This window comes from Ancylobacter mangrovi (assembly GCF_024752335.1).
Classification (GTDB): Bacteria; Pseudomonadota; Alphaproteobacteria; order Rhizobiales; family Xanthobacteraceae; genus Ancylobacter; species Ancylobacter mangrovi.
This window is the reverse complement of record NZ_JANTHY010000007.1, coordinates 167,458-225,128: the sequence shown is the minus strand read 5'-3', so window position 1 is coordinate 225,128 and position 57,671 is coordinate 167,458. Positions and strand designations below refer to the sequence as shown.

Genomic DNA, 57,671 nt, shown 5'->3' with positions numbered 1-57,671 from the left:
ATCGGCGACCGCAGCCTGATCCCGACCGCGCTCGACGGCGACTTCCGCCGCGACCTCGGCGCCTACGACCTCCAGCAGCTCAAGAACGGGCAGGCCGAGCTGGTGTTCAAGGGCGAGCTGGAGACCGCCTCGCCGCTGAACGAGGACGTCACCACCTCCTTCCCGGTGGACGAGGCGGTGGGCACGCTGGCGCCCGGCGTCTATGTGCTGGCCGCGCGGCCGGCCGGCGACGCGGCCGACCCGAACGACGAATGGAATTCGCGCGCCACGCAGTGGTTCGTGGTCTCGGACCTCGGCATGACCGCGCTGTCGGGCGATACCGGGCTCACCGTGCTGGTGCGCGCGCTCGGCACCGCGCAGCCGCTCGACGGGGTGGCGATCAGCCTCGTCGCCAAGTCGAACGAGGTGCTCGCCACCGCCACCACCGACGCCTCGGGCGAGGCGACCTTCGATGCCGGGCTGGTGCGCGGCACGGACGGTTTCGCCCCGACCGTGCTGGTCGCCCGCGCCAAGGACGGCGACTACGCCTTCCTGTCGCTGGAGGACCAGGCGTTCGACCTGACCGACCGGGGCGTGGGCGGGCGCGCGGCGCCGGCACGCATGGACGCCTTCGTGACTACGGAGCGGGGCGTCTACCGCTCCGGCGAGAGTGTGCACGTCACCGCGCTGCTGCGCGACCCGCAGGTGAAGGCCGTCACCGGCGTGCCGCTGACGCTGATCCTCAAGCGGCCGGACGGGGTCGAGGACAACCGCGAGCTGGTGCAGGACCATGGCGCCGGCGGGCGCACCGCCGCGTTCGACCTGATGAGCGGTGCCATGACCGGCACCTGGCGCGTCGAGGCCTATGTCGACCCGAAGGGCGCGCCGATCGGCTCCACCACCTTCCTGCTCGAGGACTACGTGCCCGAGCGCCTCGCGCTCGACCTGACGAGCACCGCCACGGCGATCGCGCCCGGCACGCCGGTCGAGGTGGATGCGCAGGGGCGCTGGCTGTTCGGCCCGCCGGCGGCGGGGCTCGACATCGAGGGCGAGATCGAGGTCCGGGTGGCGGATGCGCGCCCCGGCCTGCCGGGCTGGCGGTTCGGCCGCGCCGATGACGGCTTCACCCCGGTGCGCGAGCCGCTGCCCGACGCGCCGGTGACCGACCCGACCGGCAAGGCTTCACTTACCGTCGCGCTGCCGTCGTTGCCGGCCACCGCACGCCCGCTGGAGGCCGAGATCTTCGTCGGGCTCGACGAGGGGGGCGGGCGCTCGGTGCGGCGCTCGCTGGTGCTGCCGGTCCGCTCCGCTGGGGTCGAGCTCGGCGTGAAGCCGCTGTTCGGCCCCGACGGCCCGGGCGAGAACGCGCAGGCCGGCTTCGAGGTGCAGGCCTTCGACGCGGACGGCAAGCCGGTCGCCCGGCCGGGCGCCACCTGGGCGCTGTACCGCGTCGAGACCCGCTATCAATGGTACCGGACCGGCTCGTCCTGGGACTTCGAGCCGGTGCAGGCGACGCGCAAGGTCGCCGACGGCACGCTCGACCTCAAGGCGGACGCGCCGGCGCGGCTGAGCCTGCCGGTCGAATGGGGCCGCTACCGGCTGGAGGTGGCGGACGGCGCGCTCGGCACGGTGATGCCGTTCCAGGCCGGCTGGGGCGGCGGCGCCACGGCAGACGCGCCCGACCGGCTGGAGGTCGGTCTCGACAAGGAGCAGTATGCGGCCGGCGACACGCTGAAGGTCAACCTCACCAGCCGCTATGCCGGTTCGGCGACGGTGATGATCGTGGGCGACGGCGTGCTGGCCTCGAAGACGCTCGACGTGCCGGCCGGCGACAGCTCGGCGACGTTCGAGGTGGCGGCGGGCTGGGGGCCGGGCGCCTATGCGCTCGCCTTCCTGCATCGCCCGCTCGACGTGGCGGCGGGCCGCAATCCCGGCCGCGCCATCGGCCTCGCCTGGTTCGGCGTCGACCGCGCGCAGCGCGTGCTCGACGTGAAGCTCGACGCCCCCGCGCAGGTGCGCCCGCAGACCACCATGTCGGTGCCGATCGAGGTGAGCGGGCCGGGCCGGGGGAGCGAGGCCTATGTGACGGTGGCGCTGGTCGATGTCGGCATCCTCAACCTCACCGGCTTCAAGGCGCCCGATCCCGACGGCTTCTATCTCGGCCAGCGTGCGCTCGGCACCGAGGTGCGCGACTTCTACGGCCAGCTCATCGACGGCATGCTCGGCGGGCGCGGGCGGCTGCGTTCGGGCGGCGACGCGATGGCCGGCGGGCTGCAGGCCGAGCCGCCGACGCAGCCGCCGCTGGCGCTGTTCTCCGGCGTCGTGAAGCTCGACGCAGACGGCCGGGGCACGGTCGATTTCGACATTCCCGCCTTCGACGGCACCGGCAAGCTGATGGCGGTGGCGTGGTCCGGCGTGGCGGTGGGGCAGGCGGCGGCGGACGTGACGATCCGCGATCCGGTGGTGATCACCGCGACGCTGCCGCGCTTCCTCGCCGAGGGCGACCGCTCGAACCTGCATCTCGCCATCACCAATGTCGACGGCGCGGCGGGCGACTACGCGCTCGACGTGGTGACGGACGGGCCGGTCTCGGTGGCCGACGCACCCCATACGGTGCCGCTGGAGGCGGGCGGGCGGCAGGCGTTCAGCCTTGCGCTCACGGGCACGGGGCTGGGCGAAGCGAAGGTCTCGGTGCGGCTGTCCGGGCCCGGCGGGCTCGACATCGCCCGCGACTACCGGCTGAACGTGCGTCCCGCCTATCCCGCGATCTCGCGCCGCAGCGTCCAGACCATCGAGCCGGGCGCCTCGATCACGCTGAGCCGCGACCTCGTCGCCGACCTGGTGCCGGGGACGGGCGGGGTGAGCGTGTTCGCCGGCGGCGATCCCGCGCTCGACGTGCCGGCGCTGTTCGGCGCGCTGGACCGTTACGCCTTCACCTGTTCGGAACAGCTCACCAGCCGCGCCATGCCGCTGCTGTACCTGTCCGATTTCGGCGGGCCGGAGCGGTTCAGGCTGGCCCACGACCCGGGCGAGACGATCAACAACGCCATCGCGCGGCTGGTCGCCCGGCAGGGCTCGGACGGCTCGTTCGGCCTGTGGCAGGCGGGCGGCAACGATCTGTGGCTCGACGCCTATGTGACCGATTTCCTCACGCGGGCGCGCGAGCGGGGCTTCACCGTGCCCGAGCAGCCCTTCGCCATGGCGCTCGACCGGCTGCGCAACGCCATCGCCTATGCCGGCGACGGGGCGACCGACGAGGGCGCGGCCTATGCGATCTACGTGCTGGCGCGCAACGGAAGGGCGCCGCTGGGCGACCTGCGCTATGTCGCCGACGCTAAGCTCGACGCGGTGGAGAGCCCGTTCGCGCGCGGTCAGATCGGCGCGGCGCTTGCCATGCTCGGCGACAAGAGCCGGGCCGAGCGCGTGTTCGGCGCGGCACTGGAGCTGCTGCCGGACGCGCCGCAGACGCTGGTGGCCGGCCGGCCCGATTTCGGCTCGGTGCTGCGCGATGCGGCGGGCGTGGCGACGCTCGCCTCCGAGGCCGGCTTCACAGGCGCGGCGCGCACCGCCCGCGCCCGGGTCGCCACCGCCTTCGTCGACGCCGGGCCGACCTCGACCCAGGAGGACGCCTGGCTGCTGCTCGCCGCCCGCGCGGCGCGCGAGGGCAAGGGCGTGGCGCTCGACATAGATGGCGTCGCCCATACCGGCATCTATGAGCGCTCGCTGACGCCGCAGGAGCTGGAGGCGGGGCCGATCACCCTCACCAATCGCGGTACCGCGCCGCTCGACGTGGCGGTGTCGATCGACGGCCCGCCGGCGACGCCGGAGCCGGCGGCGGCGAACGGCTTCTCGCTGACGCGCAGCTACTTCACGCTCGCCGGCGCGCCCGTCGATCCGGCCAAGGTGGCGCAGAACGCGCGGCTCGTGGTGGTGCTGGAGGCGCAGGAGGACGAGGCGGCGCAGAGCCACGTGCTGCTGGTCGACTACCTGCCGGCCGGCTTCGAGATCGACAATCCGGCGCTGGCGGTGGGCTCGGATGCGGGCGCGCTCGCCTGGCTCGGCGAGACCACGGAAGCGGCCCATGCCGAGTTCCGCGACGCCTATTTCGCCGCCGCCTTCGACCGCACGCAGGGCTCGGACGAGCCCGAACTGCTGCGCGTCGCCTATGTGGTGCGGGCGGTCTCGCCGGGAAGCTACGCCCACCCGCCGGCAACGGTGGAGGACATGTACCGCCCCGGCCGCTTCGCGCGCACGGCGGCGGGGCGCACCGAGGTGACGGGGCCGGCGCGATGATGGAGTTCGCGCGGTGAGCCGCTTCTGGCAGCGCGCGGCCGGCATCGCCCTGATCGGCGCGATGTTCGTCGTTGGCGGTGCCTATGCCTGGCTCGTCGGGGTGCGGGCCGAGGCGCCGCCCGCGCCGGCGCTCGCCTATTCGACTGAGGTGCTGGACCGCGAGGGGCGGCTGCTGCGCCCGTTCGCACTCGCCGACGGGCGCTGGCGGCTGGCGCCGGACCTCGCCGAGGTCGACCGGCGCTATGTCGACATGCTCATCGCCTATGAGGACCACCGCTTCTACCGGCATGGCGGGGTCGACCCGGTGGCGATCCTGCGGGCCGCCGGCCAACTGCTCACCCACGGGCGCATCGTCTCCGGCGGCTCGACGCTGACCATGCAGGTCGCGCGCCTGCTGGAGCCGCGCCGGGGCGGCGGGCTCATGGCGAAGATCGGCGCCAAGCTGTCGGAGATGCGCCGCGCCATCGAGCTGGAGGCGCGGCTGTCGAAGCGCGAGATCCTCGCGCTCTATCTCGCCCTCGCGCCCTATGGCGGCAATATCGAGGGCGTGCGGGCGGCGAGCCTCGCCTGGTTCGGCAAGGAGCCGTGTCGGCTGTCGCTGGCCGAGGCGGCGCTGTTGGTCGCGCTGCCGCAATCGCCCGAGATGCGCCGGCCCGACCGCCATCCCGAAGAGGCCGAGCGCGCCCGCGCGGCGGTGCTGGCGCGGCTGCACGATGCCGGCCTGTTCGGCGCGCCGGAAGCCGAGTTCGCCCGCCACGCGGCGATCCCGTCCGGGCGGCTCGACATGCCGATGCTGGCGGCCCATGCCGCCGAGGCGGCGCGGCGCGAGCGGCCGGGCGCGCGGGTACACCACCTCACCATCGACGCTTCGGCGCAGAGCCGGCTCGAGGCGCTTGCGCGCGAGCGGGTGCACGAGCTCGGGGCCCATGTCTCGCTGGCCATGGTGATGGTCGACAACGCGACGGGCGAGGTGCTGGCCCGCGTCAGCGGCGCGGACCCGCTTGACGCCGAACGCGCCGGGGCGGTGGACCTGACCCGCGCGCTGCGCTCGCCCGGCTCGACGCTGAAGCCGTTCATCTACGGCCTCGCCTTCGAGGACGGGGTGGCGCATCCCGAGACCCTGATCGAGGACCGCCCTTCGCATTTCGGCGCGTATCACCCGCGCAATTTCGACCGCGACTATCAGGGCACGGTGTCGGTGCGGCAGGCGCTGCAGTTCTCGCTGAACGTGCCGGCGGTGGCGCTGCTGCAGGCGGTGGGGCCGCAGCGTCTGGCGAGCCGTCTCGGCGGCGCGGGCTTCGCGCTGCACCTGCCCCCCGGCGAGGTGCCGGGGCTGGCGGTCGGGCTCGGCGGCGCCGGCATCAGCCTGGAATCGCTGGCCGGGCTCTATGCGGGGATCGCGGACGGGGGACGGGTGCACGCGTTGGCGACGCGCATGCGGGAAGGGGCGGGGGAGGGCGCGCCGGCGCCCGAACACCGGCTGCTGGGCGGGGTCGCGGCGTGGTACCTCGCGGACGTGCTGCTGGGCACGCCCGCGCCGCTCAACGCGCGCACCGGGCGGATCGCCTTCAAGACCGGGACGTCCTACGGTTATCGGGACGCGTGGGCGGTGGGGTTCGACGGGCGGCGCACGATCGCGGTATGGGTCGGGCGACCCGATGGGCAGCCGGTGCCCAACATGATCGGGCGCGAGGCGGCGGCGCCGATCCTGTTCGAGGCCTTCGCGCGGCTGGTGACGAAGCCCGCCCCACTCGGCCCCGCGCCGCGCGCGGCGCTGGTGGCACGCAATGGCGACCTGCCGCCGCCGCTCCGGCATTTCGGCCGGATGGCGGGCGAGGTCGCCACGGGGGGAGGGCCGACGATAGCGTTCCCGCCGGACGGGGCCCGGCTGGAGCAGGACGGCGACGAACCGCTGGCTTTGAAGGTCAATGGCGGAAGGGCGCCCCTGACCGTGCTGGTCGACGGGGTGCCGAACGGCCCGCCCACCGGCGGGGCTACCCTGTTCTGGCAGCCGGGGGGTGCGGGCTTCGTCCGCCTGACGGTCATGGACTCTGCCGGTGCGACCGACAGTGTCGTCTTGCGCATCACGACGCCGGAAGGGCGCTCAGCACTTCCGGCACATCATCTGACGGGTCGGCTCAGCGGCCGTTGACGGCAGCGTGGGCGATGGTGGCGCGCGTCAGGCCACGACGGGCGAGAGCGGCGTCGGACATGCGCGACAGGGTCTCGTAACGCTGGGCGATGCGGCGGCCTTCGGCGACGGCGTCGAAGAAAGAAGCAACGCTTTCGACGAAGCGCGAGAAGAAGTCCGGGGTGTTGTGGCGGGTCAGCGAAGCGGTGGTCATTGGAAAATCTCCAGTGAATGTATTCTGTATGCCAGCAATATAGACGCTCTGATGCGCCGCAAAAGCATGGATGCTGCATGACAGCATTGAGTCCGATGCATGGGTTGACCTGTGGGAACCCACCGCGTGGAGGTGTCATGAAACCTCAACCCTGCGGTCGTCGCAGTCGATGGTAGTAAAATACGTCCAATCGCGAAGGTGAGCGCCGTTTCGCAACCATGGATAGGCCGGGCCGCCATGCTCTGAGCGCAGCCGGCGGTGCGCCTTTCGTTGCGTGAACGAAGTGCCGATGGCCGTGAGGCGGCTCCGGGCGTGCGTTCCGGCAAGGAGTGATGCGTTCGTCGGGCTTGCGATACCGTCGATATGACGATTCAATGACAACATGTCGTCGCCTAAGATCCCCCGGAAGCGCATCGACGCCCTGATCGCCGAGCAGGGCGACAGGCAGCGGCGGGTGTTCCGGGTCATGGCCGGCAACCGCGCCGTCTGGGTGAAATACGGCGAGAAGAACTACCGCAACTGGGGCCAGCGCCTGCTCGGCCAGATCGCGAGCCTGCCGCTGCGCCGGATGTCGCTGGCGCGCCAGCGCGTCTACACGGAGGTGACGAGGCTGCGGGCGCTGCGCCGCGCGGGCTTCAACGTGCCCGAGGTGGTCGCCATCGGCCCGGACTATGTGGCGCTCGAGGATATGGGCGAGACGCTCGATTCGATCCTGCGCGCCGACACCGGCTCCGAGCGCGTGCGCGGCCTCGTCTCGCAGGCGGCGACGCTGCTGGCGCAACTCCACACTGTCGGGCAGTGGCACGGGGCGGCGCGGGTGCGCAATTTCGTGGTGCTCGACGGCGCGATGGGCATGATCGACTTCGAGGACCCGGTTTCGGGCCTGCCGCATCTCTACAACCGGGTCATGGACCTGTTCATGCTGACGCTGTCGCTGACCCGCCGCGCGCCGGAGGGCAAGCTGACGCTGCTGGCGCTGGAAGCCTATGGCCGCCTGCGCTCGCCCTGGGATTTCCGCATCGCCGGCCTCCTGCTGTTGCCGGTCTACCTGCTGCTGCGCCCGATGCTGCCCTGGCTGGGCGAGGACGGCTGGCAGATCACCATGTGCCTCGGCACGCTCTACGCCGACGCTCTGACCGGCTGGTTCGGCTGGCTGATCGGTCGCCCGTTGGGGGACTGAACGCGGTTGGGGGCACGGAGTCTGGCGGCGGGGCCTTGGACGCTGCAGGCGTCCGGTGGAAAGTCGCGGTCGGGGTGCTCCGCCATGGGACAACCCCGCCGGATGTCGCGCGACGACAGGGTGCGGCAGTTCCTGGCCGCCATTTCCCGCCTGCCGCGCGCCTGATGGGCGAGCGCGCAACTAGGCCGGCAACGGCGCCGTGAACGTTCCAATCTGCATTGAACGCCATAGCCTCGACGCGCCTAGTCCATGCCCACCTATCAGCCAGATAGTCGGCGCCTGATGCCCCGCCGTGGATCACGAGCATGAACGGCGTCTGGCGATGCATATCGTCGAGCGCAGCTAACGCGGCGTTCCTATCGCGGTAGTTCCTGCCTCCACAGACGAGAACCTTCATAGGGGCTTGATCTCCTATCCCGACCGATATAGAGGAACGACCCATAAACACCGTTTGGACAACGCCGGCGCAGGAACTGTACAACGCGCCGTAAGTCATTGATCCAATTGGGGGATAGTTTAACGGTAGAACTGCGGACTCTGACTCCGTTAGTCCAGGTTCGAATCCTGGTCCCCCAGCCAAACTCGCGCATCATCACAAGCCGCCACGCCCGATGGTCTTAATTGGCCGGAGCCCTGCCGTGCCAAGCACCGGCCGCACCGAATTGCACGAGCGCCTGCGCGAGCTCCCCCACCCGGTGCGCGACCCCTTCCGCTGCCTCGCTTAGCCACCCCTCGCACCGGCCGTAGGCCGCGTGCGACGCGGGGCAGGCATGAAGTTAATTGCGCCTTAGCGCCCGAATGTTACATTTCCCGCGAGATGTTGAATTATCCGGCCGAGACTCCGCCCCGCGCGGCGTCCGGCCAGGCGGCTTCGGCCGGGGAATCCATAATGGTCGACGAGACCGATACGTGGGCGGGTCGACGGGCGGCGGAAAGGCCGGCGCGCGAGGACGGGGCGGTGCGCGATGCGCGGCCGCCACGCCAGGACGTGCTGCGCAAAGAGATGCCGCGCCCGGACATGCCGCGCCCGGAGGTGCCGCGCGACGACAAGCCGTCCGATCGCGGGCGTCCGCGCCACTGGCACGGCCGGCGGCGCGACGGCGGGCGTGGCGAGAATGGCGGCGGCCCGCGCTACGACCCCTGCTACGCCGCGCTCGACCTCGGCACCAATAATTGCCGCCTGCTGATCGCCCGCCCGACCGCCAACGGCTTCCGCGTCGTCGATGCCTTCTCGCGCATCGTGCGGCTCGGCGAGGGGCTGATCTGCTCGGGCCGGCTGGGCGAGGCGGCGATGACCCGCGCGGTCGAGGCGCTCGGCGTGTGCGCCGGCAAGATCGGCGCGCGCAACATCGCCGACAGCCGCCTCATCGCCACCGAAGCCTGCCGCTCCGCCAGCAATGGCGACGCCTTCATCCGCCGGGTCGAGGACGAGACCGGCCTGAAGCTGGAGATCGTCGAGCGCGAGACCGAGGCGCGTCTCGCCGCGGCCGGCTGCACGCCGCTGGTCGACCCGCATTCGGACGGCGCCGTGCTGTTCGACATCGGCGGCGGCTCGACCGAGGTGGTGTGGCTCGACCGGGTCGAGACCCGCGACGGCGGACCGCCGGCCGCCGTGATCCGGGCCTGGGTGTCGGTGCCGCTCGGCGTCGTCACCGTGGCCGAGCGCCATGGCGGGGTGCGGGTCACGCGCGACGATTTCGAGGCCATGGTCAACGAGTTCCGCCCGCATCTCGACGGCTTCGTGCAGGCGGTGGGCCCGCATGATTGCGGCCGACTGCATCTGCTCGGCACCTCCGGCACGGTGACGACCATCGCCGGCGTCCATCTCGACCTGCCGCGATACGACCGCTCGCAGGTCGACGGCACCTGGCTCGGCGCGGAGCAGGTGCGGGTGGTGGTGGACCGGCTGCTCGACATGCCGTTCTCCGAGCGCGCGGCCAACCCGTGCATCGGTGTGGAACGGGCGGATCTCGTGCTCGCGGGCTGCGCCATCCTCGAGGCGGTGCGGCGGGCCTTCCCCTGCGACCGGCTGCGGGTTGCCGACCGCGGTCTGCGCGAGGGCATATTGGTGGAGCTGATGCGCGCGGACGGCGTCTGGCGCCGGCAGGCCGGAGCCGTGACCACGTGATCGACAAGCCCGAAGCCCGCAAGGGCGGAGAGGCGCGCCCGCTGAAGGTTCGGCTGAAGAAGGCGCGCTCGCTCAGTTCCTCGTCGCAGAAATGGCTGCAGCGCCAGCTCAATGACCCCTATGTCGCCCGCGCCAAGCGTGAGGGCTGGCGCTCGCGCGCGGCCTTCAAGCTGATCGAGATCGACGACAAGATGAAGCTCTTGAAGCCCGGCGCGCGGGTGGTCGACCTCGGCGCCGCGCCCGGCGGCTGGAGCCAGGTCGCCGCCAAGCGCATCCGGGCGGAGGAGGGCGGGGGCCACGTGGTCGCCATCGACCTGCTGGAGATCGACCCGGTGCCGGGCGTCGACTTCGCGCAAATGGACTTCCTGAAGGACGATGCGCCCGACCGGCTGAAGGCGATGCTCGGCGGCGAGGCGGACGTCGTGCTGTCCGACATGGCGGCCAACACCACCGGCCACAGGGCGACCGACCATCTGCGCATCGTCGGCCTGGTCGAGCTCGCCATCGATTTCGCCCGCCAGGTGCTGGCTCCGGGCGGGTCGTTCGTCGCCAAGGTGTTCCAGGGCGGCACGGAAAGCTCGCTGCTCGCCGAGCTGAAGCGCGACTTCACTGTCGTGAAGCACGTGAAGCCGCAGGCGAGCCGCGCGGACTCGGCCGAGCTGTATGTTGTTGCATCCGGGTTTCGCGGGCGGGGCGAGGACCAGCCGGACTGACCGGCGCTCGCGCGGGGGACGGCTCATGTATGTGCTCAAACCCGGCATCAAGCGCGATCCAGTGCGGCGCTGGGCGCTGCCGGACCGCATCTTCTTCGGCCACGGCGCCTGCCACATCCTCGCCGGCGTCTATCTCGCCGCGCCGCCGCTGGCGAGGTTCTATGCCGAACGGATCATTCCCGCGGAAGGCCTGCCGGGCGCGCATGTCTATGTGACCGACGGGCGGCTCGCCTTCGATTATCACGGCTACAGCCTGCGCACGCGCCTGCTCGCGCATCACAGACGCGGCTGGGCGGCGCGATTCGAGGGCTGGGAGGGTGCGGTGGCGCCCGTCGACTTCCCGCTGCTCGACACGTCGGTGCTGAACGCGCGCCGCATGCGGGGCCCGGACCAGTATCTGCATGACCCGGTCCCTCGCGCGCGGTCCTTCATCGACCGGGTGGACCATGCCGACGCCGCCGGGCGGGCGCTGAGACGCGGGCTGGAGACGGTCGGCTCGGACACCTGATCAGGCTGCGCTGCCCATCTCACCGGGCGGCTCGGCGGGCACGGCCGGCTTGACGCGGCGGCGGGCGAGGGCGGCACCGGCATCGGCCGGCAGGCGGACGAAGAAGAACACCGAGCACACGGCGATGAGCCCGACCACCGCGAAGGCGACGCTGAAGTCGCCGAGCTGGATGGTGCCGTCGCCGCGCCAGCTCCGCATGGTGTCGAGCACCAGCGCGCCGACCGCGACGCCGGTGGAGATCGCCACCTGTTGGGCCACGCTGGCGAAGCTGGTGGCGCGGCTCATAGCCTCGTTGGAGATGTCGGCATAGGAGAGCGCGTTGGTGCTGGTGAACTGCAGCGAGCGGAAGAAGCCGCCCATCAGCAGCATGCCGACCAGCAGCGGGTAGGGCATGTCCGGCCGGAACAGCGCGGTGGCCGCGAGGAAGGCGGCGGCGATGAAGCAGTTCACCACCAGCACCCGGCGGAAGCCGAAGGTGCGGATGATCGGCGCGGCGGAGAACTTCATCGTCATCGCGCCGACCGCGGAGGAGAAGGTGATCATGCCCGAGGCGAAGGGCGTGAGGCCGAAGCCGAGCTGGAGCATCAGCGGCAGCAGGAACGGGATCGCCCCGATGCCGATGCGGAACAGCGAGGCGCCCACCACGCCGGCGAAGAAGGTTGGAATCCTCAGCAGCGACAGGTCGAGGATCGGGCGGGGCGTGTGCCGCGCATGGCGCACATAGAGGAACATCGTCACCGCGCCGATGGCGATGACCAGCAGCGCGATCCACGGCGCGACCGCATGCTGGCCGAGCAGCGCGAAGCCGAAGACGAGCCCGGCGAGGCCGACGCCGGAGAGCACCATGCCGTTGAGGTCGAAGGCGCCGACGTCGTCCTCGCGGATGTCGGGGATGAACCGCGTCGCCAGCATGACGCCGACGAAGCCGATCGGGATGTTGAGGAAGAAGATCAGCCGCCAGTCGAAATAGGTGGTGATGAAGCCGCCCAGCGGCGGCCCGACCACGGGGCCGAGCAGCGCCGGCACGGTGAGCCAGGCGAGGGCGGAGACGATGCCCTCCTTGGGCACGGTGCGCAGGATCACCAGCCGCCCCACCGGCACCATCATCGCCCCGCCCATGCCCTGCAGGATGCGGAACAGCACGAATTCCGGCAGCGAATGGGCGAGCCCGCACAGCAGCGAGCCGGCGGTGAACACGACGATGGCGGCGCGGAACACGGTGCGCGAGCCGAATCGGTCGGCGAACCAGCCGCTGGCGGGAATGAACACCGCGAGGCTGAGGAGATAGGACGTCAGCGCCAGCTTGAGCGCGATCGGGTCCTCGTGCAGGTCCCGGGCGATGGCCGGCAGCGAGGTGGAGATGATGGTCGAATCGAGCTGCTCCATGAACAGCGCGCAGGCGACGATGAGGGGGACGAGGCGTTCGGTGCGCACGGCGGGACTCATTTCGGTCGGACGCGACCGAGCTTTCGGCGTCTTAACGCCGCTTGGACCGGCAGACGATGTCAGGATCGCACACAAATCCGTCATCAAATCACGCTGATGATCAATCCCGGCGACGCGGGTCGGCATTGCGTGGAACACAGAGGAAGATGCCTAGGAAAGCGCCTCGCACCATGGTATGAGCCCTCGCCAACTCGTAGCGGCGCCGCTGTCCCAAAAGCTGGCGCCGCTTCGTCCATCCATCCATCGGGCATGAGCGGAAGTCTCTTCCGCGCACCCTTATCGGGAGTTGGCGATGTCGGTCCGTGACGGCCTCGCGCGGGAAGCGCTTACCTTTGACGACGTGCTGCTGAAGCCCGGCCTGTCCGATGTCATGCCGGGCGAGGTCGATATCTCCTCGCGCGTCACGCGGTCGATCTCCCTCAACCTGCCGATCCTGTCCTCGGCGATGGACACCGTCACCGAGGGGCGCCTCGCCATCGCCATGGCGCAGGCCGGCGGCCTCGGCATCATCCACCGCAACCTCGACCCGGAAGTGCAGGCCGAGCATGTGCGGATGGTGAAGAAGTTCGAGAGCGGCATGGTGGTGAATCCTGTCACCATCTATCCCGACCAGACCCTCGCCGACGCGCTGGCGCTGATGAAGGCGCACGGCATTTCCGGCATCCCGGTGGTCGAGCGCGGCCCCAATGGCCGCGGTGGCAAGCTGGTCGGCATCCTGACCAACCGCGACGTGCGCTTCGCCACCAACCCCGGCCAGCCGGTCTCCGAGCTGATGACCAAGGACCGGCTCGTCACCGTCCATGAGGGCGTGGAGCAGGCCGAGGCCAAGCGGCTGCTGCACCAGTTCCGCATCGAGAAGCTGCTGGTGATCGACGACGAGCAGCGCTGCGTCGGCCTCATCACGGTCAAGGACATGGAAAAGGCGGTCGCCTATCCCAACGCCACCAAGGACGAGCAGGGCCGGCTGCGCGCCGGGGCCGCGACCACGGTGGGCGAGGACGGCTACCGCCGCACCGAGCTGCTGATCGACGCGGGCGTCGACCTCGTGGTGGTCGACACCGCGCACGGCCATTCGCGCAAGGTGCTGGACCAGGTGAGCCGCATCAAGACGCTCTCCAACAAGGTGCAGATCCTCGCCGGCAACGTCGCCACCGCCGAGGGCGCGCGGGCGCTGATCGATGCCGGCGCGGATGCGGTGAAGGTCGGCATCGGGCCGGGCTCCATCTGCACCACGCGTATCGTCGCCGGCGTCGGCGTGCCCCAGCTCACCGCCATCCTCGACGCGGTGGAAGAGGCGCAGAAGAGCGACACCCCGGTGATCGCCGATGGCGGCATCAAATATTCGGGCGACCTCGCCAAGGCGCTCGCCGCCGGCGCGTCCTGCGCCATGATCGGCTCGCTGCTCGCAGGCACCGACGAGAGCCCGGGCGAGGTCTACCTCTACCAGGGCCGCTCCTATAAGTCGTATCGCGGCATGGGCTCGGTCGGGGCGATGGCGCGCGGCTCGGCCGACCGCTATTTCCAGGCCGAGGTGAAGGACACGCTGAAGCTGGTGCCGGAAGGCATCGAGGGGCAGGTGCCCTATAAGGGGCCGGTGGGCGGCGTGCTCCACCAGCTCGCCGGCGGCCTTCGCGCCGCCATGGGCTATGTCGGCGGCGGCACGCTCGAGGAGTACCGCGAGAAGGCGCAGTTCGTGCGCATCTCCGGCGCCTCGCTGCGCGAGAGCCACGTTCATGACGTGACCATCACCCGCGAGAGCCCGAACTACCCGCAGGGGGGCTGAGGCCCCCCGCCCCGACGCCGCATCCCCGTCCTCCGAGAAAGACCGCCGCCGTGTCCGTTCCCGCCATCCTGCTTCCCGTCTTCGTGCAGGTCGCGCTCACCTTCCTGGTGCTCGTCCGGCTCGGCAGCGTGCGCGGGGCGGCGATCCGGGCCGGGCAGGTGGAGGAGGCGCGGGCCGTGATCGACGACACGGCCTGGCCGGTGCGGGTGCGGCAGGCGAACAACTGCCTGCGCAACCAGTTCGAGTTCCCGGTGCTGTTCTACGTGCTGGTGGCGCTCGCGCTGTTCACGCGGCAGGCGGACCTGCCCTTCGTCGTGCTGGCCTGGCTGTTCGTGCTGAGCCGCATTCTCCATGCCTGGGTGCACGTCACCAGCAACAATATACGGCTGCGCTTTCCCGCCTTCGCGGCGGGCGTCGTCGTGCTGCTGGTCATGTGGGTGCTGTTCGCCTTCGGTATCCTGTTCTCACCGGTGATGCCGTGAGGGGCGTGCCATGACCCCCGCCGCCCGCATCTCCGCCGCCATCGAGGTGATCGCCGGCATCCTGGCCGAGCGCCGGCCGGCGGCCGACGTGCTGACCGAATGGGGACGCCGCCACCGCTTCGCCGGTTCGGGCGACCGCGCCGCGCTGTCCTCGCTGGTCTACGACACGCTGCGCCGGCGCGCCTCCGCCGGCTGGATCATGGGCCAGCCGGCCGGCGAGGAGACGCCGCGCGCGCTGGTGCTCGGCATGCTTCATCTCGCACGCGGGCTGGACGCGGAGGCCATCGGCCGGCTGTGCGACGGCTCCCGCTTCGCCCCGGAGCCGCTGACCGACGAAGAGGCGGCGCGGCTTGCGGGCGACACGCTCGGCGAGGCGCCGGCCCATGTGCGCGGCGACTATCCCGAATGGCTCGACGCCCCGCTCGCCCGCGTGTTCGGCGACGACCGGGCGGAGGAGGGCGCCGCGCTTGCCGGGCGCGCGCCGCTGGACCTTCGGGTGAACACGCTGAAATCCGACGTGGGCAAGGCCGCGCAGCAGCTCGCCCATCTCGATCCCGTCCCCGGCGCGTGGTCGCCGCTGGCGCTGAGGATCGCCCCGAACGCCGACGGGAAGGCGCCGCCCCTGACCGCCGAGCCGGCCTATCTCAAGGGCTCGGTCGAGATCCAGGACGAGGGCTCGCAGCTCGCCGCCATCCTCGCCGCGCCGGCGCGCGGCGCCCAGGTGCTGGATCTGTGCGCGGGTGGCGGCGGCAAGACGCTGGCGCTGGCCGCGCTGATGGACAATGCCGGCCAACTCTACGCCTATGACGACGATTTGCGCCGGCTCGCCCCGATCCACGAGCGGGTGCAGCGCGCCGGTGCCCATAACGTCCAGATCCGCTCGCCCAAGGGCCGGGCCGGCACCGGGCCTGACGTGCTGGCCGACCTCGAATGGCGCATGGACCTGGTGCTGGTCGACGCGCCCTGCACCGGCACGGGCACCTGGCGCCGCAATCCGGACGCCAAATGGCGCATGCGCCCCGGCGCGTTGGCCGAGCGGGTGAAGGAGCAGGCCGAGATCCTCGACGCCGCCGCACGCTTCGTGAAGCCGGGCGGGCGGCTCGCCTACATCACCTGCTCGCTGCTCGACGAGGAAAATGTCGACCAAGTGCGCGCCTTCCTCGGTCGCCATTCGGGCTTTCGCGCCCTGCCGCCCGCCGAGGCCGTGCTCGCGCTCGGGGAGCGCGGCATCGCGTTGCGCGCCGCGGCGCTGGAGCGGCCGGAAGGGCTGCTGCTGACGCCGCGCCGGACCGGGACCGACGGGTTCTTCGTCAGCCTGATGGTGCGGGACGCATGAGCGCGCGCGAGCCATCGATGCCGCCCCGTAGCTCGCGCTGCATCGCCTCGCCCTGCATAACCACGTCCTTCATCGCACTGCCGTCCGCTTTCCCGCCCCACTTTCCGAACCGCCAGACGAGCCGCCCATGACCAAGATCGACGCCACCGCCGACGCTCCCGCCCAGCACGACACGATCCTGATCATCGATTTCGGCTCGCAGGTGACGCAGCTGATCGCCCGCCGCGTGCGCGAGGAGGGCGTCTATTCGGAGATCGTGCCGTATCAGAGTGCGGCCGAGGCGGTGCGCCGGCTTAAGCCCGTGGGCATCATCTTTTCCGGCGGTCCGGCTTCGGTGACCGAGCCCGGCAGCCCGCGCGCGCCGCAGGAGGCGTTCGATGCCGGCGTGCCGATCTTCGCCATCTGCTATGGCCAGCAGACCTGCGCGCTGCAACTCGGCGGGGAGGTGGAGGGCGGCCACGCCGCGGAGTTCGGCCGCGCCGAGGTGACAGTGAACAAGCCGAGCGCGCTCTATGATGGCGTGTGGGAGATCGGCGGGCGCTATCCGGTGTGGATGAGCCATGGCGACCGCGTCACCCGTCTGCCGGAGGGCTTCGAGGTGGTCGCGACCTCGCAGAACGCGCCCTTCGCCATCGCCGTGAACGAGGCGCGGCGCATCTACACCACCATGTTCCACCCCGAGGTGGTGCACACGCCGCACGGCGCGGCGCTGATCCGCAATTTCGTGCGCAGGATTTCCGGCGCCACCGGCGACTGGGGCATGAAGGCCTATCGCGAGGAATCGATCCGCCGTATCCGCGAGCAGGTGGGCTCGGAAAAGGTGATCTGCGGCCTGTCGGGCGGTGTGGATTCCTCGGTTGCCGCGGTGCTGATCCACGAGGCGATCGGCGACCAGCTCACCTGCGTCTTCGTCGACCACGGCCTGCTGCGGCTCGGCGAGGCGGAGAAGGTGGTGACGCTGTTCCGCGACGCCTACAACATCCCGCTGGTGCATGTGGACGCCTCCGAGCTGTTCCTCGGCGCGCTGGAGGGCGTGATCGACCCGGAGGTGAAGCGCAAGACCATCGGCAAGCTGTTCATCGACGTGTTCGAGGACGAGGCGAAGAAGATCGGCGGCGCCGCCTTCCTCGCCCAGGGCACGCTCTACCCGGACGTGATCGAGAGCGTCAGCTTTACCGGCGGGCCCTCGGTAACGATCAAGAGCCACCACAATGTCGGCGGCCTGCCCGAGCGGATGAACATGAAGCTGGTGGAGCCGCTGCGCGAGCTGTTCAAGGACGAGGTGCGCGAGCTTGGCCGCGAGCTCGGCCTGCCGGAGGTGTTCGTGGGGCGCCACCCGTTCCCCGGGCCGGGCCTCGCCATACGCTGCCCGGGCGAGATCACCCGCGAGAAGCTCGACATATTGCGCCTCGCCGACGAGATCTATCTTGAGGAGATCCGCCGCGGCGGGCTCTATGATGACATCTGGCAGGCCTTCGCCGTGATCCTGCCGGTGAAGACGGTCGGCGTGATGGGCGACTACCGGACCTACGATTATGTGGTGGGCCTGCGCGCGGTGACATCCGTCGACGGCATGACGGCGGACTTCTACCCGTTCGACATGGCCTTCCTCGGCCGCGTCGCGACACGCATCGTCAACGAGGTGAAGGGCGTCAACCGGGTGGTCTACGACGTAACCAGCAAGCCGCCGGGGACCATCGAGTGGGAGTGAACTAGGGTGGTTTCAGACCATTGCGCACCGTGCCGGAAATCGCACCAACCCTCTGTCTAGAAACGAGTTTTCTTCCTACCCCGTATCACTGCATGTCACCCCAGCCGGACCACTTTGTTGGTACCGATGTTGGTATAGCGCAGGATGGTCGAGAAACGGGCTTCCGGTACCAACAGCGCCTGTTGATGGTATCCGTTCGCCTCCCGACCGGGTGCGGATTTATGAGCGAACTCACTGATAAAGAACTGAAAAATCTCAAACCGAGGGCCAAGCTCTACAAGGTGACGGACCGCGACGGGATGTATGCGGCCGTCACCCCGACTGGGGTCGTCTCGTTCCGCTATCAGTACCGGGTGAACGGACGGCAGGAGGTCTTGACCATCGGCCGATATAGCGCCGAGGCGGCGCGCAAGCTGACACGGGCGCCCGACGCGCTGGAATACGGTATGGAGGTGTCTCTTGCGGAGGCAAGGTCGCTGCTGGCTCGGGCTCGACGTCAGGTCGAGCGGGGCGAGTCGCCGTCGAAAGCCAAGGTAGAGAAGCGCACCGCGTCAGCCGAGGCGTTGACGTTCGGTGGGTGGGCGGAAGCCTATTTCAAGCATAAGGCCGATCCCAAGTCGGGAGCTGAGAGACTGGCCGACAGCACTCTGGCCATGCGCCGGTCCGTCTATGATCGCGCCATCGCGGGAGAGTTGTCGAAGCTCAAACTCGGGGAAGTGACGCCGCAACGCCTCAAACATCTGTGCGACGAGGTTAAGGAGAAGCGCGGGCCGGCCGTTGCCGTGCATGTCCGCGAGGTCGTGTTGCTGGTGTTCCGCCATGCTCAGGGAAGCGGGCTGGACGTGAGCAACCCGGCCGAGTCAATCCGCAACAGCGCCATCGCCACCTTTGAGCCGCGCGAGCGCGCCCTTTCGCCCTCCGAGGTCCGCGCGGCCCTGGCGGCCTTGGATCATGTGTCGGCCGCGCCCACGCTACGCTTGGCGGTGAAGTTTGTCCTGCTGACCGGCGTCCGCAAGTCGGAGTTCATCGACGCCACCTGGAAGGAAATCGACTTCGCCGCCGCACGCTGGACGATCCCGGGCGAGCGCATGAAGGCAGGCAAGGCGCATGTGGTCCCGCTGAGCGATCAGGCTCTCGACATTCTGACAGTGTTTCGCACGATATTCGGTACCAGCCGATACCTGCACCCTGGCCGATACGACAGCGATACGACGATCAGCAATGCCACCCTCAACCGCGTGATCGACACCGTTGTGGAGCGCATCCGGGAGACGGATCCTGATTTTCAGAGCTTCGGCGTTCACGATCTCCGTCGCACATTCTCGACCGGCCTGAACCGCGCCAAGTTCGATGATCGCTGGATCGAGATGAGCTTGGCCCACGCGCCCCGGAACCGGATCGCCGCCGTCTACAACGTGAACCAATATCTCGCCGAGCGGAGGATCATGCTCCAGTGCTGGGCTGACATGCTCGACGCTTGGGTAGAGGGACGATCCGCGAAGGATTTGATCGCCGACGCGAAACAGCGCGCCGCCGAAGTGCACGATGACGCATTGGATGATGATCTCTGAACGAGGTGCTTCCCCCGCCCATTTCATCCGTTTTTTTATTGGTGATCCGCCACCGCGGGGGATCGGCAACCCACTGGTTGATGTCGGATTCCCGCCAGCCGGCGCCGTTGGTGCTGATCTTCAGTTGGGCGGGGAAGGTCCCTTCCGCGATCTTGCGATAGATGGTGGAGCGGGACAGGCCAGTGCGGCTAAGGACGGTCTTCAGGCGGATGATACGCTCTGGTGTCTGCATGGCGGTGCTGCCTCCTGCTGGACGCGCCTGAGGGCGCCTGCTCCAGAAAAGGCATGGGGCCGCCGACCGGCAAGAGGATGAACAGCGCGGGTGGGGCGTGGCGAAGCGGCGGCGGCACATCGGACAGGTCAGAGACCAAGGCCACGGCTGCGGTCGAAGTCGATGCCGTGGCTATGGGCGAGCTCACGGCCAAGACTGCGGCCGGTCTCAAAGCTGATGCCCAGTTCCCTCTTGCGGTTGGCGAGCAGAGATTCGAGCTGCGGGTCGCGCTCCAGGCTCCGCGCCATGTCGCCCATCTTGACGCGGGTGGCCTTGTAGCCGGCGTAGTCGCCGTCGCTGTACTGGCGTTGACGCTGCTGGTCGAGCTTCTTCCAGCGCTCGACAAATTGACCGGCGCGGCGCTCCGGATCGGTGCGGATTTCCGTTTCAAGCTGGAGGGCGCGAATGGTGCGATTGAGCCTGCCGTCAGCGGCCTCGTGCACCAGTTCCGGGTTCTTCTCATAGGCGGCTTCCGCATCCCGCCAGCCATGGGGCCGCACCTCCTCGAACTCCTTGCGGGCGGCGGTGAGTTCACGCAGTTGCTCGGGCGTGCCCTGGCCGGTCGCATCGGCTGTTGTGAGGATCGCGTCCCAAGCCTGGGCATGCCGCATGAGCGCGCGGGTTCGCGCCCGCCGCAGCACCGCCTCTGGATCCACGGGAGCTTCCTGGGTGAGCGGCGGGTCGTTGCTCCCGAGCTCTTCGCGCAGGGCTGACGCTTCCCGGGCCATGTCCACGGACGGCATTAGCGCGTTGGCGAGGTCGCGCAGCTTCTCCGGGACCTTGCGCACCATCTCCACGACGCGCTGGCGGAAGGTGATGCCGCGGCGCTCGGCATAGTCCTGGGCGGGATCGGAACGCTCGTAATCCGACGCCATGTCCTTGGCACGGTCACGCGACAGGGTGCGTGCCAGACGTTCCCCATCGGCGAAGTCGTCCCGGCCATAGTGCAGCTCTATCCCATCGCGATGACGCGATAGCGCGACATAGCTGGAATGAGCGTCCATGCCGGGCGTCGCCAGCACATGGGTGCGGTCCACCGTCATGCCCTGTGACTTGTGGATGGTGGCGGCATAGCCATGGTCGATGCGGCTATAGTCCTTCAGGTCGAAGGCGAGGGATCGGCCGTCATCGGTACGCACGGACATGGACTGTGCGCTGACCTGCTCGATGGTGCCAAGCGTTCCGTTCTTCACCCCAAGCCCGCGTTCGTTCTGCAGGAACATGACACGGTCGCCACGGGCAAAGGAACGCGCGCCGCGCTCCACGGTGACGCGCACGTCTTCACCGAGATCGCCGGCTTCCCGCATGCGTTCGCGGGCGGCCTGATTGAGAGCGCGCACCTCGTCATTGGTGTGGGTGAGGATGATGCGGCTTTGGTCCGGCGCAACCTGCCGGTCACGGTCCCAGCGATCGATCAGCTCGCCGCGCACCTGCTCCCGCGTCTTAGTGGCATGCACCATGCCGTTCGCCTCATAGGCCTGGATCGCATCACCGATCCGGCCGGTCGCCAGATCGCGCGTGGCGTCGCGCTGCCACTCCGCGCGCTGGCGGCGGACTTCGCTGATCCCCGCACCACCGTGACGCTCGACAAGCGAGCGGAAGGCGGCGCCCGCCTCGATCGATTGCAGCTGCTGTGGATCGCCGACCACCACTACCTTGGCGCCAACGTCAGCGGCATGGGAGAGCACGCGCTCCAACTGACGCGTGCCGACCATGCCGGCCTCGTCAATCACCAGCACATCGCGTGAGGTGAGCCTATCCCGGCCCTGCCTCCAGCCGTGCTCCAGACTGGCAATGGTACGGGACGTGATGCCCGATCCGCTCTCCAGATTCTCCGCGGCGATGCCGGAAAGGGCGACGCCGCGAACCTCCAGGCCGGCCGCTTCCCAGGCCTCGCGCGCGACACCCAGCATGGCGCTCTTCCCCGTCCCGGCATAACCGACGACGATGCCGAGATCGCGCGTGCCGGTGATGTGCGCCAGCGCGTCGGACTGCTCGCCGGAGAGAACAAGGCCGCGCTCCTCGGCACGTGCCAGCGCCGCGTTCCTGTTGGCATCCTTCACCGCATGGCGCTCGCGCTCCGCCATGAGTTCGGCGGCCCGGTGCAGGCGCCGCTCGGCCTCGATCATCTGCCGCGTGGTGAAGCGGTCCTCGCCGCGCCCATCCGTGCCGAGTTCGACAAGATCGGGCGCGCGGCCCATCGCGCCCATCACCTCGTTGAATTGCTCGATGCCGTCACTGTGGCGGTGCGCGAAGCGCGCCATATCGCGCCGGGTGAAGGTCGACTGCTGCTGGGTGATGGCGTCCAGCGCTACTGCCGGATCAGCGATGATGCGCTCGCCGTTGCCGCGCGCGATCTCGCGATGAACCTCCGCCCGATCGGCGGCCTCGATCCCCTCTCCTTCGATCCGCTGGGCGGGCGCACCGATCTGGCTCTGCGGCTCCAGCGCGATGCCCTGCGCCTCAAAACTGCGATGATCGATGCGCGCGTCGATATCGAGTTCGGCGAGCCGTTCATTGGCGAGCGCGGCCCAGCGCTCGCGCCATCGCGCAACCATCTCGTTCGCGTTCCACTCCCGCACCTTCGAGCCGAAACCCTCCTCATCGACCGAGCGCATGGTGAGCATGACATGGGCGTGGGGTTTGGCCATGCCGTCCTCACCCATATCCCAATGCACATTGAGATCGGCGACCATCCCGAGATCGACGAACTCCGCCTGGACGAAGTCACGCGCAAGCGCGATGCCCTGCGCCTGGCTCATCTCCCGCGGCAGGGCGAACTCGACCTCGCGGGCGAGCTGCGCGTCCTTGCGCAGCTCGAAGGCTTCGACATCGTTCCACAGCCGCTCGCGGTCGCTCCACGCCTCGGGTGCCCCGTCCGGTAGCAGCACCTCGGAATGCACGACGCCGCGCTTGGCGGAGAAGTCCTGGACGCGGTCGATGCGCGCATCGCGCAGCCTTGACGCCGAGCGGTAGGCGGCGGACGCCACCGCGCTGGAGCCGGCCTTGCGGCCGATGACCTTGACGTGAAAATGATAGATCGCCATCGCGATCCGAACATCAGCACGGCGAAGCGCACGTCGGAACGACGTATAAGCGCGCCCTCCCTCGAAAAAATCTCGGGAGCGACGAGACCATCCCAGTCTGTCCTGGCAACATTACAGACATCTGAAACACGCTCGACTATCATTTCTCCATCGACTGCTGATGGAGAGGATGATGCGCAAACCACGGGACTTCGACGCGGAACTGAAGGCACTCGAAGACAAGGCACGAGAGCTTAAGACCCGAAAGGTCCAACAGCTCGGCGATCTGGTGATCGCCACCGGCGCGGACACGCTCACCGTCGAGGAACTTGCCGGCGCGCTGCTCGTCCTGGGCGAGACCAAGGACCCTGGACGGAAGGAAGCCTGGGCGCGACGGGGCGCGGCGTTCTTTCAAGGAAGGACACGCCGATCTGCACCGGCATCTGAACGCGACGCGGTCGGCGCTCCGGCGCAATCAGACAGCGCGCAATCGCCATCAGGCGGCACGGGCTCGGCGTGACATGCGTGACTGGCAGGTCGAACGTCGCAAGCGCACGCGGCATCTGATCCAGCTCGGCGGGCTCGTGGTTAAGTCGGGCATCGTCGAGCTGACCGGCGATGACCGCGCCATGATCTATGGGGCGCTGCTCTGGATGGCGGACAAGCTCCAAAGTGAGCAGGGAGAACAGGCGCGCAGCCTTTGGATGGCGAAAGCAAAGCAGGCGTTCGAAGAAGACCGCCAAGAGTGAAAATTGTGGCGGTCCTGACCCTTCTCTTCCGTTGGAAAGGTCCGGTCCCGGGAACTGATCCTCGCCGATGTCGCGGCAACCTGCCGATATCTCATTAGCGGCCCGTGAGAACTCTTCTGTCGGACTGCAATGTGTCCTGGGTGCGCGACGCCTGCAGGCTGCAGGCTAGGTTGTAGCGCTATAGGGGCTTGCCGTAATGTCCAAGCAATAACAGCGAGGGATTCGGTTGTCTGGTGAAAGCCGTTCGATGGCACCCAACGAGGGGGAATTTGTCAACGTCCGTGGGCGTCCTTGGCTGGTCGATGGGGTGAACGACGCCGATGCGGAGCTTCGGACCCTGTCGCTATCGTGCATCGCCGACGACGCTAATAACGAGGCTCTTGAGGTGCTCTGGGACGCCGAAGTGGGCGCGTCGGTGATCGACGATACGGGCTGGGAGTCGGTCGGCCTTGGTGGGCCAGACAGTCCTGAAGTTCTTGCAGCGTATGTTCGAGCGCTGCGGTGGAAGTCTGCGACGGCGGCGGATCGCGAGTTGCTGCAGGCACCATTTCGGGCCGGAATCCGGCTCGATGCTTACCAGCTCCTGCCGCTCCGCAAAGCTCTGCGCCTTCCGCGAGTGAATCTGCTCATCGCCGACGACGTAGGCCTAGGTAAGACCATCGAGGCTGGTCTCGTCACGAGGGAGCTGCTGCTGCGCAAGCGTGCCGATTTCATTGTCATCGCGGCGCCGCCATCGATGACGATCCAGTGGAAGGACGAACTGGAAGCCAAGTTCGGCCTATCGTTCGACACCATCGACCGAGAGCGGGTTTCCGAACTTCGGCGCCAGCGCGGGTTTGCCGTGAACCCTTGGAACACCGGATCGCGCTTCATTATCTCCCACCGGCTGCTGACAGACGAGACATATGCCAGCGGGCTGCGAGACGTGCTCGGTGAGTTTCGTGCCCGCGCCCTGTTCATCCTGGACGAAGCCCACCACGCTGCCCCTTCCGCGGGCGTTCGCTACGCGGTGTCCAGCCAACTCACCCGGGCCGTGCGCGAACTCGCGGATCGCTTTGAGCATCGGCTGTTCCTGTCGGCCACCCCGCACAATGGACACTCGAACAGCTTCTCGGCACTTTTGGAGATGCTGGACCCTCAGCGGTTCACCCGCGGCGTCATCGTGCGGCCGAAGGACCTCGAGCCAGTCATGGTTCGGCGGCTGAAGTCCGACCTACGCCGCCTAGGCGAGGATTTCCCCGAACGGATCATCGAGCCGATCGTCATCGACGGCCTTCCTGACAATACCCCAGAGCTGGATCTCGCTCGTCGGCTCGCGGCCTATGGCGACCTGCGCATGCTGCGCATAGCGACGTTGCCGACCCAAAAGGCCGCTCTCGCCAAGCTGGCGTTCGTGGGGCTTCAACAACGGCTGCTCTCCTCTGTCGCCGCGTTCGCGCGCACCCTGAAGGTACATCGCAAAGGGCTGCAGCGGATCATAGACGGAGAGACGCCGTTGCAATCGGCGGGCGCCGCGCAGGGGTTCGTCGCGGCGCGGGCGGGAGATGACATCGCCGAACTCGACCTGGAAGACGCCGAGGCTGAGGCGACGGCCGATGCCGAGGAAGACAGCCTTGCCGATGCGGCGACGGTCATCGGCTCCGTCGGCGCCGAAAAGGGCGACCTCCTGGCCGAGCTCGCCGCTGTCGACGAGATGCTGGCCATTGCCGAGCACGCCGCCACCCGCCCCGACGCCCGCGTCCGTCACCTTGTCGACTGGATCAAGGCCAACCTCTTTACCGATGGCGTCTGGAACGAGCGCCGCCTGATCCTCTTCACCGAGTATGAGGACACGCGCCGCTGGTTGGAGCGCCGGTTGCGGGAAGCGTTCTCCGACACGGACCGCGAGGAGGAGCGGATCGGGGTCTTCTCCGGCGCGACCAATTCGGATCGCCGCGAGGCGGTGAAGCGGGCCTTCAACGCCGACCCCGCAGTCGAGCCGCTGCGCATCCTCATCTGCACTGATGCGGCGCGCGAAGGGATCGATCTGCAAACCCGCTGCGCCGATCTCATCCACTTCGACCTGCCGTGGAACCCGGCGCGGCTTGAACAGCGCAATGGCCGTATCGACCGCAAGCTGCAGCCGGCCAAGCGCATCCACTGCCGCTACTTCCGCTACGAGCAGCGCGAGGCGGACATCGTCCTCGAAGCCCTGGTTCGTAAGACCGAGACCATCCGCGAGGAGCTCGGCTCCGCCGGCCGCGTCATCGAGGATCGGGTCACCGCCAAGCTGGCCGCGGCCGGGATCGGCAAGGGTCAGGCTTCGGCTATCGCCCGCCAGGTGGCCGAAGAGGACGATAAAGAGGCCCGCGCTCATGTCCAGGCCGAGATGGACGGCGAGGAGGCCGCTCGGCACGAGGTTCTGCTCAAGGAACAGGACGACCTTCGTCGGGCGCTGGAGCGCTCCCGTGAGCGGGTGGGCGTCGATGCCGACGACCTTCAGCGTGTCGCGGCGACGGCCATGGCCCGAGCCGGCGTGTCGCTGGACGAGGCCGAAGCCGAGCACGTCGGTAAGATCGCCACGTTCCAGCTCGATCCGGCCAGCCCCGGTTTCGCGAAGGACGCGGGTTGGGACGACGCCTTCGACGACCTACGCACCCGCCCGCGGAAGCGCGGTGAACGGGTCGGGGATTGGCGGCGTGACGCGCCTGTTCGCAAGATTTCCTTCTACCCCCCCGTGCTAGCGGATGGGCGCAACGCCGACGATGTGGTGCAGGTCCATCTCGAGCACAGGCTGGTTCGCCGCCTCCTCTCACGGTTCCTCAGTCAGGGGTTCCAGTCGCACCTCTCGCGGCTGTCCGTGATCCTGGGTCCCGGAGCGCAGCCGCGCATCGTCATGATGGGGCGCCTAGCGGTGTACGGGCCGAATGCCGCCAGATTGCACGAGGAGATCATCCCCGTCACGGCGATCTGGACGGAAGCGGAACGGGCCACGAAGCCGCTGCGGCCACTCGGCGAAAGCGGTGAGGAAAAGACCCTGAACCAGCTCGAGGAGGCGCTGCGGGACGGCCGCCAGGCGCCGGCCTCGGTGACCGCGCGAATCCAGCCCCTGCTGGCCAAGGACATCGCTGATCTGACGCCCAGCCTGGCGGCCATCGCCGAGGAACGGTTGGCGGCCGTCAAGGTGCAGTTGGCCAAGCGCGGTGAGGAAGAGGCGCGGTCGCTGACCACCTTGTTGGAGCAACAACGCAATCGCATTCTCGCTGCGTCCAAGGACTTCAACCCGAACCAGCTGACCCTGGACCTGGTGCCCGAGGAGCGTCGTGAGCGTGAGGCGGACAAGCGTCACTGGCAGACGCGGCTCGACCGGTTGGAGAGCGAGCTGCAAACCGAGCCCCAGCGGCTGAGGAACGCCTACGAGGTTCGTGCCCACCGCTTGGAGCCGGTCGGGATTGTCTATCTCTGGCCGACGTCGGGGTGAGGCCATGAGCGAAGACATCAATCGCGATCCCGACATCGAATGGCTCGACCATGTGCGGCCCGTCGGCCTCGTCATCGCCGCCAGCCTTATTAAGGAACTCGGCCTCGCCCCCACCCGCCAGACGGCCGTGGACACTGCAGAGGCCGCCGAGCAGATCGACGTGGAGGGTTCAGGCCCCGCGCTGCGCGATCCGTGGGCCTTCGCGCAAACGATCCTGGGCTGGGAAGCGCGGCACGTCGCGGGTGCGCCGGAGGGATCGGAAATCCCGGTGTCCCTCGTCGTACCGCTTCCCGAGCACAACACGTCGCTGCAGCCGACTTGGGCAGTGCGCGAGCTGGGCGATGGCACCGGCGAGTGGCAACTGCTCGTCCGTGTCGAGGATGCCGGCGTCGAACCCGATCAGCGGGCGAGCCTGGACGGGTGGGAGGCGACTCCGCAGCAGCGGTTCGAGCGCCTTTTGCGCGAAACCGGCGTCTTCGCCGGCTTGATGATCACGGACAACGCAGTGCGGCTGACCTACGCACCGCGGGGCGAGACGTCCGGTCATCTGACTTTCCCGATTCGGCCGCTGGCGATGGTCGCCGGCCGGCCGATGCTGGGCGGCCTCAAGCTGCTGCTGGGCGCTGTCCGCCTCTTCATCGAAGGCGACGACCGCCGACTGCCGGCCCTGCTGGCAAAGAGCCGCGACGCCCAGGCCGCGGTCTCCACCGCGCTCGCCGGACAGGTGCTCGGCGCCCTGCATGAGCTCCTGCGCGGCTTCGACGCCGCAGAGCCCGACCTCGTCCGCCATCTCGCCACCAGCGAGCCCGGCCACCTTTACGAGGGCCTTCTGACGGTGCTGATGCGGCTGGTCTTCGTGCTCTACGCCGAGGACCGCGACCTGCTGCCCTCCCGGACCGACGCCGACGCCCGGCGTGTCTATGAAACCAGCTACGCCGTGCGCGGACTTTATGCGCGGCTGAGCGAGGACGCCGCCCTCCACCCGGACACGATGGACGAGCGCCAGGGCGGTTGGGGCCAGCTACTGGCCCTGTTCCGGCTGATCTATGGCGGTCATCGCACCCATTTTGTACAGGCGCGCGGCGGCAAGCTGTTCGACCCGGAGGCCTTCCCGTTCCTGGAGGGACGTGCCCTTCCAGCGGACGCGCCGCGCGTGCCGGGCGTCTCGGATGGTTGCCTGCTGCGCATCCTCGAAGGCCTGATGACGCTGAAGTTGCGGGGCGGAACGCGCGAGCGGCTGTCCTATCGCGCGTTGGACGTCGAACAGATCGGCTCGGTCTATGAGACGGTGATGGGCTTCGAGGCCAGCCTGACGTCCGGCCGCTCGTTGGCGATCAAGGCCGGCAAGAATAACAAGATCCCGGTTTTCGTGGACCTCGACGCCCTGGCGGCGCTCAAGGGCAAGGCGCGGATCAAGGCGCTCAAAGAAGATGCTGGCCGCGCGCTCACGGCGGCGCAAGCCAAGCCGATCGAGGACGCAGATGGCGTTGAGGACCTCGTGGTTGCGCTAGACAGCATGGTCGATGAGCGGGGCTCGCCCAAGAAGACCCTGGCCGCGCTGGGCACGCCGATCCTGCAGCCGACTGATGAACGTCGAAGGACCGGCAGCCACTACACGCCTCGCTCGCTGACTGCGCCCATTGTTAAGTACGCGCTGGAATCCGCGTTCGCTCGCTTGGGGCCGGACGCTACAGCGGATCAGGTTCTTGACCTCAAGGTCTGCGACCCCGCCATGGGGTCAGGCGCCTTCCTCGTCGAGGCCTGCCGCGCGCTGGGTGAGCGCCTCATCCTGGCCTGGGCGCGGTGGCCGGAGAGCCGGCCCACGATCCCTGCCGACGAGGATGAGGAGCTACATGCCCGTCGACTGGTCGCGCAGCGTTGCCTGTACGGCGTCGACAAGAATCCGCGAGCGGTCGACCTGGCGCGGTTGTCGCTCTGGCTGGCAACGCTGGCGCGGGACCACGAGTTCACCTTCCTCGACCACGCGTTGAAGAGCGGCGACAGCCTTGTTGGTCTCACGCCGGCCCAGATTGCCGCCGCCAACTGGGACGAGGCCAAGCCCGGCCTGCCGCTGTTCCGCCAGTTGGTCCGCGATAGGGTCGTCGAGGCTGAGACGGCGCGGGCGGAAATCCAGTCCGCACCCGATGATACGGCCCGCGTGGTCCAGGAGCAGCGGCATAGCCATGTGGAAACCCGTCTTGCGCCGATCAGGGTGATGGGTGACGCGGTCCTTTCGGCGTTCTTCGCCGCTGACAAGACCAAGGCGAGGGAGAAGGCGCGGGCGGAGGTCGAGAGTCAGATCTCCGGCATGCCGCCGCGGTGGGATCACTTGGACGCTTCGGCGATCCGGTTGCGGTCCGGCGAGAATGGACTCCCGCCCTTCCATTGGCAGTTGGAGTTCCCGGAGGTGTTTGCTCGGGAGAACGGAGGCTTCGACGCCATCGTCGGGAATCCGCCTTTTCTCGGCGGCAAACGCATTTCAGAGCAATTTGGAACGAGGTACCGAGATTGGCTTGCAACGCTTCATTCCCGAAGCACTAGAAACGTTGATCTAATTGGCCATTTCTTCCTTCGTGCGTTCTCGTTTCTGCGGAACGATGGCGCTCTAGGACTGATTGGCACAAACACACTGGCGCAGGGTGACACCCGCGAAGGATCGCTTGCGATCATCCTAACGGACGGCGGAAACATAGCGCGGGCTCAGAAGACGATGCGCTGGCCAGGTGAGGCCGCTGTCGTCGTTTCCGTAGTCCATATCGTGAAGGGAACTGTACTCCAGCCCTTCTTGGACGCCCGTCCCGTAAGCAGGATTTCAGCATACTTGGTGGAGGGTGATTTCGATCGTTCTCCATCTCGTCTCTCAACGAACTCTAGAAAGGCCTTTCAAGGGTCGATCGTCTTGGGGATGGGATTCACGTTCGACGATGAAGCGGCGGCCAAGGGAGCCTCCGCTTCCCTTCGCGAGATGGCCGAGATTACAGCTTCCAGTCAAACAGCTTCTCGGAGAATTTTTCCGTATCTAGGCGGCGATGAGTTGAACACTTCTCCGACCCAGACGCACCACCGCTATGTAGTCAACGTCAATGACCTTACGCTTAGCCAATGCGTCGCTGATTTTACCGAACTATTCAATATCCTCGACCGTTACGTGCGTCCCGAGCGGCAGAAGGAGAAGAATAAGAAAAACGGAGCAATGTACACCGAGTGGTGGAAGTATTGGAGAGAGCGTCCGGAATTATATCGGTCTATCGCGGGCCTTGAGCGCGCGTTTGCCCTGTCCCGCGTCTCAGCCCAGATGGCTGTTGCATCCGTGTCTACAAACATGGTCTTCGCGGACAGTTGTGTGGTTTTCGCATTTGAGCGCTACGGCCCATTTGCGGTACTTCAATCACGCTCGCACGAGCTCTGGGCGCGTTTTTTTGCGTCCACACTCGAAGATAGGCTTCGCTACACACCCTCTGATTGTTTCCGAACTTTTCCGTTCCCCGCCAACTTTGAGCGCGATCCGGAGCTGGAGGCTGCCGGTGAGGCGTATCACGCCTTCCGAGCCCAACTGTTGACCGACCGGAACGAGGGGCTCACCAAGATTTACAATCGCTTCCATGCCCGCGGCGAGAACGCCGCCGATATTTCCCGTCTGCGGATTTTGCATGCCGAGATGGATGTTGCCGTTTTGCGTGCCTACGCCCGAAGCGAGCCCGAGGAAGCCATCGCGCAGGCTTGGCAAGACTTGGCCGACCGCGCGGCGCCCGAGTTCATCGAGCAGGAGGTCGATGAGGGAAAGAAGGTCAAGACTCGCTTAGATTGGCCGGCCGAGTTCAAGGACGAAGTCCTCGCGCGTCTCATCGCCCTCAACGTCACTCGCGCCGACGAGGAGCGTGCCGCCGGGCTCACTGTGCTGGCAGAGGATGACGACGAAGATCCGGACGAAGCTACCACCGAGTGAGCAAGAAAATCTTGCATTCTTTGATTTGCAAGATTACCTGATCCCCGGAGGCGGTCATGGCAAACTTCATTGGAACAAGGATCAAGGCGTTGCGCGAGGAGCGGAAGCTCTCGCAGGACGACTTGGCGCGCGTGTTCGGCTTCAAGGACCGCCAGACGGTTTCGGCGATCGAGACGGGCGAGCGGCGGGTGACCGCCGAGGAACTGGTCATCGCCGTCGAGAAGCTCGGCGCATCCCTCGACTATTTCACCAACCCGTTTCTCCTGGTGGGCGAGGGGCGGTTCTCATGGCGGCAGACCAACGTCGGCCCGCAAGCCCTTAACGGCTATGAGCGCAGCGCCGGCCGCTGGATCGCGGCCTATCGCGCGCTGTCGCCCCAAGTCGGGCGCGCGGCGCCCCTGCTACGAAGGTCGCTGGGCCTGACGCCTCGCCACAGCTTCGAAGATGCTATGGAAGCCGGCGAGCGCTTCGTCGCCGAGTTTGAGCTTGGTGATGTGCCGGCCGGCCGCCTTGCCGAGGTCATGGAGCGGGCGCTCGGAATCCTGGTGCTTCGGGTGGACGCCTTCGAGGGCATATCCGGCGCCGCGTGCCGGCTGCCCGAACTCGACGTGGTTCTCATCAACCGTAGCGAGGTGGAGGGCCGCCGCAACTTCGACCTGGCGCACGAGCTGTTCCACATCCTCACCTGGGACACCATGCCGCCGGAACACTCCGAGGCGGCCGTAGAGACCGGCGGAAACCGGGTGGAGCAGCTTGCCAACAACTTTGCCTCCGCGGTCCTGATGCCAGCGAAGATCCTCGACGGGATGGCTGACTGGTCAGCTTTGGCCGAGGCCGCCCTTGTGGCGCGGTTGAATGGCGCCGCTGATCAGCTGAAGGTGACGGCGTCTGCCCTCAAATGGCGCCTTGTCGCACTGAACAGGCTGAAGCCGGCGACGGCGCGGGCGACCCCAGACGCGGCCTTGCGCAACAATGGACGCGGCGAAGGGGCGGCCGTCCCGCCGCCGCCGTTTTCCAAGCCGTTCGTCGAAGTGATCGGCCTGGCGATCGAGGCCGGTCACGTGTCGGCCCGCCGGGCCAGTGGGTTGCTCGACATGACGGTCGATGATCTGGGCGACCTCTTCGAGGTCTACGGGGCTCCATCCCCGATTGAGCTTTGATCATCGATGCCGCGCCACAAGGGTCCCCTCCTGATCGATACGAACATCATCCTGGAGTGCTTCCGGGTGGGGTCCTGGCGCGCGCTGACGGGTGGCTATCAGGTCGAGACGGTTGAGGATTGCGTGACCGAGACCCAGACTGGCTTCCAGCGCCGCCGGCCAGAGGCGCGGATCGATCCCGGTGAACTCACGGGCGGTCTGCACGCGATGCATCCCGTGACCGACGGGCAGCGCGCGGTCGTGGCGCTCCGCGCCCCCGATATCGCCCTCGACGTTGGCGAGCGGTCCCTTTGGGCCCACGCGCTGACGCGGGACGACGCCTGGGTTCTCTGCGGGCCGGACAAGGCCAGCATGCGCTTCGGCGTTCGGTTGGGCCTTCGCGACCGCCTTATCGCCCTGGAATCGCTGTTCGTCGACGCCGGGCACCGGCCCAAAGAAGCGTTGAAGCAGGCATACACGAGCAAGTGGCTTGAGAACGCCTTGGGACAATTTCTTTTTTCAGAAGGCTTGGGACGCTCATGACCAGCTCGCTTGACGTCCGCACCCGCATCGCCGGCGCCTTCCGCCGCGACCTGGTCGGCCCCGGTCCGGAACCGGAGGATCTCGACCTCTCCAGTGAACGGCTGAATGAGAACCCCTCGCGCTGGTATCTCACCGGCTTCCTCGCGCCTGCCGATGACGAGCTGGCGCTCGACGGCGCCGAAGACGGCGACGCCTCCGCCGAGACTGAAGAGCTGGAGATAGAGGGCGGCGAAGCCGATGCGGACGGCGCAGGTGGCGCGGCGGGCGACAATGAGGAGCCCGAGGCGCCCAACGCCAGGCGGCGTTTCCTGCCGTCTTCGGTCGGTCTGACCGTTCTGCTCGATCCCGACATCCGTGAGATCGAAGCTGTCGTGTCCTGGGGGGACTACCGAACCGAGCCGCCGATGGACGAGGCGCTGCTGCTTCCCGATCCGGAAGGCGAGCAGGACCCCGAAAAAAAGCCCCGGCGCCCCCAGGTCGAGTGGGTTCGCGCGCCCAAGGAGCGCAGGTTCGCGCTGGCCGTGCAGGACGGGCGCGCTGGACGGTTCGTCGTGCCGGAGAGCGCCGCGGAACAACTGCCCGGGGGCGGCCTGTGCCTCGAGACGCACTCGCGGGTCTTCACCTACCCGACGCCTGATGGGCAGGTCGAGCGGGTGCGGGCGCTGACGGTCTTCCTGGTCAACCGCCGCTCACGTGCTCACCGCTTCTATGCGGACGTGGGCTACGCCTTTCAGGCGCGTCTGGAGCTCGCCAGCAAGGCGGGCTTCCGCCCGCGCCGCGATCTCTCCGGCATGACATCCAACGACGCGGATCTTCAGATCGCCGATCTGCACTATCGCGACGTCTGCGAATGGGCCGTCGGGCGCAACGCTGCCGCCGCCTGGCCGCTCGATGAGGAAGCGGCGGGCGATGTGAAGCGGGTCTGGACCGATCCGTTACCCTTAGCCGAAGTGGAGCGCGTGGCGCCTAACGAAGGCAAGCCGCTGAAGTCCGCCGTAACGTTTGGCATGGAGGCGCTAGCCGAGCTAGTCAGCGGCGACGGGTCGGCACTGAGGTCGGCGCTTGAGGATTTGCCCAAGCTCTATGGCGATTGGATTACAGCCCAACGGGCCATTTCGCTGACGTCGCCCCGCCGCCGCCAGACCGCGGACGATCTGATCCGGGACATGGAGACGGCGAAAGCTCGGATCGGTACCGGCCTCGATATCCTCGCGACCGAACCGCTCGCGCGCCAAGCCTTCGGCTTCATGAACCTCGCCGTGGCGCGCGCCGCCCGTCGCCGCAACGCAGGGCCGCAGGGCGATCCAGAGATGCAACGCGCGCCCGCTTGGCGGCCATTCCAGCTAGCCTTCATCCTGCTGAATCTCTCGGGCTTGGCCGACAGGCGCCACCCCGACCGCGATACGGCAGACTTGCTGTTCTTCCCGACGGGGGGCGGCAAGACCGAAGCCTATCTGGGCCTCGCGGCCTTCACCATCGCCATCCGGCGGCTCAAGGCGCCCGGCGTCCTGGGCGCGGGCGTCGCGGTGATCATGCGTTACACACTGCGCCTACTGACCCTCGACCAGCTGGCGCGCGCTGCCGGCGTCGTCTGCGCGCTCGAACTGATGCGTACGGACCCCGCGAACGTGAACGAACGCGGCCAGAAGCTCCTCGGCGACTGGCCGATCGAAATTGGCCTTTGGGTCGGGTCGGACGCCTCTCCGAACAAGCTTGGACGCACGGGCGAGGCCGATCAGACCACGGCAGTGGGTCGCGTGCGGCGCTATCGGCTCGGTCAGGACAAGCGGGCGCCGGCGCCGATCAAGGCCTGTCCCTGGTGCGGTACGACGTTCACGCCGGAGTCGTTCTCCTGCACGCCCAGTAATGCGGCGCCCACCAACCTGGAAATCCGTTGCGTCAACGCCCGGTGCGACTTCACCCGCAACCGCCCTCTGCCGATCCTCACGGTCGATGAGCCGATCTACCGGCGTCTGCCGGCCTTCTTGATCGCGACCATCGACAAGTTCGCGGCCTTGCCCTGGGTCGGCGAAACCGGCGCCTTCTTTGGCCACGTCGATCGTTTCGATTCTAATGTGGGGTTTTATGGCGCGGCCGAGCCCGGGCATGGACGGCCCCTAGATAACGGCTGGAAGCTCGATCCGCCCGACCTGATCATTCAGGACGAACTGCACCTGATCGCCGGACCGCTGGGAACGGTCGCGGGCCTTTACGAGTGCGCTATCGATCAGCTCGCCGAGCGGACCCGCGACGGCAAGCGCATCCGGATGAAGATCGTGGCTTCCACCGCCACGGTGCGGCGGGCATCCGACCAGATCGCTGCCCTCTTTGACCGGCAGAGGACCAGTATCTTTCCGCCTCCCGGGCCCGACCGCTCGGATAGTTTCTTCGCCGTCACCGTGCCGTCCTCGAAGGATCCGGCGCGTCTCTACATGGGCATCGCCGCGCAGGGCCGAGGACCGAAGCTCGTCTTCCTGCGGGCCCTGACGACTCTGCTCGCCGCGGCCCAGGCGACCTACGAGGCGGATCCTCCGAAGGACGGGAAGCCCAGCCCGGCCGACCCGTACATGACGGCGCTCTGCTATTTCAACGCGTTGCGGGAGCTGGGCGGCGCCCGCCGGATCGTCGAGGACGAGGTTCGCGACCGGGCGCGACGTTATGGCGACGAACGCCGACGCGTCATGCCGCATGATCAGCCATTCGCCGACCGACCCATCCGTGAGCCCATGGAGCTGACCTCGCGAGTCTCGACCGATCAGGTCGCCCTCGCCAAGCAGCGCCTTGAGGCCGAGTTCCTGGGCCAGGCCGAGACGGTCGACGTGGCCCTCGCCACCAACATGATCTCGGTCGGCCTAGACATCACGCGTCTTGGCCTAATGGTAGTGCAGGGCCAGCCGAAGACTGCTGCGGAGTACATCCAGGCGACCAGCCGCGTTGGCCGTGATCACAACCGGCCGGGGCTGGTGGTCGCGGTGCTCAATCTCCATAAGCCAAGGGACCGAATGCATTTCGAGCATTTCGGCCAGTATCACCGCACGTTCTACCGAGCCGTCGAGGCGACCAGCGTCACGCCCTGGGCCGCCAGGGCCCTAGATCGGGCGCTGGCGGCTGTGGTTGTCTCTGCGGCCCGGCACCTCGACGCCGGCCTCACCTATGAGACGTCCGTCGCCGACTTGGCCGCGAATCCGGATGTCATGGCCGCTGTTCGCAACTTCATCGTGAGCCGTGCGCCGCCATCGGCGGTGGCCGGCGGCAGCGCTGCCCTGGGCGCGATGGTCGACCAGGTCTTCGCCGACTGGATCTCGACGGCGCATGATCAGGCAGCGGGAGGGAACACCTTCGCCTTCGCGCGGAAGAAGAGCCCACATCGGCTGCTGCACCAGCCGTTGGAGCCGGAGATGGACAACCTGACGCCCGCGCACGCACGCTTCGTCGCCGGTCGGTCCATGCGCGATGTCGAGCCCTCAGTGCGCATGAAGGTCAAGGACCCCTACGGTACTCCCATAGCCAACGCGGATGACGTCTGATGGCCAAGAACACTCAACGTCTCAGCCAGCTCGTTTCCACCTTCGGCCCCGGAGCCATGATCGACCTTCCCACGCGTTCCGTCGTGGTCGGGGGCCTTGAGCGATGGGACATGAGCGGGGGCAGTTTCTCGGTGATCTCCGAGCCTCGGCTTTCGAGCCGTCTCGAGAAACTGTTGCAGGATCAAGGGCGATTGGGGGCCGGCGTCAGCCTCACCCTGCGCACGCCTCCAAGGGAGCTCGATGCCCCAAGGGGTGGCTCCGCCGGCATCGATGCACCGGTATTCCCCAAGTGGTTCATCTGCGAAACGGTGGAGGACGTGGGAATTGGCGAGGGTGCCAAGGCCTCACGCCGTCGCCGGCTCGTCCGCTGGAACGATCTCGACAGCAAGGGGCGGCGGAAGTTCGAGTTCGACGATGGGCGGAGAAGTGATGTCACGCCCATTCGCTTCGTCTGCGCCTGCGATAACGGCCATCTGGACGATATCAATTGGCGCTACGCGGTGCATGGTTCCGACGCCTGCGCCGAGGCGATGTACATTGAAGAGAAGGGTACGAGCGCCGACCCTGCTGACACTAGCGTCGTGTGTGGTTGCACTCGCCGGCTCTCGCTGCAAGATCTCTTCCAGCCCGGCCGGCTAGGGAAGTGCCAAGGCCAGCGCCCCTGGCTAGTTGACCGCGACCCGGACGGCTGCGACCAGAACCTGAAACTCCTCACCCGCACTGCGACCAATACCTATTTTCCACAGGTTTACACTGTCATATCGTTGCCGACGGAGGAGGACGAACTCTCGCGTCTCGTGGAAAACCTCGCCGGCGAGCTCGCCAAGGCCACGACGGTCGAGCACGTCGCCGCGGCGAAAATGTTCAATTCAAAGGTCGAGGCGACGCTGGGCCCCTATTCAAACGGCGACATCCTGGAGCGCCTGCTGCGCTTGCGGGAGAATGCACAGTCCGATCTTGGACGCCCCCCGCAGGTCGCCGAATTCGATGTCTTCGCCAGCGGCCGGGGCAAAATCGGCCACAACGCGCCAGACGCGAAGCTCTATGCGCAGACCGTGCCGCCAGAGCAGTGGCGCGATAAGGGTGTCGACGTCGACCTGTCCCCGATCACCAACCTCGTCGCCGTGCATCGACTACGCGAGGTCTCGTGCCTGTATGGGTTCACCCGGTTCGAGGCCGCGCCTGCGAGCGTGGACGGCGACTTCGAGGACATCCAATTGGCGGTGCGCGGCGCTCCCATCAGTCGGGGCGCTGACTGGCTGCCGGCGATCGAACAGTTCGGTGAGGGGCTCTTCATTCATTTCGATGAGACCAAGATCGCCGAATGGCTTGGGCGCACGAAGGTTCAGGCGCGGCAAAACAAGCTCTTGGCCGGTTACGAGCACTGGCGGAAGCGTTTCACCAGCACGCCACCATCCTATCCGGGAACGCCCTACGTCCTGCTTCATAGTCTTTCTCACGCCCTCATGAGCGAGATCGCATTGGATTGCGGCTACCCCGCCAGCTCCTTGAAGGAACGGATCTACGCTCTTCCGAGCCGGCAGAATCCCGGCGCGTACGATCGGTGCGGTATCCTGATCTACACCGCGACACCTGGCGCGCAGGGAACTTTGGGAGGCCTCGTGGCCACGGCCCCGCGGTTTGCGGCACTCCTCAGGAGCGCGCTGGCTAGATTGACGATCTGCTCTAGCGATCCGGTTTGCGCAGACCACGAGCCGGATGATCGGAGTGGCGATCGTGCCACGCATGGAGCCGCCTGCCACAGCTGTCTTCTGATCTCAGAAACTAGCTGCGAGCGCCGAAACCTTTTTCTAGACCGCAACCTGCTTGTCCGGACAATGTCGGACGACGGCTCCGAGCTGTTCGAGGGAATTTAGCCCTCGGAGCTGTGGGCTGGATGAATAGAACGCTGAAGCGACGTGTCCAAAAGTTCGAGTGCTGCAGCGAACCCAGGGTCGGACGGTGGGCGTCGTGCGCAGTGCGAAAGACTTCGTAAATCGTGGCCAGCTTTTTGGAGCGGTCGCGGGAGAATTGATCGGTCATGCACTTCTAAACAGGGACTTGCTCGTGCCTCCGCTACCACTGTCCGTGAACTCCCCAAAAGGCTGACCGGGTAGGCCGGGGACTGTGGGCCGGCGATGCGAACCATCTTTCGATCTTGCATCGTGACGTCCTCTGCGCTTGCAAGCGGACATTCACCCGACAGCCGGCTTAGGGCTTTCTTTTATGGGCGGCATCGCGCAGATATATGTTCGGCATTTGTTCGACGAGATCCATTGGTGAAAGACAGTCGCTTGACAGGCAGTGATCCTGCTTCCCAAAGTATCTCGACCGAGATCCGGCGCGCCGTACCGGGCCGGCTACGATCGCTGCTTCGTGGACAGCCCGAGCCTATTCTTCTGCTGGGAGCGGGGGCATCTATCTCATCAGGAATCCCAGCTGCCGGCGAAGCTGTCGAGAGAATTGCCAAATGGCGGTGGTGTCTGGACAACGATCGCCTGCCGAGCGATCCAAGCGTCCGCCGTGCGGATTATTGGCCTTGGTTGACCGGACAGCCTTGGTTTTCAGCAGATGGTCACCTCGCAGAGCTTTACCCGGACGCCGTCAAACACCTGTTGAACGTCGCAAATGACCGGCGCGTCTTCTTCGAGGACATGATCCATCCACCCGTGCATCCCAATCGGGGCTACAGAGGCCTCGCCAACATCCTGCATCAGGGCTGGATAACTACCGTCCTCACGACAAACTTCGACGAATGCATCCAGAACGCCCGCGTGCTGGTGACGCGGCCCCACCATCTCGTGGCGATCAAGACACCGTCGGACCTAGTCCGTTTATCCTCCGCGCCGGAAAACCCGCAGCTCGTTTATCTGCACGGCTCGGTTGAGCATCTGACTGACAAGAATCTGGCAATCGACGTCCAGGACATGGACAGTGAGATTGTCGAGCGCGTGCGGCCGCTGCTTCGCGACCACCCCATCATCGTCGTCGGGTATCGTGGCGCCGAACCTTCGGTTATGCGCGGCCTCTTCCTAGATAATATCGGCTACACCAACAAATTCTATCACGGGATCTACTGGTGCGTGCTGGACCGAGAGGTCGATGCGCCGATGCCGCCGATGGTCTCAGAGCTAGCGTCGGCTATCGGCGGCAATTTCACCAAGGTGCCAATTTCGGGCTTTGACGATCTTTTTGAGATCGAATTATACAATCGGCTGGTGCTCGAAGGGGCGCAACCGACTCGTCGCAGCCACGGCTATAGGCCGCCCGAGTTGCCGCTCGACATGACCCCGATTGGCGGCGGGCTTCTCGATGGCATCGATCGCATCCTGCTGTTCACCCGCCTCCGTGAATATGCCGCCGTCCTCAACAACTGGGCGCCGGACTCTTACGAGGAAGACTGGACACTCCGGATTGCAACCACCTTTAACCTGCTCTTCGACAATGCCAATGCGACCGTTCCGACGATGGCGGGTTGGTTGCTGTTCTCCAATGATCCGACGCGACTGATACCCGGCGCATTCGTACGCTTCCGCGCGGTCGGGCCAGCGACGTGGCTGCGTCAATGCCTAGGCGAGGACATCGATCTCCTACACGAAGCGGACGAGGAACGCTCTCTAGTCGAAGTGGAGATCCGCGGCAATCTGTGGTCGCAGCTCGACCAACTCACCGAGCTGCTATCGCGCGTCAACCGGCAGTTTCGCTTGAAGCAGGAGGTGTCGCGGCAGGTCCGCTCCTACAGCCCATTGGCGCTCAAGGAGATGATCGTGAACGCGTTGGTGCATCGGGACTATGGCTGCCCCGATCCGGTGGAGATCGTGGTGACGCCCGAGCGGATCGTCACCCGGAGCCCCGGTGGCCTTGTCGATACGGTCGCTGCGCAGATTTACGACCAAGAACTTCAGGCGCTCATCAAGGCTGGCCGGCGCAGCATCAAGGGCTACCGGAATCCGGTCATCTCCGATCTCTTCTACGGTGGCGGCCAGATGGATCACACGGGATCCGGTCTGTCGGACATGTGGAAGGAGACCATCAACAACAATGGCGACGTGGATTTCGGTCCAGCGGACGAGAACAAGGCGTTCACCGTGGAGATGCGGTCACGGCCGGAGGCCGTTGACGATATCACCAACACCGCCATCGCGGATGAATCGCAGGTCACACGTTTCACCACAAACCTTCTATCCATCCACACGATGCCCGATCGTATCTGGCATGCCGGGACGACCGCGACCTATACGGGGGGGCTGTTTCGCGCCGCAGGCGATCTCCCGGTGCCGTCCGGATATGTGCAGGATGGCCGCTTTTACACACTCTACAACCTCGATGAGATCACCGACGCGCTGGTGACGCCGTTCGATCCGGGGGATGTCGAGACGATCACGCCCGAAGAACTAATGGATATTCCCAACGGGGAGAATATTCTGATCAAACTCCTCGTCGACGCGGTGCTTGGACATTGCCGGGCGCTTGGGATGCAGATCGATTTTAAGCGTAAGCGCGCCCATTTTCCGCGTTTTGAGGAGGAGCAGGAACGTCGAATCACCTACAAGGCGCGTTATAAACGGGCCACGAGGACGGTGGTTAAGGCGCGGACCAAGCGGGATTCAGGCGAAGTCTCCTATTACGAGCACAAGGCGCTTTCGATCTCAGTCGCGCCCTATGGCACCGAGTGGTGCGTTGTCCTCTCGCCGGGCTACGCGTTCACGCGAAACGGCTTCGGCCGGCTGATCGGCAATGACCTCATAAATAGCTTGTCGACACGCCGCGCTGCGAAGGATTTCAATTCAAGTGTCCACAATGACCTGGCTTTCTGGCAGGCCATGTTGGCGCAACAGACGGAGGGGCTGTTCTCGCTCCAGCCGGATGTGGGCGATGACCTAGCCCGGTTCGCTCCCAACATTGTCATGAGCAACCAGCTTCCCGGCGCCTCCTTGAACTCCAACGCGTTTGACGAGCTTGCAACCATTCAAAGCGACCCCGATGAGCTCGACGAGCTTGATAGGGAGCTCTCAGCATTGGCCGATATGGTCGAGCTAGACGATCTCCAGGAACTCGAGCCAGCAAGCGCATCTGAGCAGGGTGGCGACGATGACTGAGCTGTCGCTCTTCGAGCTTCGCTCACCTCCTCTGCAATTCGGTGGGGCCGCATCTACCTCCGACCCCAAATCGGGTCTTGAAAGCGCAGGCCCCTTCGATCTCCGGTTCGGGGCCGCCCGGAAGGATTCGATTCATGTCGGTGTGATCGGCCCCACGGAAATGATCGACAGTGCCCAGAAATGGCTGACCCGCTGCGCGGCCGGAATACCGGCACTAGGCCCAGCCACGTCGCTGCGACGACCGTTTCCGGGTTTTTCGAAGGTATTCCGCAAGAAGCTGGTCTATTCCACGCATCTGTCTATAGCGCTGGCTGACGCAGGCGGTGATCCGATCGAGCGGGCACTCGCGAGCAACGACGCGTTTGAGCGCTTTCAGACGATGGTAGATCTTTACGATGCGATTCTTCAGCGCCTCGCTAGCCGAGACGTGAATCGTCCCGATGTCGTTTTGATCTGCCTACCACAGAGCGTGCTCGACAAGTGCAGAACGGTGGAGCGCCAAAACACCGAGGCCGAGCGAGAGCGGGCAAAGGCGATCCGAAAGGCTCGTGCCAGTCGGCAGACCGATTTCTTTGACCTGCTCGATGAAGTCGAGGAAAGCGAGGATGATTTTCTCAAACGCGATCTAAGGCATGCACTCAAGGCCAGGGCCTTGGCGGCGCGGCTGCCGATCCAGATCGTCACACCACGGTTGCTTGAGGATGGGCCCAAGAGCGAGGATCCCGCCACCCGTGCCTGGAACTTCTCGGTTGGCTTATATTACAAGGCAGGCGGCGTTCCTTGGCGGTTGAGTCCGCCCGGACCGGAAACCTGCTTCGTCGGGATAAGCTTCCATCATTACCGGACGAAGCAGCGCCACGTGGTGCAGTCAAGCCTCGCCCAAGCTTTCTCTAGCGAAGGCGAAGGCTTCGCGATCCGAGGCACGGGCGTACCCGCCGAGGCAGATCAGCGCCTGAACGTGCATCTTTCCGAGGATCAAGCTTATGATCTCGGCGAGCGCATCATCGCGGAATATGGGGCGCGTACGGGTCGCTCTCCGCTTCGATTAGTGATCCACAAGACCAGCCAGTTTGACCAGGCGGAGATCAGGGGCTTTCGTGCGGCACTCGGAGACATTCCGATCGTTAGTCTCGTGACAATGATTCCGAGCGCATTCCGCCTCGTGCGCTTCGGTATGTATCCGCCAAAGGTGGGAACGATCTGCATGGTGAACGGAGCGCGGACATTTCTCTACACATCTGGCTATATTCCGGAGATCGAGACTTATCCCGGCCCGCATATCCCGCAGCCATTCGAAGTGCGCTCGATTGGCTCCGAGGATCCCTTGGATGCGGCGACTGACATCTTCAACTTAACACGAATGAACTGGAACACAGCAGATATTCGAGGAAAATGGCCTGTAACGCTCTCTTTTGCTCGACGAGTCGGCGGTATTCTTAATGAGTATGGAGAGCAGGACCCAGACGAAACCTCATTTCGATATTTCGTTTAGTATGAGTGGATACTCCAATTAAAATATCGAGCCCAAGAAGCTGGCGGCGTTTGTACAACCTCCATGACGTGGCGGGCCGGCAGCTATCCGCCCCGGAAAACCCAGACTTGCCATTCCGCACCCTGCTCTTGAATAGTTGGGATTCGCGCATTTCATACTCGGCCAATCAAGGCCGAGGGATTCACAAGGGCCATTCTGGATGATGCCAGCCGCGAGCGTGCAGCTTTGAATGCCGGAAAGAAGGTAAGAGTCCGTTTGAAAATTGTCAGGGGTTTACGAGCCTGCGGAGCATGAGGCTGCCGAGGGCGAGGTGGATCATGGCCTGTGAGACATCGAGGCGCTGCTCGTAATCGCGCACGAGGCGGCGCCAGCGGGTCATCCAGCCGAAGGTGCGCTCGACCACCCATCGCCGGGGTAAGAGCTTGAATCCCGAGTCTTTGTCGGTGCGACGGACGATCTCCAGGACGAAGTCGCGATAGGCGGCGGCGTCCATGAGACGGGTACGATCGTAGGCGCCATCGGCGAACAGGTGCTTGAGCCAGGGCCAACGCGTACGGATGGCGGCAACGATGCTTTGGGCTCCGGCACTGTCGGAGATGTCCGCGGTGGTGAGGTTGACCATCAGCAACCGGCCGTCAGTGTCCACGGCAATATGGCGCTTGCGGCCGACGACCTTCTTGCCGGCGTCGAACCCACGCTTTTCCGCGGCGGGAGCCTTGATCGACTGGCTGTCCACGACTGCGGCGGACGGGCTCGCCTCGCGGCCTGACGCTCACGGTCGAGCATCACAACGACGTCGTGGATCGTGCGGAACAACAGCCGGCGGACGAAGCGCCGAAACCACCAGTAGACCGTCTGCCAGGGCGGAAAATCATTCGGCAACATCCGCCAGCCGCCGCCGGTCCGGGCAAGATAGCGCAGCGCATCAAGCACCGCACGAAGATCTGTTGTCGGCTTGCGCCCCCGCTTGGGCAGCGGCGGCAGGAATGGCTGGATGAACTGCCATTCCTCATCGGTCAGATCGGTCGGATAGCGCTTCGATCGCTTCTCGAATTTAGCCATCCGGCTACGGCTCGTTCGGGTCCACATCCCGAGCTTGAATCACGCCAAAGCCGGCGGCTCAACACATTCTCAAACGGACTCTAAGCACCAAGTGTCCTTTCACCCAGAAAAAGATCTGGGCAATTAGATTCTTCCTCGATCACGAAGGACGCGTTCGTGACCGTGCAATGTTCGATCTGGCAACCGACAGCAAGCTTCACGGCTGCGACCTGGTCAAGATCAGGATCCATGATGTGGTCGCCGGTCAGGAGATCAGGACTCGCGCGATCGTTGTGCAGCAGAAGACGTGGCGGCCGGTCCAGTTCGACATCACCGGCGACGTGAGAGCGAGCCCGCTGGCTGGCTTGATCGGCTCGGCGGGACCGTTGAGGATTATGCCTTTCCGAGTGGGATCGATCACGTGCACCACATGAGCACATCCGAGGTAGGCGGATGGCCGCTTCGACGCGCTCATTCCTACCTCTTGAGCGGCGAAGACCTATCACAGTTGAGTCAGAACTCCTCCCAGTCTCCACCCCGCGAGACATACTCCTCGTGGAGATCGTAGCTGATCTGGACGAACAGCTCGGCGAAGACCCAATCTTCTACCTCGGTGAGGTTCGCCGCCGCTTCGAGCGCCTCGATCCCTTGGGAGATTCCGTCGGTCAGGTCGGAAAAGGCCTGGGCCGCTCGCCTCCACAACTGCAACAACTCGTTGAGGGTTGGCTCGTAGCTGATCTGGTGCGCAAGCCTGTTGCGCAGCGTGTTGATCGAGATCAGCACCTCGTGCTGCACATCACTGATGGTCCCAAGCTGCCGGTTGAGCGCGATTAGCGCATGGTGGCGCAACGTATCGCTATGCTCCACGAGCTTTGGATCGTACTGGCGCACGAGTTGTCTCAGCAAGAACTCAACCGCCAGGTGCCCCGTGAGCAGAGCGCCGACGAATGGCCTGTCGCCGACCATCCGCTGGTAGAGTTCGGTGAAGCTAGCGATCGCGTCTCCTTTGTCGCGCGCCACCTAGTCGTTCCAGCTCTGATATTTGCCGTGGGCGTTGTAAAAGTCACTGATCGACGGCTTTGACTTTAGCGCCTGGATTTTGGCAGCGAGCTTTGCCAGTTCATCGGCCGCCGTTGGCTTCCAGCCATTCTGGATCGCCCACGATTTTACCTTATCAGGGTCGAGGATGTGGCCTTTTGCCCGGAGGATGCGAAGCGTCTCGTTTGCATGCTCCTTGTCGCGCGGGTTCATAACCGCATGGGAGAGGTTCACCCATTCCGAGAGGCCCTGAAGCGCTTTCTTGACCACCGTATCGGAGATCAGCTTGACCGGGGCAGTCGACTGCTGACCATGCACGACAGGCGTCCAGCGCGCGCTCCAGGCGTCGACCTCGCCTGGGAACTCTGGCACCACCACAACACCGATGAGTCCGGCCAGACCATCGACCTTCTCCATCATCTTGTCTTCCCCGAAGTACGCGATGATAACGGACTGCCGAGCCGAGCCGAGCCGAGCCGAGCCGAGCCGCGCAGCGTCTGGAGCGTGGCGTGACGGAGTTGGCCACCCCCGGGTACGCCAATGCCCTTGTTCGCCAGAAGTGCTTTGGCGTTGGTCTCTCCAATATGATTACCCAGCGAGGTCTGGATCAGCTGCTGCTTAGTATGGGTCAGCAGGATGTATTCGCTCGCCGGGGGTTGTGCCTTCGCTCCGATCGCATGAGCATAAGCGAGCGCGGTCGTCCATGCAGACGGGTCGTGGCAGTCGATCGGGACCACGACACGGATCGGATGTAACATGAGAACGCTCCGCGAACGCCTGAGAACTGAATTGAGAGCTTATCCAGAGTGACAGCCTCGGTCTATCATGGCTGGATGCCGACAGTCGGCATTCAGATATGTTCATTTAGAGCGCGTGGTGCGCTAGGATTTCAGCTTTCGAGAAGACGCCATCGACCTTGAAATGGCCGCAATGAGGTCGGCTGCAGAACGGCGGCTATCGGCACAGCGGCGGCCAAAACCGGCCAGCCCGCGTCCGTGAAGAGTTTCGGGCGCCGGCAGGCGTACGAAAGTCCCCGAGGAAGGAGCGCGCGGGGCACAGTCGACGGCTATGGGGATTTCGATCTGCGGTCGATGTCGGCGATGGTGCTCCCGCCGCTGGGAAGCGTGGGGATGGATGCGGAGAGGCCGGTTCGTTGTGCCTGCACGCGGTCCAGCCGATCCCGGACGAGGCTCTTTGCGACCCTGTCGGCTGCAATATTGACGATGGACGCGCGGGGGTCCGTTGCCGGCGACTGGGCGCCTGCGGCTGAAGGTTCGACCATGCCATTCCGGGTCATGGGTCGGTCTCTCGGTCCGTCGCCGACGCGTGCGGCGGCCCGCGTGGCTGTCTCCAGCGTTCGAACGTCTCGATAATGATCATGCGTCCGCCGCAGCAGCGGCATGGCGGGCGCAAGTCCTCCGGTTCGTCGGAGACGCGGGTGGCGGGCGGCGCGGCGACATCCAGGAGTTCGCCGGCAAGCGCGAGGCTGGCCTTGCGGTCGGAGCCGGCGAGTAGGCCGTAGTGCCGGATGCGATGGACGCCGCGTGGCAGGACATGGAACAGGAAGCGGCGGATGAACTCATCGACCGCGAGTGTCATGATCTGCTGGCGGTCCGCGCCGTCGCGGCGGTAGTCCTTGTAGCCGAAGGTGACGCCGGTCGCGTCGAAGGCGATCAGGCAACCGTTCGAGATCGCCACCCGGTGGGTGTATCGCGACAGATAGGCGAGCACCACCTCCGGTCCCGCGAATGGCGCCTTGGCATAGACGACCCATCGCTTCCCCCGAACGGGAGCAAGGTGACGCAGGCAGGTTCGGCGGTCGACCAGGTGCACCATGGTCCCGAAGAAGTCGAGCCACCCGGTGTCGTGCAGCGCGAGCAGCCGCGTGAGGAAGAGTCTTCGGAACAGCTTGCCGAGCACGCGCACCGGAAGCAGGAAGGCCGGCCGCGAGGAGATCCATCGACTTCCATAGGGCGCGATGCCGCCGCCCGGCACGATCATGTGCACGTGCGGATGGTGGGTCATCGCCGAACCCCAGGTGTGGAGCACGGCGGTGATGCCGATGCGTAAGCCGAGATGCCTGGGATCGGCGGTAACCGTCAGCATCGTCTCCGACGCCGCCTTGAACAGCAGGTCGTAGACCAGCGCCTTGTTCTGGAACGCGATGTCGGCGACCTCGGCCGGCAGCGTGAACACGACGTGGAAGTATCCGACCGGCAGCAGGTCGGCCTCGCGCTCGGCAAGCCACGTCCGCGCCGCCGCGCCCTGGCACTTCGGGCAGTGCCGGTTGCGGCAGGAGTTGTAGGCGATGCGCCACTGGCCGCAGTCCTCGCAGGCCTCGACGTGACCGCCGAGGGCAGCGGTGCGGCAATGCTTGATCGCCGACATGACCTTGAGCTAGGCGAGGCTCAGGTGCCCTGAATGGGCGGCCCTGTAGGCAGGCCCTGCTGCGCGGAAGATGTCGGCGACCTCGACCGAGGCGCGCATGGCCCAGCCGCCGGGCGAGATCTCTGTCGGCCTGAACAGCCCCAGCTTGTTGAGCGGGCTCGTGAGCGTGCGAACCGTTTTGGTCGCGACCTTCGCATAGAGCGCGGTGTTGTTGAGCTTGGCATGCCCGAGCAACACCTGGATGATCCGGATGTCGGTGCCGTCCTCCAGCAGGTGCGTCGTGAAGCTGTGGCGCAGCGTGTGCGGCCCGACCCGCTTGGCGATATCGGCGGCCCGAGCCGCCTCGACGACGATGCGATAGAGCTGTCGCGTGCTTGATCGGCTTCATCGCGTGCTGTCCCGGGAACAGCCAGCCATTACGGTGCATCACGCCCTGCTGCGTCCGACCTTCCACCACTCACGCAGCAGCGTGAGCAGGTCCTCGGAGAGCATGGCATTGCGATAGCGCCCGCCCTTGCCGTGCTCGACGCGCAGCAGCATGCGTTCGCTGTCGATGTCGGCGACCTTCAGCATCGACACCTCGGCGACCCGCAGGCCAGCGCCATAGGCGACCGACAATGCAGCCTGATGCTTGAGGCACGTGGTGGCGTTGAGCAGCCGGACCACCTCATCGCGGCTCAGCACCACGGGCAAATTGCGCCGATGCGCCAGCCGGACGAGCCTGCGCGCCAGGTCCGGGCGGTCGAGCGTGTGGATGAAGAGAAAGCGCAGCGCCGACACGATGCTGTTCATCGTCGGCACGGGGACGCCGTCCTCCTGCTGCTCGATATGGAACCGGCGCAGGTCGTCGGCGGTCGCCGTGTCAGGTGAACGCCCGAGGAATGCCGCCAGGCGTCCGATGTCGCGGAGATAGTTGCGCTGCGTCTCGCGAGAGAAACGCCGCAGGTTCATGTCATCGATCAGCCGCTGGCGCAGCGGGCTGACGGGTGCGTCGAGAACGGGATGGGGCATTGATCGGGCTCCTTGCTGAAGAAGCCCGTCATGCTCTGCCGCTGCCGCGCGACGCTCAATGGAGGCCTGACCTTCGGCCTGTGCTATCTACCTCAACTCCAGGCGCCCTCCCGCGCGAGCGGGTTCGTTCACCGGCCCCCAAACCCGCGATTCGTCGTTACCGCAGCGAACTCCCGCTCCTGACGCGATCTGGCCCTTTACGAGCACTGTTTCAAGCCGTGAAGCCGTCAGCATCGTGACGGTGCAACTGCATCAAGCGAGCAACATCACTGCGCATCCGCCGCAGCTCTGGCCAGGGAAAATGCCGGCCCTCGGCGCCGTCGGCGCCGACGGCAATGAGGAAGTCAAGCTTCGCCGAGAGACCATGCAAAGAGGTGGCGTCTGCTGCAAAGAGCCTCCCGATCAAGAGTTCTTCCTCGGCGCAAGCTGCCGCCTCTTCCTGTCTGGTGGCGGTGTAGCCAATGGCGCGGTCAGCGTCGTCCCAGCGCCGTTGATGCGCGCGCAGCGCGGCAGCGATTTCCTCCCGCTGTAAGTGAAGGAACGGCAATTCGACCGCAAGCTCGTCGAACTGCCGCAGAGAGCTGACCCGCACCGTGGACGGCAACTCAGCCGCAGCAAGAACCACCTGCGGAAATCCGATCGTCCGCACCAGCTCCGATTCAAGGCGCTGCTGCTTTCGGCAAAGGGCGAGTGTGCGCCGATGGGCGGCCCGCCACGCTTTCCAGGCAAGGATGGCGGCATCCGTTTTGCTGTGATCCTGCGGCATGGCCAGAGCCGAACTGTTGAAGGAAGTCCCGCCGACTGTCATTAGGGCGGCGGAGAAAACGTCTCTCCGGGATGGCCGGGACAGACTCGTGCTAATCTCAGAATCAGCCATGATCCGAGCTCCAGACAGCTTGGGTTGTGGTTAGGCTGTGTGGGGTGTCCTACCACCCTGCACAGCCATCTTGGGTGCCTTCCGAGCGAAGGCAGCCTCACCAGAGGCTATACCAAGAACACCAAGCGTCAACTCTTTTAGCATCATATGATGCCATTGGCCTAATTAATGATGCTTACAAGCGACCAAATCCGTGCTGCGCGAGCCCTCCTGAAATGGGATCAGAAGGCGTTGGCTCAGGCCTCAAAAGTGTCTCTCGCGACCATCAAGCGATTAGAGCCGCTATCCGGTCCGATCATAGCGAATGCTGTCACGATTGATGCGCTGCGCCGGGCGTTTGAAGTCGCCGGAATTGAGTTCATCCCCGAAAACGGTGGCGGCGCGGGAGTGCGCTTCCAGAGGCCGACGGCATCTGATTGACGCCCGACCTGTAGCGCCTCCTTGAGGGCGCGCCGGGTCTTGGGCGGATCAGCTGGGTCACGCCTTGCGATTTGCGAGTTCTTTTCGCTCTTGAATGCGGCGGCCAGGCAAGTCCCTCAGATCAAGTCGTCGACCGTAACCGACAGGGCGTCGGCGATCTTCTTGAGGGTTGTCACGGTACCGTCGCGCTTGCCGGTTTCGATCTGGGATAGGAAGGCCTGCGCGATGCCGGCTTTCTCGGCGAGCGAGCTGGCGGACAGGCCACGGTGCTCCCGCCAAACGCGGATGGCATTTTCCCCGGCCACAAGTCGATCGACAATGGCAGCGGGCACGAGTTCCTCTTCGCCGCTGGCGAGGCGCTCCTTGAAACGGCGCACGGCCGCAATGTCGGCGGCATCCTCAGCGGCGGCGACGAGAGCTTCATAGTCGGCCTCCGGCAGGACAACCAGACGGTCGCCGGCCGGGGTGGTGATAATCTGGGTGGTCATGCTGGCCCTCCTTGGCCTCAGTCGTATACATTCCCGCGCGAGGCAACCCGGATGATCGAGATCACGTGCCCATCTTCAGTGAAGACGACGCGCCAGTCGCCGATCCGCAGTCGATAGGTGCCCGGCTCACCCTTCAGGGCCTTGACGTTGTTCGCTAGACTCGTCGGATCGGCCGCATACTGCGCGATCTTGCCCATGATCGTCTCAGCGACGTTCCGAGGCACCTTCCGCAGGACGCGTAGGGCGTCTTTGCTGTAGGCGATCTCTTTCATAGGCAGAGCATAGCATATTGCTATAGGCGTAGCTATAGCGGAATGCTCCGCACGAAAGTTCGCATCTCCGCGCCGACGGGGAATTTATCCCCGACCTTCGCCGTCAGAGGGGCAATCTCAACGGTAGCGTGGGGATGTCGCTACGTGAAGTTCTCTCGGCTGACATCGGTGACGAAGCGGAAGCTGCCTTCCTTCCACCTTCCTTTTTAATTCGTATTCTGCGTCCGTTCGTTTACGATGCGCATGCGATCGTGATTGTAAGTCTGGTTATTTATAATCTAAGAAAGTTGAGCTTGTGTTCTGTTGGTATTACTGTTGGTATCAATTTCAGGCATCGGCGGAAATATGAATAAATACAATGCGCGCCGAAGCCTATTGACGATCGAGTGGGAGTGATTTTGGGCGCTCAGTGCGCGGCCTTGCTGCGCCCGGCGGGAGGCTGCAAGACCCTCCCTCGCGGGTGATTTCCCCGCTTGCCGTCGCAAAAATCGCGCGGATGCCTGCCGCGCCTCAGGGGGCCTTGCAGATCGGCAGCGGCTGGGGCGGTGGCGACGGATGGGCTTTCTTGTAGCGCGCGATGATCGGCTCGAGGCTGGCCGCCGACCAGAATTTCGGCGCGTCGATCTGCTTCAGGCAGGTCGCGTTCCAGTAGAGGCCGGCGGCCGATAGCGAACGGTGCGCCGTCACGGCCTGCGCGACGGCGTCGATGTCCTCGGATTCCGGGTAGATGTAGAGCGTGGTCGGCCGGTCCTTCGTCATCGGGACGATGTCGGCGGCGGCTGGCACCGACCAGCTCGTGCAGCCATTGCTGCGGCCCGCCGCGTAGTCGACCAGCTTGCCGACCGGCACGTAGCCGTCATCGCCGGCATAGGGGCTGTTCGGGCTCTTGCGGCGGCAATAGGCTCGCAGCAGATGCGCTGCGTGCCCGCCGAGCTCCCTTTCGCGGGCGTTCGCCGTCTCGCCCTCGCCGTCGAACTGCACGAAGGAGCGCATCAGCACCGCGTCCTTGCCCGACGCCGTGCGGTAATAGCCCTTGAACGAGGTCTTGATCTCCGCCGTGACATAGGCGCCACCGGCGGTCAGCAGCGAATCCTGCGCGTTGCCGAAATTCTTCGCGCATTGCCGCCCGTTCGCGAAATTCGCGAGGCCCTTCAGGTTGCGCCCGCCGCCATGGCCGGAGGAGACGGCGCGGAAGGACTTTTGCGCTTCGCAGATGATGTAGAACCGGCGGCCCAGATCGCCCTTGCCGGTATAGGCGGGGCGCGTCGCGTCCATGGCGAAATAGCACGGATTGCGGACTTTGCCCTCGCTCACCTTCCGCAGATAGAGCGCCCGCGCCCTCTGCAGCACCACGGGCGCGATCTCGCCGTCGTCCTCGCCGATATGGGCCTTTAGCCAGGCGGGCGGGCTCGATGACGGCGCCGCCGCAACGGGGCCGTGCCACGCCAGGACGGCGAGGGCGGTGAACAGGATGCGCGATAGCCAGATCGTGGTCATGGGAGAAAACTCGTCCGTCCGACGCAGTGTCGTTGTAGACGATTTTGACGGTCGCACTAACCCGGCGGGAGCAGTTTTCGGGAGGCGGCCCTTCGGGGCGGCCTCGCCGCGGCGACCGACAGGAGCATCGCGGCAGGTTGCGCAGATGCCCGCGCGATCCCGGGTCGGAAGCGAGGGGACCTGCACGGATGGCTTCGGCTTCCAGAGGCACGGCAGCCGCGACGACGAAGCGCCACCGGGCCAGGCGCCCGCAGCTAGGGCGGACCCGACGTCGCCCGGCGGCGGATCGGCGTGCTAGCCAGCGGCGATGCGGCGGTGCCTCGCGAGATAGATGATCTGGGCGGTCAGGCCGAGAACGAGGATCACCAGAAGGCTCCCCTGGGCGCCGAGCAGCAGCGGCGAATGGAGATCGGTGACCAGCGGATGGCCGTCCGGCACGCGGCGCAGGACCTCGGTGACGGTCGGCAGCATCAGCAGGAAGGCGGAAAGGCTGAGGCAGATCGTTTCCACATATCTGGCGACCGGCCGCGTGCCGAGGACCGGCCGCGCGCCATAGCCGGCGAGGAGGATCGCCAGCGTCGCGATGCCGATGACGTAGCTCACCGGCTCATGCGCTACCAGGAAGACCGTCAGCGCGCCGATCAGCATCGACACGAGATAGATGGTGCCGGCCGTCGACCGGGGCACGATCCGGCCGTGGGTGGCAAACATGTAGGCGGCGACGGGGATGGCGGGCAGGCTGCCGAGCGTGTGGACCCAGCCGAGCGGAGAGATTCCGAACATGGGATATTCGCTTTCATCAAGGGGGAGGTTGGGGACGCCGTGACGATGTGGAAGGCATCGCGGGTGTTTGGTTTGTCTATCTACTGGTTGGTAGGTCAACGGAGCGTAGCGCGCGGTCCTTTGCCGGGCTCCGGCTTCAGGCGGTGAGGCGGGTCAGAAGGGGGCGGGTGACAGTGCCGAAGGTGAGTGGGTCGCCATAGGCGCGGGCGGACAGCATCGCGCCATGGACGGTGGCCATGAACATCTCGGCATCGGCATCGGCGCTGCCGGTCGTCAGCCGGAGGCTGCCGTCCTTCGCACCGCGGTCCAGCACGGAGGAAAGCCAGGCCGAAAGCATTCGGAAATGCGCCCGCACTTCCAGCGCGACGGCCTCGGGAAGCACCGGAATCTCGCTCGCCAGCAGCGCGCAGACGCAGAACGGGGCGCTCATGTCGGTGATGCACGCTTCCCAGTAGCCGACATAGGCGCGCAACTGGTCGAGCGGAGCGGCGACGTTGCGCTCCAGCTCGGCGATCCCCGCTTCGGCCTCCTGCCGGTAGCGGGCGACGAGCACGCGCACGAGATCCGCCTTGCCCGGAAAGTGGTGGTGGATGCTCGCATTGCGAATGCCGACCACCTTCGAGATGTCGGCATAGCTGAAGCTGTTATAGCCGCCCGCGACGATGAGCGATCGCGCGCAGCGGAGGATGTCGTCGGCGGTGGTGGAAGCGTTGGTCATGGTTCTATCTACCAACTAGTAGGTAGTTTGTCAACGTCGCGAGCCATGAGAGGTTGCGGGACGAGGGCAGGGCTGGCGGGTCGCTCTCTGTCGGGGCCTGCATGGCGCATCTGGAGACGAAATAAGTCCGGACATGATTTCGAGGTCTATCCGTAGCAACTAGTCGCACGCGGATTGATTTCCGTCATTTGTACGGACATTATAGCTGAAACATCAGTCGCCGTTGGGGGAGGTGCGCGCTATGAGGCAGGTTGAGGTCGCGGTCATCGGCACGGGCTGGTGCGGCGGGATCCGTGCCGAGACTCTCTCGCGCTCCGCCCTCGTCGACCGGCTGCACATCTGCGAGATCCGGCCCGACCGGCTGGAGGTGGTGCGCCAGCTCACCGGCGCGGCGAGCGCGACGCTCGACTATCAGGACATCGTCGGAAATCCGGCGATCGAGGTGGTTTACATCTCGACCACGCCCGAGAGCACGCATTTCCCCATCGCCCGCGACTGCCTGCGGGCCGGCAAGCACGTGCTGCTGGAGAAGCCCATCGCCATGGAGCTGTGGGAGGCGAACGAGCTGATCGAGCTCGCCCGCCGCAACCGCGTGAAGTTCACCATCGGCTATTCGCAGCGCTTCAACCCGAAGATCGCCTACGCCAAGAAGAAGATCGCCGAGGGCACGCTGGGGCGGGTGGTCAACGTCATGGTCAGCCGCCACCTGTCGCGCAATCTCGGCAAGAAGATCGCCTCGCGCGTGAAGCTGTCGCCCGCAGCGATGGAATCGACCCACGACCTCGACTTCGTGTTCTGGCTGCTGGAGCCGGCAAAGCCCGTGCGGGTCTATTCGCAGGGCGCCTATGGCTTCATGCAGGAGGTGAACGGCTCCTATGACTGCATGTGGTCCACCGTCACCATGGACAACGGCATGCTGGTGGTCATCGGCGGCGGGTGGAACCTGCCGCCCGCCTATCCCAATTATTGCGGCACCTGGATCGAGATCACCGGCACCGAGGGCGCGCTCATCCTCGACGACACGCAGCGCGACAACTGGCTCAGCACGGTGAGCGAGGGGACGCGCTTTCCCATGTCGACCATGCCGGGCGAGCAGGTGGACCATGTGTTCGCCGGCCAGATGGGGCCGGAGACGATCCATTTCCTCGAATCGATCCTGCGCCAGCGGCCGGTGATGGTTGAGCCCGAGCATGCCCGCATGGTGATGGAGACCTACATGGCGGCCGACCTCTCCGCCGCCATCAACGAGCCGGTCGATCTGCCGCTGTCGAACCAGTCCATCGCCCAGATCAACGATCTGAAAGGAGCGGCCATCGCCGCTTCGTGAGGGTGAAGGGTTCGGCGGCCAGCCCTTTCGCCGGCTTGCGACCTCGACGCCCGCCCGGCCCGCCCGGTAGAATTACCGCCGGACCGGCGCGCGAACCGCAAGCGAGGATCCGGCGGCCGGCGTGTGTGCGGTCGAAGAATGCCAGCGAGGATGCCATGACGGACGCGGATTCGGCTCAGGCGGGGCGCCAGCCGGGGCGGGGCGCGCGTTATCTGGAGATCGAGGCGACGCTGCGCCGCGAGATCAGCGCCGGCACCTATGCCGTCGGCGCCCGGCTCCCGACCGAGCACGAGCTGTGCGAACGCTTCTCCGCCAGCCGCTTCACCGTGCGCCAGGCGCTGGCGGGGCTGCGCGAGGACGGGCTGATCGAGGCGCGTGCCGGCGTCGGCACGATCGTCGTCGCCAGCCGCAAGCGCGACGCCTTCGTGCACAAGCTCAGCTCGATCGAGGAACTGCTTCAGTACCCCTCCGAGACCTATCGCCAGCCGCTGCGGGTCGACCGGATCGTCGCCTCGCCGGAGCTGGCGATGCTCCTGAAGTGCAAGGTCGGCCAGCCCTGGGTGCATCTGAAGGCGCTGCGGCGCACACGCTCGTCGCAGACGCCGATCGCCTATTTCGACATCTATGTCCTGCCCGCCTATGCGGGGGTGCTCGACCGCCCCAATCCCGAGGGCGCGCCGGTGGTCCGGCAGATCGAGGAGGCGCTGGGCGTGCGCGCGGCCCATGCGCAGATCGAGATCTTCGTCGGCCACATCACGCCCGAACTCGCCGAGCCGCTGATGGCGCGGCAGGACGATCCCGCCCTCATCATCATCCGCCGCTACCGCGGGACGGACGGGGCGGTGTTCCTCGTCACCTATTCCGTCCACCCGGAAAACCGGTTCTCGCTCAACATCGAGTTCGAGCGGCGCTGAGGCGCGCCGCTCCGAACGAAGAGCGGCCGGCCGGTCACATGCCGGCCGGCTGAGGCCCTGCGTCAGGCGGCGGCGGTGCGGGTCGTCTCGCGGCGCGCCCGGAGGGCACGGCGGAAGGCGAGGAGCACCGTCGTCAGCGACAGCAGCAGCAGGCCGACAGTGATCGGCCGGGTCAGGAAGAAGCCGAGATCGCCGCCATGGATCACCATGGCTCGGTTGAAGTTCGACTCGATCACCGGCCCCATCACGAAGGCGAGGACGATCGGGATCACCGGCATGTCGATCTTCTCCATCCAGAACGCCCCCGCGCCGAGCATGATCGCCATCACCACATGCGGCGCGTAGCCGGCCTCGGCATAGACGCCCATGATGAGCAGCAGCAGCACGAACGGCCCGAGGATGTAGCGCGGCACCCGCGCGATCATCGCGAACACCCGCATGCCGGCCATGCCGACGGCCAGCATGATCAGCGCCGAGACGATGAGGCCGATGAACACCGCCATCACCAGCAGGCCGTTCTGCTCGAACAGCAGCGGGCCGGGAACGACGCCCTTGGAGATGAGCAGGCCGAGCAGCACCGCGATCGCCCCCGAGCCGGGCACGCCCAGCGCCAGCGAGGGGATGAGCGCGCCGGCGACGATGGCGTTGTTGGCCGTCTCCGGCGCGGCGACGCCTTCGTCGAGGCCGGTGCCGAACTTCTCGGGATGCTTCGAGATGCGCCGCTCCTCATTATAGGCGACGAGCGAGGACACGGTGGCACCGGGGCCGGGGATGGCACCGATCGCGGTGCCGATCACGGTCGCGCGCAGCATGGTGGGCGTGAGCTTCCTCATGTCCTTCCAGCCGACATGGTTGCGCTCGCGGTCGCTCTGGCCGAGCGCGTCGACGTCCGGCATCGGGTCGCTCTTGCGCGCCATCAAAAGCCGGAACACCTCCGGCATGGCGAGCAGGCCGGTGATGACGACGATCAGCGGCAGCCCCTCCATCAGCGATTCCAGCCCGAAGGTGAAGCGCAGGCCGGCAAAGCCCGAGCTGCCGATCATCGCCAGGAACAGGCCGATGCCGGTGGCGACGAAGCCCTTGACCGGGCTGCTGCCGAAGAAGCTGCCGATCATCGACAGGCCGAACACGCCGACCGCGAACATCTCGCTCGGGCCGAACTGCAGGCCGATCCAGGCGAGCAGCGAAGCGGCGAACACGAAGATGATGCTTGAGGCGATGCTGCCGGCGATGCCGGTATAGAGCGAAATCCGCAGCGCCCGCAGCGCCTTGCCCTGGCGCGCCATCGGGAAGCCGTCGAGCAGGGTGATCGCGGCGGCGGTGGTGCCGGGGGTGCGGATCAGGATGGCGGGGATCGAGCCGCCATATTCGGCCGCCGCGTAGATCGAGATGAAGAACAGCGTTCCCGTTTCCGGGCTCATGGTGAAGGTGAAGGGGAACATCAGCGCCAGCGCCTGCGCCGCGCCGAAGCCGGGCAGGGCACCCATGATGGTGCCGACGATCACGCCCGCCAGCATCACGAATAGGCTGGTCGGCGACATCACCATGAGGGCGGCGGGAAAGAAATTGTCGAACAGAGCGTCCATCGTCGCTTCCTCAGAACGTGATGAAGTCCGGCAGGATGGCGAGCGGAACCGAGACGTTCAGCAGCAGAACGAAGACCGCATAGAGAATGAGCGTCGTCAGCGCCGCCACCGCGACGGCCAGCGCCACGCTGCTCAGCCGCACCGCCAGCAGCAGCGACAGGATGCCGAAACAGGTGATCTCGAAGCCGAGATATTGCAGGCCCACGACGAAGGCGAGCACGGTCGCGATGGTGACGAGATAGCCCCGGTACTCGAACTCGATGCTGTCGTCGCCCGCCGCCGGGGCGAGGGCCCTCGTCTCGCGGGCGCTGCGCGCGCGGGCCAGCACCAGCCGGCCCAGCCAGATCACGGTGAAGACGGCGGTGTAGATGAGGACGAGCCGGGGCATGAAGCCCGCTCCCGGATAGCCGCGCATGGGCGAGGGAGGCAGCTCGAAGCTGTAGACGAACAGCGCGACCACCGCCGCCAGCACGACCACGGCGGTGAAGAGCTCGGCTGCGCTCCGGCTGAGCCGGACAATGCCTTGATTTTCCATCTCGGGGATTCCTGTTCCCGAAACCAGATGCCTTCCGTCCGCGCCGATG

The 57,671-nt window shown here is 66.2% G+C and carries 39 protein-coding genes, 1 tRNA gene and 4 pseudogenes (1 of these 44 running past the window's edge); 25 read left to right on the top strand and 19 right to left on the bottom strand.

Annotated elements, in window-relative coordinates; all coding sequences use genetic code 11:
- On the top strand, window positions 1–4,272 hold the 3' portion of the coding sequence (locus NVS83_RS18205; protein WP_258740577.1) for an alpha-2-macroglobulin family protein. It extends 1,062 nt beyond the left edge of the window; only the last 4,272 of its 5,334 coding nucleotides appear in the window; its start codon lies beyond the left edge, outside the window; it ends in the stop codon at window positions 4,270–4,272.
- Between the two features lie 61 nt (window positions 4,273–4,333).
- Window positions 4,334–6,424: a penicillin-binding protein 1C gene (pbpC, locus tag NVS83_RS18200; RefSeq protein WP_258740659.1), complete on the top strand. Its 2,091-nt coding sequence runs from the start codon at window positions 4,334–4,336 to the stop codon at window positions 6,422–6,424.
- Here pbpC and NVS83_RS18195 read toward each other — a convergent pair.
- Window positions 6,411–6,617, bottom strand: a complete 207-nt coding sequence (locus tag NVS83_RS18195; RefSeq protein WP_258733485.1) for a DUF1127 domain-containing protein — start codon at window positions 6,615–6,617, stop codon at window positions 6,411–6,413. The genes pbpC and NVS83_RS18195 overlap by 14 nt on opposite strands.
- A 382-nt stretch (window positions 6,618–6,999) precedes the next feature.
- On the opposite strand from NVS83_RS18195, the gene NVS83_RS18190 reads away from it, so the two are divergent.
- Window positions 7,000–7,797, top strand: a complete 798-nt coding sequence (locus NVS83_RS18190; RefSeq protein WP_258740576.1) for a lipopolysaccharide kinase InaA family protein — start codon at window positions 7,000–7,002, stop codon at window positions 7,795–7,797.
- Here NVS83_RS18190 and NVS83_RS23570 read toward each other — a convergent pair.
- Window positions 7,715–8,194, bottom strand: a complete 480-nt coding sequence (locus tag NVS83_RS23570) for a DUF2493 domain-containing protein (protein WP_374115083.1) — start codon at window positions 8,192–8,194, stop codon at window positions 7,715–7,717. The genes NVS83_RS18190 and NVS83_RS23570 overlap by 83 nt on opposite strands.
- 108 nt (window positions 8,195–8,302) lie before the next feature.
- Between NVS83_RS23570 and NVS83_RS18185 the strand changes: the two genes are divergently transcribed.
- The 4 genes from NVS83_RS18185 to NVS83_RS18170 all read left to right on the top strand — a co-directional run bounded on the left by NVS83_RS18185 (window position 8,303) and on the right by NVS83_RS18170 (window position 11,146).
- A tRNA-Gln gene (locus tag NVS83_RS18185) sits at window positions 8,303–8,376 on the top strand.
- Between the two features lie 310 nt (window positions 8,377–8,686).
- Window positions 8,687–9,925 carry a Ppx/GppA phosphatase family protein gene (locus NVS83_RS18180; RefSeq protein ID WP_258740575.1) on the top strand — a complete coding sequence of 413 codons (1,239 nt, stop codon included), beginning with the start codon at window positions 8,687–8,689 and terminating at the stop codon, window positions 9,923–9,925.
- Window positions 9,922–10,638 carry an RlmE family RNA methyltransferase gene (locus NVS83_RS18175; protein WP_258733475.1) on the top strand — a complete coding sequence of 239 codons (717 nt, stop codon included), beginning with the start codon at window positions 9,922–9,924 and terminating at the stop codon, window positions 10,636–10,638. The genes NVS83_RS18180 and NVS83_RS18175 overlap by 4 nt, the downstream gene beginning before the upstream one ends.
- 25 nt (window positions 10,639–10,663) lie before the next feature.
- Entirely contained in the window at window positions 10,664–11,146 is a 483-nt protein-coding gene (locus NVS83_RS18170) for a hypothetical protein (RefSeq protein ID WP_258740574.1), read from the top strand.
- Here the strand turns inward: NVS83_RS18170 and NVS83_RS18165 are convergent, their stop codons facing one another.
- Window positions 11,147–12,580 carry an MFS transporter gene (locus NVS83_RS18165; protein WP_258740573.1) on the bottom strand — a complete coding sequence of 478 codons (1,434 nt, stop codon included), beginning with the start codon at window positions 12,578–12,580 and terminating at the stop codon, window positions 11,147–11,149.
- A 304-nt stretch (window positions 12,581–12,884) separates the two neighbouring features.
- Between NVS83_RS18165 and guaB the strand changes: the two genes are divergently transcribed.
- The 5 genes from guaB (at window position 12,885) to NVS83_RS18140 (ending at window position 19,475) form a co-directional block, all read left to right on the top strand.
- Window positions 12,885–14,375, top strand: coding sequence for an IMP dehydrogenase (gene guaB, locus NVS83_RS18160; protein ID WP_258733472.1), 1,491 nt, complete (start codon window positions 12,885–12,887; stop codon window positions 14,373–14,375).
- 50 nt (window positions 14,376–14,425) lie between these two features.
- Window positions 14,426–14,857, top strand: coding sequence for an MAPEG family protein (locus NVS83_RS18155; RefSeq protein ID WP_258740572.1), 432 nt, complete (start codon window positions 14,426–14,428; stop codon window positions 14,855–14,857).
- Between the two features lie 10 nt (window positions 14,858–14,867).
- Complete coding sequence (locus NVS83_RS18150) at window positions 14,868–16,193, top strand: RsmB/NOP family class I SAM-dependent RNA methyltransferase (protein WP_258740571.1); 1,326 nt, start codon at window positions 14,868–14,870, stop codon at window positions 16,191–16,193.
- Between the two features lie 127 nt (window positions 16,194–16,320).
- Window positions 16,321–17,904, top strand: coding sequence for a glutamine-hydrolyzing GMP synthase (gene guaA, locus NVS83_RS18145; protein ID WP_258740570.1), 1,584 nt, complete (start codon window positions 16,321–16,323; stop codon window positions 17,902–17,904).
- A gap of 221 nt (window positions 17,905–18,125) precedes the next feature.
- Window positions 18,126–19,475: a tyrosine-type recombinase/integrase gene (locus tag NVS83_RS18140; RefSeq protein WP_258740569.1), complete on the top strand. Its 1,350-nt coding sequence runs from the start codon at window positions 18,126–18,128 to the stop codon at window positions 19,473–19,475.
- Window positions 19,476–19,521: 46 nt separating this feature from the next.
- Here the strand turns inward: NVS83_RS18140 and NVS83_RS18135 are convergent.
- Window positions 19,522–19,707: pseudogene (locus NVS83_RS18135) on the bottom strand (helix-turn-helix transcriptional regulator); the annotation flags it as partial.
- Window positions 19,708–19,835: 128 nt separating this feature from the next.
- Window positions 19,836–22,793, bottom strand: a complete 2,958-nt coding sequence (gene traA / locus NVS83_RS18130; RefSeq protein WP_258740568.1) for a Ti-type conjugative transfer relaxase TraA — start codon at window positions 22,791–22,793, stop codon at window positions 19,836–19,838.
- A gap of 172 nt (window positions 22,794–22,965) precedes the next feature.
- On the opposite strand from traA, the gene NVS83_RS18125 reads away from it, so the two are divergent.
- The 10 genes from NVS83_RS18125 to NVS83_RS18080 all read left to right on the top strand — a co-directional run bounded on the left by NVS83_RS18125 (window position 22,966) and on the right by NVS83_RS18080 (window position 42,727).
- Window positions 22,966–23,292 carry a conjugal transfer protein TraD gene (locus NVS83_RS18125; protein WP_258740658.1) on the top strand — a complete coding sequence of 109 codons (327 nt, stop codon included), beginning with the start codon at window positions 22,966–22,968 and terminating at the stop codon, window positions 23,290–23,292.
- Window position 23,293: 1 nt separating this feature from the next.
- The gene (locus NVS83_RS18120) at window positions 23,294–23,521 is read left to right on the top strand and encodes a conjugal transfer protein TraD (RefSeq protein ID WP_258740567.1); all 228 of its coding nucleotides are present in this window, start codon (window positions 23,294–23,296) and stop codon (window positions 23,519–23,521) included.
- Between the two features lie 247 nt (window positions 23,522–23,768).
- Complete coding sequence (drmD, locus tag NVS83_RS18115) at window positions 23,769–26,981, top strand: DISARM system SNF2-like helicase DrmD (protein WP_258740566.1); 3,213 nt, start codon at window positions 23,769–23,771, stop codon at window positions 26,979–26,981.
- A gap of 4 nt (window positions 26,982–26,985) precedes the next feature.
- Window positions 26,986–30,927 (top strand): Eco57I restriction-modification methylase domain-containing protein, encoded by a 3,942-nt coding sequence (locus tag NVS83_RS18110; RefSeq protein ID WP_258740565.1) that lies wholly within the window; start codon window positions 26,986–26,988, stop codon window positions 30,925–30,927.
- 56 nt (window positions 30,928–30,983) lie between these two features.
- Window positions 30,984–32,087, top strand: coding sequence for a helix-turn-helix domain-containing protein (locus NVS83_RS18105; protein WP_258740564.1), 1,104 nt, complete (start codon window positions 30,984–30,986; stop codon window positions 32,085–32,087).
- Window positions 32,088–32,093: 6 nt separating this feature from the next.
- Window positions 32,094–32,609: a hypothetical protein gene (locus NVS83_RS18100; RefSeq protein WP_258740563.1), complete on the top strand. Its 516-nt coding sequence runs from the start codon at window positions 32,094–32,096 to the stop codon at window positions 32,607–32,609.
- Window positions 32,606–36,136 (top strand): DISARM system helicase DrmA, encoded by a 3,531-nt coding sequence (gene drmA / locus NVS83_RS18095; RefSeq protein WP_258740562.1) that lies wholly within the window; start codon window positions 32,606–32,608, stop codon window positions 36,134–36,136. Before NVS83_RS18100 ends, drmA begins: the two co-directional genes overlap by 4 nt.
- Window positions 36,136–38,013, top strand: a complete 1,878-nt coding sequence (gene drmB, locus NVS83_RS18090; protein ID WP_258740561.1) for an MrfA Zn-binding domain-containing protein — start codon at window positions 36,136–36,138, stop codon at window positions 38,011–38,013. Before drmA ends, drmB begins: the two co-directional genes overlap by 1 nt.
- Before the next feature lie 402 nt (window positions 38,014–38,415).
- Complete coding sequence (locus tag NVS83_RS18085; RefSeq protein ID WP_258740560.1) at window positions 38,416–41,235, top strand: SIR2 family protein; 2,820 nt, start codon at window positions 38,416–38,418, stop codon at window positions 41,233–41,235.
- Window positions 41,228–42,727 (top strand): argonaute/piwi family protein, encoded by a 1,500-nt coding sequence (locus NVS83_RS18080; RefSeq protein ID WP_258740559.1) that lies wholly within the window; start codon window positions 41,228–41,230, stop codon window positions 42,725–42,727. Before NVS83_RS18085 ends, NVS83_RS18080 begins: the two co-directional genes overlap by 8 nt.
- Before the next feature lie 265 nt (window positions 42,728–42,992).
- On the opposite strand, the pseudogene NVS83_RS18075 reads toward NVS83_RS18080, so the two are convergent.
- Window positions 42,993–43,816 (bottom strand): annotated as a pseudogene (locus NVS83_RS18075) (IS5 family transposase).
- Window positions 43,817–43,956: 140 nt separating this feature from the next.
- Here NVS83_RS18075 and NVS83_RS18070 point away from each other — a divergent pair.
- Window positions 43,957–44,202, top strand: coding sequence for a site-specific integrase (locus tag NVS83_RS18070; protein WP_258740558.1), 246 nt, complete (start codon window positions 43,957–43,959; stop codon window positions 44,200–44,202).
- Between the two features lie 79 nt (window positions 44,203–44,281).
- On the opposite strand, the gene NVS83_RS18065 is transcribed toward NVS83_RS18070, so the two are convergent.
- From NVS83_RS18065 to NVS83_RS18010, 11 genes and pseudogenes are all read right to left on the bottom strand, one after another.
- The gene (locus tag NVS83_RS18065) at window positions 44,282–44,788 is read right to left on the bottom strand and encodes a hypothetical protein (RefSeq protein ID WP_258740557.1); all 507 of its coding nucleotides are present in this window, start codon (window positions 44,786–44,788) and stop codon (window positions 44,282–44,284) included.
- Window positions 44,789–45,226 (bottom strand): DUF1889 family protein, encoded by a 438-nt coding sequence (locus NVS83_RS18060; protein WP_258740556.1) that lies wholly within the window; start codon window positions 45,224–45,226, stop codon window positions 44,789–44,791. It lies immediately after the preceding gene.
- Entirely contained in the window at window positions 45,223–45,564 is a 342-nt protein-coding gene (locus tag NVS83_RS18055) for a hypothetical protein (RefSeq protein ID WP_258740555.1), read from the bottom strand. The genes NVS83_RS18060 and NVS83_RS18055 overlap by 4 nt, the downstream gene beginning before the upstream one ends.
- Before the next feature lie 535 nt (window positions 45,565–46,099).
- A pseudogene (locus tag NVS83_RS18050) lies at window positions 46,100–47,293 on the bottom strand (IS91 family transposase).
- Window positions 47,294–47,434: 141 nt separating this feature from the next.
- Window positions 47,435–48,145, bottom strand: a pseudogene (locus NVS83_RS18045) (tyrosine-type recombinase/integrase); the annotation flags it as partial.
- 271 nt (window positions 48,146–48,416) lie between these two features.
- A complete protein-coding gene (locus tag NVS83_RS18040; RefSeq protein ID WP_258740554.1) occupies window positions 48,417–48,971 on the bottom strand; it encodes a hypothetical protein in 555 nt (184 codons plus the stop codon).
- 647 nt (window positions 48,972–49,618) lie between these two features.
- Window positions 49,619–49,990: a helix-turn-helix domain-containing protein gene (locus tag NVS83_RS18030; protein ID WP_258740553.1), complete on the bottom strand. Its 372-nt coding sequence runs from the start codon at window positions 49,988–49,990 to the stop codon at window positions 49,619–49,621.
- Window positions 49,991–50,007: 17 nt separating this feature from the next.
- Window positions 50,008–50,262, bottom strand: coding sequence for a type II toxin-antitoxin system RelE family toxin (locus tag NVS83_RS18025; RefSeq protein WP_258740552.1), 255 nt, complete (start codon window positions 50,260–50,262; stop codon window positions 50,008–50,010).
- Between the two features lie 510 nt (window positions 50,263–50,772).
- Window positions 50,773–51,759 (bottom strand): murein L,D-transpeptidase catalytic domain family protein, encoded by a 987-nt coding sequence (locus tag NVS83_RS18020; RefSeq protein ID WP_258740551.1) that lies wholly within the window; start codon window positions 51,757–51,759, stop codon window positions 50,773–50,775.
- 294 nt (window positions 51,760–52,053) lie between these two features.
- Window positions 52,054–52,542, bottom strand: a complete 489-nt coding sequence (locus NVS83_RS18015) for a hypothetical protein (RefSeq protein WP_258740550.1) — start codon at window positions 52,540–52,542, stop codon at window positions 52,054–52,056.
- A 136-nt stretch (window positions 52,543–52,678) separates the two neighbouring features.
- A complete protein-coding gene (locus NVS83_RS18010) occupies window positions 52,679–53,260 on the bottom strand; it encodes a TetR/AcrR family transcriptional regulator (protein WP_258740549.1) in 582 nt (193 codons plus the stop codon).
- A gap of 241 nt (window positions 53,261–53,501) precedes the next feature.
- On the opposite strand from NVS83_RS18010, the gene NVS83_RS18005 reads away from it, so the two are divergent.
- Both NVS83_RS18005 and NVS83_RS18000 read left to right on the top strand, forming a co-directional pair.
- Window positions 53,502–54,587, top strand: a complete 1,086-nt coding sequence (locus NVS83_RS18005; protein WP_258740547.1) for a Gfo/Idh/MocA family protein — start codon at window positions 53,502–53,504, stop codon at window positions 54,585–54,587.
- Window positions 54,588–54,742: 155 nt separating this feature from the next.
- Window positions 54,743–55,501, top strand: a complete 759-nt coding sequence (locus NVS83_RS18000) for a GntR family transcriptional regulator (RefSeq protein ID WP_258740546.1) — start codon at window positions 54,743–54,745, stop codon at window positions 55,499–55,501.
- Between the two features lie 62 nt (window positions 55,502–55,563).
- Here NVS83_RS18000 and NVS83_RS17995 read toward each other — a convergent pair whose 3' ends face one another.
- The gene (locus tag NVS83_RS17995; protein WP_258740545.1) at window positions 55,564–57,087 is read right to left on the bottom strand and encodes a tripartite tricarboxylate transporter permease; all 1,524 of its coding nucleotides are present in this window, start codon (window positions 57,085–57,087) and stop codon (window positions 55,564–55,566) included.
- Window positions 57,088–57,097: 10 nt separating this feature from the next.
- Complete coding sequence (locus NVS83_RS17990) at window positions 57,098–57,622, bottom strand: tripartite tricarboxylate transporter TctB family protein (RefSeq protein WP_258740544.1); 525 nt, start codon at window positions 57,620–57,622, stop codon at window positions 57,098–57,100.
- Window positions 57,623–57,671: the final 49 nt, after the last annotated feature.

Coding starts and splice junctions, on each gene's coding strand:
- pbpC (WP_258740659.1), top strand. CDS start 4,334: ATGTTCGTCGTTGGCGGTGCCTATGCCTGGCTCGTCGGGGTGCGGGCC.
- NVS83_RS18195 (WP_258733485.1), bottom strand. CDS start 6,617: ATGACCACCGCTTCGCTGACCCGCCACAACACCCCGGACTTCTTCTCG.
- NVS83_RS18190 (WP_258740576.1), top strand. CDS start 7,000: ATGTCGTCGCCTAAGATCCCCCGGAAGCGCATCGACGCCCTGATCGCC.
- NVS83_RS23570 (WP_374115083.1), bottom strand. CDS start 8,194: ATGAAGGTTCTCGTCTGTGGAGGCAGGAACTACCGCGATAGGAACGCC.
- NVS83_RS18180 (WP_258740575.1), top strand. CDS start 8,687: ATGGTCGACGAGACCGATACGTGGGCGGGTCGACGGGCGGCGGAAAGG.
- NVS83_RS18170 (WP_258740574.1), top strand. CDS start 10,664: ATGTATGTGCTCAAACCCGGCATCAAGCGCGATCCAGTGCGGCGCTGG.
- guaB (WP_258733472.1), top strand. CDS start 12,885: ATGTCGGTCCGTGACGGCCTCGCGCGGGAAGCGCTTACCTTTGACGAC.
- NVS83_RS18150 (WP_258740571.1), top strand. CDS start 14,868: ATGACCCCCGCCGCCCGCATCTCCGCCGCCATCGAGGTGATCGCCGGC.
- guaA (WP_258740570.1), top strand. CDS start 16,321: ATGACCAAGATCGACGCCACCGCCGACGCTCCCGCCCAGCACGACACG.
- NVS83_RS18140 (WP_258740569.1), top strand. CDS start 18,126: ATGAGCGAACTCACTGATAAAGAACTGAAAAATCTCAAACCGAGGGCC.
- traA (WP_258740568.1), bottom strand. CDS start 22,793: ATGGCGATCTATCATTTTCACGTCAAGGTCATCGGCCGCAAGGCCGGC.
- NVS83_RS18125 (WP_258740658.1), top strand. CDS start 22,966: ATGCGCAAACCACGGGACTTCGACGCGGAACTGAAGGCACTCGAAGAC.
- NVS83_RS18120 (WP_258740567.1), top strand. CDS start 23,294: ATGCGTGACTGGCAGGTCGAACGTCGCAAGCGCACGCGGCATCTGATC.
- drmD (WP_258740566.1), top strand. CDS start 23,769: ATGGCACCCAACGAGGGGGAATTTGTCAACGTCCGTGGGCGTCCTTGG.
- NVS83_RS18110 (WP_258740565.1), top strand. CDS start 26,986: ATGAGCGAAGACATCAATCGCGATCCCGACATCGAATGGCTCGACCAT.
- NVS83_RS18105 (WP_258740564.1), top strand. CDS start 30,984: ATGGCAAACTTCATTGGAACAAGGATCAAGGCGTTGCGCGAGGAGCGG.
- NVS83_RS18100 (WP_258740563.1), top strand. CDS start 32,094: ATGCCGCGCCACAAGGGTCCCCTCCTGATCGATACGAACATCATCCTG.
- drmA (WP_258740562.1), top strand. CDS start 32,606: ATGACCAGCTCGCTTGACGTCCGCACCCGCATCGCCGGCGCCTTCCGC.
- drmB (WP_258740561.1), top strand. CDS start 36,136: ATGGCCAAGAACACTCAACGTCTCAGCCAGCTCGTTTCCACCTTCGGC.
- NVS83_RS18080 (WP_258740559.1), top strand. CDS start 41,228: ATGACTGAGCTGTCGCTCTTCGAGCTTCGCTCACCTCCTCTGCAATTC.
- NVS83_RS18070 (WP_258740558.1), top strand. CDS start 43,957: ATGTTCGATCTGGCAACCGACAGCAAGCTTCACGGCTGCGACCTGGTC.
- NVS83_RS18060 (WP_258740556.1), bottom strand. CDS start 45,226: ATGATGGAGAAGGTCGATGGTCTGGCCGGACTCATCGGTGTTGTGGTG.
- NVS83_RS18055 (WP_258740555.1), bottom strand. CDS start 45,564: ATGTTACATCCGATCCGTGTCGTGGTCCCGATCGACTGCCACGACCCG.
- NVS83_RS18040 (WP_258740554.1), bottom strand. CDS start 48,971: ATGCCGCAGGATCACAGCAAAACGGATGCCGCCATCCTTGCCTGGAAA.
- NVS83_RS18030 (WP_258740553.1), bottom strand. CDS start 49,990: ATGACCACCCAGATTATCACCACCCCGGCCGGCGACCGTCTGGTTGTC.
- NVS83_RS18025 (WP_258740552.1), bottom strand. CDS start 50,262: ATGAAAGAGATCGCCTACAGCAAAGACGCCCTACGCGTCCTGCGGAAG.
- NVS83_RS18020 (WP_258740551.1), bottom strand. CDS start 51,759: ATGACCACGATCTGGCTATCGCGCATCCTGTTCACCGCCCTCGCCGTC.
- NVS83_RS18015 (WP_258740550.1), bottom strand. CDS start 52,542: ATGTTCGGAATCTCTCCGCTCGGCTGGGTCCACACGCTCGGCAGCCTG.
- NVS83_RS18010 (WP_258740549.1), bottom strand. CDS start 53,260: ATGACCAACGCTTCCACCACCGCCGACGACATCCTCCGCTGCGCGCGA.
- NVS83_RS18005 (WP_258740547.1), top strand. CDS start 53,502: ATGAGGCAGGTTGAGGTCGCGGTCATCGGCACGGGCTGGTGCGGCGGG.
- NVS83_RS18000 (WP_258740546.1), top strand. CDS start 54,743: ATGACGGACGCGGATTCGGCTCAGGCGGGGCGCCAGCCGGGGCGGGGC.
- NVS83_RS17995 (WP_258740545.1), bottom strand. CDS start 57,087: ATGGACGCTCTGTTCGACAATTTCTTTCCCGCCGCCCTCATGGTGATG.
- NVS83_RS17990 (WP_258740544.1), bottom strand. CDS start 57,622: ATGGAAAATCAAGGCATTGTCCGGCTCAGCCGGAGCGCAGCCGAGCTC.